54 protein-coding genes, 1 tRNA gene and 1 pseudogene (1 of these 56 running past the window's edge) are annotated in these 57,671 nt (G+C 39.0%); 28 read left to right on the top strand and 28 right to left on the bottom strand.

What is annotated here, in order from left to right:
- Both ACTJKC_RS00005 and ACTJKC_RS00010 read left to right on the top strand, forming a co-directional pair.
- Positions 1 to 795 (top strand): gliding motility-associated C-terminal domain-containing protein (locus tag ACTJKC_RS00005; protein WP_440789188.1); only part of this gene is annotated, 795 nt, incomplete at its 5' end.
- A 59-nt stretch (positions 796 to 854) separates the two neighbouring features.
- Entirely contained in the window at positions 855 to 1,826 is a 972-nt protein-coding gene (locus tag ACTJKC_RS00010; RefSeq protein WP_440789190.1) for a PorP/SprF family type IX secretion system membrane protein, read from the top strand.
- Between the two features lie 95 nt (positions 1,827 to 1,921).
- On the opposite strand, the gene ACTJKC_RS00015 is transcribed toward ACTJKC_RS00010, so the two are convergent.
- From ACTJKC_RS00015 to ACTJKC_RS00040, 6 genes are all read right to left on the bottom strand, one after another.
- Positions 1,922 to 1,993: transfer RNA gene (locus ACTJKC_RS00015), tRNA-Arg, on the bottom strand.
- Between the two features lie 288 nt (positions 1,994 to 2,281).
- Positions 2,282 to 3,373, bottom strand: coding sequence for a sensor histidine kinase (locus tag ACTJKC_RS00020; RefSeq protein ID WP_440789192.1), 1,092 nt, complete (start codon positions 3,371 to 3,373; stop codon positions 2,282 to 2,284).
- A gap of 229 nt (positions 3,374 to 3,602) precedes the next feature.
- Positions 3,603 to 4,337 carry a LytR/AlgR family response regulator transcription factor gene (locus ACTJKC_RS00025; RefSeq protein ID WP_440789194.1) on the bottom strand — a complete coding sequence of 245 codons (735 nt, stop codon included), beginning with the start codon at positions 4,335 to 4,337 and terminating at the stop codon, positions 3,603 to 3,605.
- Between the two features lie 87 nt (positions 4,338 to 4,424).
- Positions 4,425 to 6,098 carry a MutS-related protein gene (locus ACTJKC_RS00030; protein WP_440789196.1) on the bottom strand — a complete coding sequence of 558 codons (1,674 nt, stop codon included), beginning with the start codon at positions 6,096 to 6,098 and terminating at the stop codon, positions 4,425 to 4,427.
- A gap of 76 nt (positions 6,099 to 6,174) precedes the next feature.
- A complete protein-coding gene (locus ACTJKC_RS00035) occupies positions 6,175 to 7,059 on the bottom strand; it encodes a HEAT repeat domain-containing protein (RefSeq protein ID WP_440789198.1) in 885 nt (294 codons plus the stop codon).
- A gap of 2 nt (positions 7,060 to 7,061) precedes the next feature.
- A complete protein-coding gene (locus ACTJKC_RS00040) occupies positions 7,062 to 7,934 on the bottom strand; it encodes a HEAT repeat domain-containing protein (RefSeq protein ID WP_440789200.1) in 873 nt (290 codons plus the stop codon).
- Between the two features lie 1,001 nt (positions 7,935 to 8,935).
- Here ACTJKC_RS00040 and mgtE point away from each other — a divergent pair.
- Positions 8,936 to 10,312: a magnesium transporter gene (mgtE, locus tag ACTJKC_RS00045; protein ID WP_344850588.1), complete on the top strand. Its 1,377-nt coding sequence runs from the start codon at positions 8,936 to 8,938 to the stop codon at positions 10,310 to 10,312.
- Positions 10,313 to 10,321: 9 nt separating this feature from the next.
- Positions 10,322 to 10,936: an HAD hydrolase-like protein gene (locus tag ACTJKC_RS00050; protein ID WP_440789202.1), complete on the top strand. Its 615-nt coding sequence runs from the start codon at positions 10,322 to 10,324 to the stop codon at positions 10,934 to 10,936.
- Between the two features lie 404 nt (positions 10,937 to 11,340).
- On the opposite strand, the gene ychF is transcribed toward ACTJKC_RS00050, so the two are convergent.
- Positions 11,341 to 12,441, bottom strand: a complete 1,101-nt coding sequence (gene ychF / locus ACTJKC_RS00055; protein ID WP_344850591.1) for a redox-regulated ATPase YchF — start codon at positions 12,439 to 12,441, stop codon at positions 11,341 to 11,343.
- Positions 12,442 to 12,640: 199 nt separating this feature from the next.
- Between ychF and ACTJKC_RS00060 the strand changes: the two genes are divergently transcribed.
- Complete coding sequence (locus ACTJKC_RS00060) at positions 12,641 to 13,102, top strand: hypothetical protein (protein WP_440789204.1); 462 nt, start codon at positions 12,641 to 12,643, stop codon at positions 13,100 to 13,102.
- A gap of 71 nt (positions 13,103 to 13,173) precedes the next feature.
- Here the strand turns inward: ACTJKC_RS00060 and ACTJKC_RS00065 are convergent, their stop codons facing one another.
- Together ACTJKC_RS00065 and ACTJKC_RS00070 are read right to left on the bottom strand one after the other, a co-directional pair.
- A complete protein-coding gene (locus ACTJKC_RS00065) occupies positions 13,174 to 13,497 on the bottom strand; it encodes a DUF3276 family protein (protein ID WP_316823959.1) in 324 nt (107 codons plus the stop codon).
- Positions 13,498 to 13,576: 79 nt separating this feature from the next.
- On the bottom strand, positions 13,577 to 15,367 hold the full coding sequence (locus tag ACTJKC_RS00070; protein ID WP_440789206.1) for an ABC transporter ATP-binding protein: 1,791 nt from the start codon (positions 15,365 to 15,367) through the stop codon (positions 13,577 to 13,579).
- 517 nt (positions 15,368 to 15,884) lie between these two features.
- Here ACTJKC_RS00070 and ACTJKC_RS00075 point away from each other — a divergent pair.
- From ACTJKC_RS00075 to yajC, 4 genes are all read left to right on the top strand, one after another.
- Positions 15,885 to 16,973, top strand: coding sequence for a Glu/Leu/Phe/Val family dehydrogenase (locus tag ACTJKC_RS00075; protein WP_440789208.1), 1,089 nt, complete (start codon positions 15,885 to 15,887; stop codon positions 16,971 to 16,973).
- 50 nt (positions 16,974 to 17,023) lie between these two features.
- Complete coding sequence (gene nusB, locus ACTJKC_RS00080; RefSeq protein ID WP_440789210.1) at positions 17,024 to 17,974, top strand: transcription antitermination factor NusB; 951 nt, start codon at positions 17,024 to 17,026, stop codon at positions 17,972 to 17,974.
- 1 nt (position 17,975) lies between these two features.
- A complete protein-coding gene (locus ACTJKC_RS00085) occupies positions 17,976 to 18,434 on the top strand; it encodes a DUF1573 domain-containing protein (protein WP_440789212.1) in 459 nt (152 codons plus the stop codon).
- Positions 18,435 to 18,503: 69 nt separating this feature from the next.
- Entirely contained in the window at positions 18,504 to 18,830 is a 327-nt protein-coding gene (gene yajC, locus ACTJKC_RS00090; RefSeq protein ID WP_344850603.1) for a preprotein translocase subunit YajC, read from the top strand.
- 51 nt (positions 18,831 to 18,881) lie between these two features.
- On the opposite strand, the gene ACTJKC_RS00095 is transcribed toward yajC, so the two are convergent.
- Entirely contained in the window at positions 18,882 to 19,826 is a 945-nt protein-coding gene (locus ACTJKC_RS00095; RefSeq protein WP_440789214.1) for an energy transducer TonB, read from the bottom strand.
- A 169-nt stretch (positions 19,827 to 19,995) separates the two neighbouring features.
- Here ACTJKC_RS00095 and ACTJKC_RS00100 point away from each other — a divergent pair, with 169 nt between their 5' ends.
- From ACTJKC_RS00100 to ACTJKC_RS00115, 4 genes are all read left to right on the top strand, one after another.
- A complete protein-coding gene (locus ACTJKC_RS00100; RefSeq protein WP_440789216.1) occupies positions 19,996 to 20,943 on the top strand; it encodes a CdaR family protein in 948 nt (315 codons plus the stop codon).
- Positions 20,943 to 21,560 carry a dephospho-CoA kinase gene (gene coaE / locus ACTJKC_RS00105; protein ID WP_440789218.1) on the top strand — a complete coding sequence of 206 codons (618 nt, stop codon included), beginning with the start codon at positions 20,943 to 20,945 and terminating at the stop codon, positions 21,558 to 21,560. Before ACTJKC_RS00100 ends, coaE begins: the two co-directional genes overlap by 1 nt.
- A 43-nt stretch (positions 21,561 to 21,603) precedes the next feature.
- Positions 21,604 to 22,545 carry an exonuclease gene (locus ACTJKC_RS00110; RefSeq protein ID WP_440789219.1) on the top strand — a complete coding sequence of 314 codons (942 nt, stop codon included), beginning with the start codon at positions 21,604 to 21,606 and terminating at the stop codon, positions 22,543 to 22,545.
- Positions 22,546 to 22,799: 254 nt separating this feature from the next.
- Positions 22,800 to 22,943 carry a DUF5522 domain-containing protein gene (locus ACTJKC_RS00115; RefSeq protein ID WP_162799929.1) on the top strand — a complete coding sequence of 48 codons (144 nt, stop codon included), beginning with the start codon at positions 22,800 to 22,802 and terminating at the stop codon, positions 22,941 to 22,943.
- An 80-nt stretch (positions 22,944 to 23,023) separates the two neighbouring features.
- Here the strand turns inward: ACTJKC_RS00115 and ACTJKC_RS00120 are convergent, their stop codons facing one another.
- The 6 genes from ACTJKC_RS00120 to ACTJKC_RS00145 all read right to left on the bottom strand — a co-directional run bounded on the left by ACTJKC_RS00120 (position 23,024) and on the right by ACTJKC_RS00145 (position 26,396).
- Entirely contained in the window at positions 23,024 to 23,251 is a 228-nt protein-coding gene (locus ACTJKC_RS00120; protein ID WP_440789221.1) for a hypothetical protein, read from the bottom strand.
- A complete protein-coding gene (locus ACTJKC_RS00125) occupies positions 23,229 to 23,627 on the bottom strand; it encodes a Uma2 family endonuclease (RefSeq protein WP_440789223.1) in 399 nt (132 codons plus the stop codon). Before ACTJKC_RS00125 ends, ACTJKC_RS00120 begins: the two co-directional genes overlap by 23 nt.
- Positions 23,628 to 23,632: 5 nt before the next feature.
- Entirely contained in the window at positions 23,633 to 24,268 is a 636-nt protein-coding gene (locus ACTJKC_RS00130) for a Uma2 family endonuclease (protein WP_440789224.1), read from the bottom strand.
- A gap of 116 nt (positions 24,269 to 24,384) precedes the next feature.
- Positions 24,385 to 25,101: a ZIP family metal transporter gene (locus ACTJKC_RS00135; protein WP_344850618.1), complete on the bottom strand. Its 717-nt coding sequence runs from the start codon at positions 25,099 to 25,101 to the stop codon at positions 24,385 to 24,387.
- Positions 25,102 to 25,104: 3 nt separating this feature from the next.
- The gene (locus ACTJKC_RS00140) at positions 25,105 to 25,668 is read right to left on the bottom strand and encodes a phosphatase PAP2 family protein (protein WP_440789226.1); all 564 of its coding nucleotides are present in this window, start codon (positions 25,666 to 25,668) and stop codon (positions 25,105 to 25,107) included.
- The gene (locus ACTJKC_RS00145; RefSeq protein WP_440789228.1) at positions 25,665 to 26,396 is read right to left on the bottom strand and encodes a class I SAM-dependent methyltransferase; all 732 of its coding nucleotides are present in this window, start codon (positions 26,394 to 26,396) and stop codon (positions 25,665 to 25,667) included. Before ACTJKC_RS00145 ends, ACTJKC_RS00140 begins: the two co-directional genes overlap by 4 nt.
- Positions 26,397 to 26,702: 306 nt before the next feature.
- Between ACTJKC_RS00145 and glmM the strand changes: the two genes are divergently transcribed.
- The 6 genes from glmM (at position 26,703) to ACTJKC_RS00175 (ending at position 34,200) form a co-directional block, all read left to right on the top strand.
- Entirely contained in the window at positions 26,703 to 28,088 is a 1,386-nt protein-coding gene (glmM, locus tag ACTJKC_RS00150) for a phosphoglucosamine mutase (RefSeq protein ID WP_440789229.1), read from the top strand.
- Positions 28,089 to 28,219: 131 nt separating this feature from the next.
- Positions 28,220 to 29,368: a cysteine desulfurase family protein gene (locus ACTJKC_RS00155; protein WP_440789231.1), complete on the top strand. Its 1,149-nt coding sequence runs from the start codon at positions 28,220 to 28,222 to the stop codon at positions 29,366 to 29,368.
- A 947-nt stretch (positions 29,369 to 30,315) separates the two neighbouring features.
- A complete protein-coding gene (locus tag ACTJKC_RS00160) occupies positions 30,316 to 30,519 on the top strand; it encodes a hypothetical protein (protein WP_440789233.1) in 204 nt (67 codons plus the stop codon).
- A gap of 75 nt (positions 30,520 to 30,594) precedes the next feature.
- Positions 30,595 to 31,494: an MBL fold metallo-hydrolase gene (locus ACTJKC_RS00165; RefSeq protein ID WP_440789235.1), complete on the top strand. Its 900-nt coding sequence runs from the start codon at positions 30,595 to 30,597 to the stop codon at positions 31,492 to 31,494.
- A 272-nt stretch (positions 31,495 to 31,766) separates the two neighbouring features.
- On the top strand, positions 31,767 to 33,089 hold the full coding sequence (locus ACTJKC_RS00170; protein WP_440789236.1) for a cytochrome ubiquinol oxidase subunit I: 1,323 nt from the start codon (positions 31,767 to 31,769) through the stop codon (positions 33,087 to 33,089).
- Positions 33,090 to 33,195: 106 nt separating this feature from the next.
- Positions 33,196 to 34,200 (top strand): cytochrome d ubiquinol oxidase subunit II, encoded by a 1,005-nt coding sequence (locus ACTJKC_RS00175; RefSeq protein ID WP_440789238.1) that lies wholly within the window; start codon positions 33,196 to 33,198, stop codon positions 34,198 to 34,200.
- 201 nt (positions 34,201 to 34,401) lie between these two features.
- Here the strand turns inward: ACTJKC_RS00175 and ACTJKC_RS00180 are convergent, their stop codons facing one another.
- Both ACTJKC_RS00180 and accD read right to left on the bottom strand, forming a co-directional pair.
- On the bottom strand, positions 34,402 to 35,949 hold the full coding sequence (locus ACTJKC_RS00180) for a M20/M25/M40 family metallo-hydrolase (RefSeq protein ID WP_440789240.1): 1,548 nt from the start codon (positions 35,947 to 35,949) through the stop codon (positions 34,402 to 34,404).
- Positions 35,950 to 36,386: 437 nt separating this feature from the next.
- The gene (gene accD, locus ACTJKC_RS00185; RefSeq protein WP_131532007.1) at positions 36,387 to 37,232 is read right to left on the bottom strand and encodes an acetyl-CoA carboxylase, carboxyltransferase subunit beta; all 846 of its coding nucleotides are present in this window, start codon (positions 37,230 to 37,232) and stop codon (positions 36,387 to 36,389) included.
- A gap of 311 nt (positions 37,233 to 37,543) precedes the next feature.
- Between accD and fbaA the strand changes: the two genes are divergently transcribed.
- The 3 genes from fbaA (at position 37,544) to ACTJKC_RS00200 (ending at position 39,667) form a co-directional block, all read left to right on the top strand.
- On the top strand, positions 37,544 to 38,623 hold the full coding sequence (fbaA, locus tag ACTJKC_RS00190) for a class II fructose-bisphosphate aldolase (protein ID WP_113947070.1): 1,080 nt from the start codon (positions 37,544 to 37,546) through the stop codon (positions 38,621 to 38,623).
- 140 nt (positions 38,624 to 38,763) lie between these two features.
- Complete coding sequence (locus ACTJKC_RS00195; RefSeq protein ID WP_440789242.1) at positions 38,764 to 39,270, top strand: low affinity iron permease family protein; 507 nt, start codon at positions 38,764 to 38,766, stop codon at positions 39,268 to 39,270.
- The gene (locus ACTJKC_RS00200; protein ID WP_440789244.1) at positions 39,245 to 39,667 is read left to right on the top strand and encodes a GNAT family N-acetyltransferase; all 423 of its coding nucleotides are present in this window, start codon (positions 39,245 to 39,247) and stop codon (positions 39,665 to 39,667) included. Before ACTJKC_RS00195 ends, ACTJKC_RS00200 begins: the two co-directional genes overlap by 26 nt.
- Positions 39,668 to 39,827: 160 nt before the next feature.
- On the opposite strand, the gene ACTJKC_RS00205 is transcribed toward ACTJKC_RS00200, so the two are convergent.
- The 7 genes and pseudogenes from ACTJKC_RS00205 to ACTJKC_RS00235 form a co-directional block, all read right to left on the bottom strand.
- Positions 39,828 to 40,688, bottom strand: a complete 861-nt coding sequence (locus ACTJKC_RS00205; protein WP_440789246.1) for a hydroxymethylglutaryl-CoA lyase — start codon at positions 40,686 to 40,688, stop codon at positions 39,828 to 39,830.
- 272 nt (positions 40,689 to 40,960) lie between these two features.
- Positions 40,961 to 42,280 (bottom strand): NAD(P)/FAD-dependent oxidoreductase, encoded by a 1,320-nt coding sequence (locus ACTJKC_RS00210; protein ID WP_440789247.1) that lies wholly within the window; start codon positions 42,278 to 42,280, stop codon positions 40,961 to 40,963.
- 450 nt (positions 42,281 to 42,730) lie between these two features.
- Positions 42,731 to 45,712: a protein translocase subunit SecDF gene (gene secDF / locus ACTJKC_RS00215; RefSeq protein ID WP_440789249.1), complete on the bottom strand. Its 2,982-nt coding sequence runs from the start codon at positions 45,710 to 45,712 to the stop codon at positions 42,731 to 42,733.
- A 423-nt stretch (positions 45,713 to 46,135) separates the two neighbouring features.
- Positions 46,136 to 46,627 (bottom strand): dihydrofolate reductase, encoded by a 492-nt coding sequence (locus tag ACTJKC_RS00220; RefSeq protein ID WP_440789250.1) that lies wholly within the window; start codon positions 46,625 to 46,627, stop codon positions 46,136 to 46,138.
- 26 nt (positions 46,628 to 46,653) lie between these two features.
- Positions 46,654 to 46,926: pseudogene (locus ACTJKC_RS00225) on the bottom strand (type II toxin-antitoxin system YafQ family toxin).
- A 1-nt stretch (position 46,927) separates the two neighbouring features.
- Positions 46,928 to 47,131 (bottom strand): hypothetical protein, encoded by a 204-nt coding sequence (locus tag ACTJKC_RS00230; protein ID WP_440789251.1) that lies wholly within the window; start codon positions 47,129 to 47,131, stop codon positions 46,928 to 46,930.
- A 20-nt stretch (positions 47,132 to 47,151) separates the two neighbouring features.
- Entirely contained in the window at positions 47,152 to 47,946 is a 795-nt protein-coding gene (locus ACTJKC_RS00235; RefSeq protein ID WP_440789253.1) for a thymidylate synthase, read from the bottom strand.
- 220 nt (positions 47,947 to 48,166) lie between these two features.
- Between ACTJKC_RS00235 and ispE the strand changes: the two genes are divergently transcribed.
- The 3 genes from ispE to ACTJKC_RS00250 all read left to right on the top strand — a co-directional run bounded on the left by ispE (position 48,167) and on the right by ACTJKC_RS00250 (position 50,872).
- Positions 48,167 to 48,970, top strand: coding sequence for a 4-(cytidine 5'-diphospho)-2-C-methyl-D-erythritol kinase (gene ispE / locus ACTJKC_RS00240; protein ID WP_440789255.1), 804 nt, complete (start codon positions 48,167 to 48,169; stop codon positions 48,968 to 48,970).
- 204 nt (positions 48,971 to 49,174) lie between these two features.
- Positions 49,175 to 49,594: an OsmC family protein gene (locus tag ACTJKC_RS00245; protein WP_344850662.1), complete on the top strand. Its 420-nt coding sequence runs from the start codon at positions 49,175 to 49,177 to the stop codon at positions 49,592 to 49,594.
- Between the two features lie 111 nt (positions 49,595 to 49,705).
- Complete coding sequence (locus tag ACTJKC_RS00250; protein WP_440789257.1) at positions 49,706 to 50,872, top strand: trans-sulfuration enzyme family protein; 1,167 nt, start codon at positions 49,706 to 49,708, stop codon at positions 50,870 to 50,872.
- Positions 50,873 to 51,034: 162 nt separating this feature from the next.
- Here the strand turns inward: ACTJKC_RS00250 and ACTJKC_RS00255 are convergent, their stop codons facing one another.
- Positions 51,035 to 52,288, bottom strand: a complete 1,254-nt coding sequence (locus ACTJKC_RS00255) for a hypothetical protein (protein ID WP_440789258.1) — start codon at positions 52,286 to 52,288, stop codon at positions 51,035 to 51,037.
- A 308-nt stretch (positions 52,289 to 52,596) separates the two neighbouring features.
- Here ACTJKC_RS00255 and ACTJKC_RS00260 point away from each other — a divergent pair, with 308 nt between their 5' ends.
- From ACTJKC_RS00260 to ACTJKC_RS00270, 3 genes are all read left to right on the top strand, one after another.
- A complete protein-coding gene (locus ACTJKC_RS00260; protein ID WP_440789260.1) occupies positions 52,597 to 53,277 on the top strand; it encodes a DNA alkylation repair protein in 681 nt (226 codons plus the stop codon).
- 114 nt (positions 53,278 to 53,391) lie between these two features.
- Complete coding sequence (locus ACTJKC_RS00265) at positions 53,392 to 54,114, top strand: pirin family protein (RefSeq protein WP_344850670.1); 723 nt, start codon at positions 53,392 to 53,394, stop codon at positions 54,112 to 54,114.
- A 59-nt stretch (positions 54,115 to 54,173) separates the two neighbouring features.
- Positions 54,174 to 54,470: a hypothetical protein gene (locus tag ACTJKC_RS00270; protein ID WP_344850672.1), complete on the top strand. Its 297-nt coding sequence runs from the start codon at positions 54,174 to 54,176 to the stop codon at positions 54,468 to 54,470.
- A gap of 340 nt (positions 54,471 to 54,810) precedes the next feature.
- On the opposite strand, the gene ACTJKC_RS00275 is transcribed toward ACTJKC_RS00270, so the two are convergent.
- Positions 54,811 to 55,089 carry a lipopolysaccharide assembly protein LapA domain-containing protein gene (locus ACTJKC_RS00275; protein ID WP_344850673.1) on the bottom strand — a complete coding sequence of 93 codons (279 nt, stop codon included), beginning with the start codon at positions 55,087 to 55,089 and terminating at the stop codon, positions 54,811 to 54,813.
- A 3-nt stretch (positions 55,090 to 55,092) separates the two neighbouring features.
- Positions 55,093 to 57,671: the 3' portion of a hypothetical protein gene (locus tag ACTJKC_RS00280; RefSeq protein WP_440789263.1), read on the bottom strand. It continues 226 nt past the right edge of the window; 2,579 of the gene's 2,805 nt are visible here — the last part of the coding sequence; its start codon lies beyond the right edge, outside the window; its stop codon occupies positions 55,093 to 55,095.

Consider the following 57,671-nt stretch of genomic DNA (forward strand, 5'->3'; position numbering starts at 1 on the left):
TTATCTGATGCAAAACTGGGCTTAAACAATAAGGTGGTTACCGTCGCCGGCGGACTTGCCCCGGGTGCAACCACAACCGATGTGGAGGTGTACACCTTAACCCAGGCCGATAAAGATTTGGGTACGGTAACCAATACCGCAACCGTAAATGCGAAAACCCTGGGTGGTGCAAATGTATCAGACGTTTCCGGAACAGCCGAAACGAACAATACACCAACCGTTACTACTTTCCCTAAATCGCCGGCAGCTGTTGATGATAAGGCGCAAACCGTGGCCAATGCACCGGTGGTAATCAATGTACTGGCAAATGATGATCCGGGCAACTCAACCTTCGATAAATTAACAGTCGAGATTGTAAGCCAGCCTAAACACGGTACCGTAAAAGTAAATGCCGATGGTACGTTAACTTACACCCCGGATCCGGGTTATGTGGGCGATGATGTGTTTACCTACCGCGTAAAAGATGCTTATGGCTATTACACCAACGTAGCATCCGTAACCTTAACGGCAAACTTCACCGGTATTACCATTCCAAACCTGTTTACGCCAAACGGCGATGGCATTAACGATACCTTCGAGATCATTGGCCTAAACCAGTACCAGGCCAGCGAACTGCAGATCGTAAACAGATGGGGTAATGAAGTATTCCATGCCAAAGGTTACCAGAACAACTGGACGGGCGAGGGATTAAACGAAGGTACTTATTACTACTTATTGCGTGTTAAAAAGGCAAACAGCGAGGAGTTCGAAGTGTACAAAGGTTACATCACATTAATCAGGGCGTTTAAAAAATAGGATAAGACTTAGTTCGGCCAGGTTTCTAAAACCAGGCCGAACACTAAGATGTTAAGATAATGAAGAAATTAATATGGTTAATAGCAGGTTCGTTTTTGTTGCTTTCGCGACCGGTATCTGCACAACAGGATGCCCAGTACAGTCAGTACATGTTTAACGGAATTTACATTAATCCGGCTTATGCGGGCTATAAAGAAGTACTCAATGTGCATAGCTTTTACCGTAGCCAGTGGACGGGCATTACCGGAGCACCAAGGAGCATGTCGCTTGCAGTAGATGCCATTGCCAACAGCGGTAACGTGGGGCTTGCCCTCCAGGTGGCCAGCGATAAACTGGGTGCGCAGAATAACCTGAGCATTTATGGTAACTACGCTTACCGCATCAGGATGAACGATGATGGCAGCTCGAGGTTAGCTTTAGGCCTTGGGGTAGGGATGGTGCAGCTGGGTATCGACGGCTCCATGCTCAATCCAAATAACCCGGAGCCTAACCAGCCTGTTGGCATGCAGAGTACCATTGTGCCCGATGCGAGGGCAGGGGTGTACTTCGCCAACGATAAATATTATGCCGGTTTCTCGGTTGATAACCTGATTGCCACTTACATCAATATCGACCGCTATGCCTTTATCCCACAGCCCAAACCGCATTATTATTTAACCGCAGGGGCATTGTTCCCGCTTAACGAAGATTTTCAGGTCAAACCTTCCTTCCTGTTAAAAGATGACCGTGGCGGCCCGACCAGTTTAGATGTAAATGCATTCCTTATGATTAAAGATTTTTTATGGGTTGGTGGTTCGTACCGTACAGGCGTAAAGTTGTACGATAAAAGCTATCTTCAAAAAGACCTTACCCCACGAAATTCAGCGGTAGCAGCAATCCAGGTTTTTCCTTCAGAGAAAATCAGGATCGGTTATGGATACGATTTCTCCGTTGGTCCGTTGCAGGGCTACAGCGGCGGCACTCACGAAATTTCTTTATCTTATTCATTCATCAAACCAAACATCAGGATTAAATGCCCGAGGGTGTTTTAGATCCGAGTTGGTATATCATGAGGATTGGTTATCAAACGAGTTATGTAAAACAAAAAACGAGACAAACAGCGTAAAAACTGATTTGCCTCGTAAGGTGCTCCCGACGAGATTCGAACTCATATCGATGGTACCGGAAACCATAATTCTATCCATTGAACTACGGGAGCAAGGCTGCAAATATAGGATTTGAAAACATATTTTTTTGACATTTAGATAAAAAAATACACTTATTTCCGCTTTAGTTTTATTAGGCAAAGTTTTTAATGAAACCTCAAACGGATGATCATTTCGATCTGGCCTGGGCTTATCATAATATTGGCCAAAATTATTCAATATCAACTAATTTTAGGGTTAGAATGATCTCAAGGGCTCAACCACAATTTGATACGATACTTGTTGTGCTTAGTGATCAAATGGATTTTTAATTACCAATATTTGGTGTGCGAAGGTAAATTTTACTTATCAGGTAAAATAGAAATGGGGATATTTATCGAAACCCTGTAGAAGTTACTTTCCGGCCCATGATGAAATGACACCTGATCGCCAAACGCAAATTTTAGACGTTTTATGATGTTGGTGAGTCCGTTGTTTCCATTATTTTCACCCTTATTGTACCCTATTTTGTTTAAGGTTTCTATGGTTAGGATATCATTAGTACATAAAACGGATATCCTTGCGGGGAAGTTTTCATCATAGCTATTTCCGTGCTTGAAGATATTTTCAACCATCGTAAGTAGTACCAACGGCAAAAATCTGAGTTCCATTGCATCTCTGTCAAACCGAGTTCTGATATTCAACTGCTCAGATGATCTTAACCGATAGATATGAATCAGTTTTTCAATCTGAGAAACTTCATCTCCCAATAAAATGTATTCATTACTATCGGAAGATGCAATTGCATATCGCATCATATCTGAAAGGGAAATTATTACTTCTGCGGCCACACTGCTACACTTGACAACATTATGGTACACGAAATCCAGCGTGTTGAATAGAAAATGTGGGTTGATCTGTGCTTTTAAATAGTCGTTCTGGGCAATGGAAAGAATTCTGCCCATCTGCTCTTCTTTAATAATGTTGTTAAGACGCAGTTCTTCTAACAAGGTGCTTTTTCTTTTTTCCCTTATATAGTTCATCAGGAAATAGTATGCTGTTGAAAATGCCGTGAAATATATACAGCGGTAAAGTTCTTTGAGCATGAATTTTTCGTCCAGTTCTACACTTTTAATATGGGTAATGTAGTGGAACCGGATCAGCAGGACATCAGTTAGAAAATTCAGGTATATATATGTACCTATAGCCAGGATAAAAAAAACAGGGATTTTGAGTGGTATCAACTTCTTTTCCTTAAGACACCATGGGAGTCCGACTTCTGCAATGATGTAGAAATAGCAAATTATGGTGAAATAGTGAACAGTATAGGTGAGCGGCCTGCCATATATTCCAAATACCAGCCCAACTACTACAGTTTCGTAGAAGATAAATAAGGTCCAGATTAAGATATGTATCCATTTTTTTCTGACCCAAAGTAATGCAGTCTTAATCATGCAATATTCCTTTTATATATACAATACTTGGCTTCCTGTATAACCTGTTATAATAAATTATGGATAATCGATAGTTTCATTCAAAAAAATATGAAAGCTAATTCCGTTAAACTTATCCGCCGCAGAATATTTTTCTTCAGTTCCATAAAAGGCAGTGGACATAAAAATGAAACAGAACCTACGATTGCCACGATCTCACTGACCCTTACTGGTGTCGTTTGATATACCTTTATTGATTTCTGCGTTTTGGTTTGATGAGATTCGTATTAATGAATTCATCAAAACTTTTCCGATAGTGATCCCCTATGGAGATTTTAATACCATTGACCATTTTGATCATGTTTCCATCAATATACTCGATATATTCCTGAGCTATGATGAAACTTCTCTGAAATTGTAATAGCCCCTTTCTGGGTCTTATTTTCTGAGAAAATTCTGTAAGGGACATATAGGTCATGATACTTGCAGAGGTTGTGTGCAACTGGATATAGTTCAGTTTACTCTCTACAGCAATAATTTCGCTAACATTTACCCTGATCAGCCTGTGGTCATCCTTGCTTTTTACAAAAACAAAATCTTCCTCGATCTGAAGTTCAGAGGTTCTGCTACGACTTGGGAAGAGTTTTTGAAAAGTACTTATAAACTTGCCAACAGAATATGGCTTTAATAAAAAAGCATCTGCATCAGCTTCAAAAGCATTATAGCCATATTTTGAATGGGCCGTTGTGAAAACAAGTTTTTTCGTGTTTTTTCTGATCTCTACAGCCAGTTCAAGACCTGACATTCCGGGCATATCGATATCCAGTAGTATCAGGTCTAATACCGGCATTTCACGGATTTCTAAGAGCGCTTTTGTAGGATCTGTAAAGGTCTGTATCAGATTAAGTTCAGGGATTTTATCGATATATCCGGTAAGGCCTTCAATTGAATGTAGTTCATCATCTACGATAATGCATTTATACATATAGTGTCAGTTCAGACACAAATGTAATAATCCGTTCACAAATAGCTAATTGCCGTTACGGAAAGCCTGTTTTTCTACATGGATAGGTTATTTCGGAATGTTAACAGGATTATTGTTATTAAAATCTTCAGCCAGTTGGGATGCTTCTTTAATGATTTGGTTTGGATATCCGGACATGGCCAGTATTTTAATGGCATTTCTGGTTTTCAACGGCCCTTTCTTTAGCCGATGATCAAAGTTCATCTGATCATTCAGGATTGTTTCGGTAAAATGGTATAAATCGAATTCTTCACCAAGAAGTCCGGACAGTTCTACATCATGGGTGGAAACAAATACTAGATTGCCGGAATTTTTAAGGTAAGACAAGATCGCCTTTGCGGAAGAAATTCTTTCAGAGGTATTGGTGCCTTTGAAGATTTCGTCGATCAAAAATATGTTCAGGTACCCGCTTGTTGCATTATCGATCAGTTCCTTCATTACGTTTACCTCCTGCAGGTAATAACTTTTACCCTCGAAGATGTCGTCATCGATTCTGATAGAGGAAAACAGCCTTAGGAATGGGGCGCTGTAATTTTCGGCATAACAGGTATAGATGGTCTGGGCCAGCAATGAATTGATGGCAAGCGCCCTTAAAAATGTTGTTTTTCCCGACATATTAGAGCCCGTTATCAGTATTCCCTTTTCTGATACGTCCAGGGAATTAGGTACACAACCTTGAACGAGCGGATGAACGGCATCTTTTATTGAAAATCTCTCTCCCGGTGCTACGAGAAAAGGTTTACATACCTTTTCAGCTCCAGCTCTCAGTGAGGCCACCGAAATTGCCATGTCGATCCCACCGATATATTCGAAAATGAGTGAAACCTGTTGCTGGTTTTTTTCTATTGATCTGATAAGACCGAATATGGTAAAGAGGTCGACAAGAAATATTGCTTTCAGGATTTCAAACAGATAAATGGGTATCTGGCTGATATCTGCCGCACCGGTTGGATTAGTCTGAACAAAGAGTAATCGGATCTTTCTCTGGATTTTTTTGAATACCGCTGCTCCCCTTATTGGCTTTTGGTCAAAAGGAAGGTTTTTTTTTGATAACTTCTGAGCCACCTTTATCAATATATCCAGTTGTATAAGTGATCTGGTGAAGGATAAAATATGTCGCTTGTTCCAATAGTTGAGATAGGTAACATTATAGGCAACGATAAAAATGGCAACCAGAAATGCTATGGGAAATTTAAAAGAAATAAGAATGCAGGCTACCAGTGCGAGTATATCAAGGATTATATAGCGAAACCATTTGGGTTTTTCTATCAGCTCATCTTTTAGTAAAAGCGAAACGGAATAAGCATCCCGCGATTCCAATCTGTTCAATTCAAGCTGGACTTCTTCCCTTAACGCTGGGTTTTCTGAGAAAAAAACGGCCTGTTGATCAAGTTTTTTTAATTCATCCAGGTTATCTGTCGGGTTTTGCAGCTTATTGAATAAAAACTGTTCACCAATTTTACTGGAGGTATGGTTGATGTGGACAAAAAGCTGAAAAAAATCAATGTCTGAAAGCGTTTGAGCAGTTAACTGATGGAAGTCACCTAACTTTTTTACGGGACTGTACCAGCCCAGCTGAACAATATCCACGGTGTCTTCCTTAGCTTTCCCCCAGTTTTTCTTCAGATTCGCCAGCAGTTTCACTTTGGATCTTTTTTGATTGTTGACCAGGAAAAAAAAGAGCAGCGCTAAAAAAGATACTGTAGCAAATACATAGATCATAATCGTATAATAGTCATCACAATTTACTGAACAGATCCGGAACCTCTTTAATTTTATTTAATTTTTTTTCCAAAACTCAGGCCTGGTTTAAAAACTGACGTGCATAGCCTGATACTACCCGGTCCGGGTCATTAACCAGTGAAGTCCAGATAGATTGTTTCTCATTGGTTATATGTCCCAATGTATCATAAGCCTTGATCCTGATGTGTGGATATTTATGTTTGGTTGCTATTTGTTCAACCAGGTCTATTGATCTGGAATCCCCGTATATCTTGGCAAGCTCTAAAATTAAATGCCGTCCCGATCCTGCGGCAGAAACATGTGAATCGATAATACCATTCTTCACATCAAAATAATACTGTTCCTGGTTAATCATACCCGGGTCGTTGTACATGATATTTAAAGATACGGATTGTTCCATGGGAGGGTGCTGGGCATGTATATCTTTGGAAGCGCGGTAAAGCATGGCTTTGCCCTGCTGAAGATTGGTCCGCTCAAGATATTTCAGATCCACCTTTTCCCCGATATAACCGATCACACGGTCATTATCGTATTCCCAAATGTCTGTTTCATAACCATTATTAAGGTATCCGACAGTCAGGAAAGAGAAATTGTGATCATGGGCCCTTAAGGTATGGTATATGTCTTCCTGTTTTTTTTGTCTTTGAACTTCTTCCGGTTGCCCATTCCATAGTACGCATCTGATAAGATAGAGCGGATGTTTGTGCATAATAAATATATCGCAGTTGTAGCGGTTGTCTTCCTGAAAAGTGGCAAATTCTTCCAGGCCCCGATGCAGGTATTCACTAAGAAAAGACCTGTTGTTAGATAGCATCTGCAGGGATTCCACACAGTCAATCAATGACTGGTCGTTATTTGGTTTAATGATTCCATTGATGTCATTTATAAAATCGTCGAATGAAATTGCTTTTTCGGTATTGAGGTTATATGAAAATGCCATGATTATGCTGTTAGTTGAAGTCCTATAAGTTTTTTGGTCTGTTGCGCGGCATATCTTACTTCGGGGTGTGGATCGTTCAGCATTGAGTCGAGCGCGTTACAGCCCTGATCAAAGTCAAGCTGGATAAGGCTTTTAAATGCTGCCCATCTGATGTTGTGTTTATCATGCTTGAGCATTTCCATCATCGATGTAATGGAGCTGGGATGGCCTAGATCCGCTAGCAGGTTACAAACATTCTCTAACCGGGAATCGTGAACGGATGCCACAAGCTGTTCCGGGAGACCTGTTGCTAAATTATATGTCCAGGTGAAGGTTGACGGTTGTTTAGTCATCAGGGTAAGGATAATTATCTTCTTATTTTCTTTATCCTTATTGTAGATGAAAATGTCACGGTGTTTTTTGATGATCAGGCATTCACCGAATGGAAGCTTGAGGTCATCCGAAACAAGCGCAAGTTTCTTGCTCTTGTCTATTATAGCTGGATTTTCAGTATCTTTCTGCTGGAACAGGCTATAGGAAATTCCATCCTGAGTTAAGCATAGTATCAGCACGTCCTGATCAAAACTGGAAGAGTACACGTTTACTTCAGGTATATATTGGGAATCTACTACAGTGAGCTCTAATGTGTAATTTTTTGCGTTGATCAAACTGAGCGAAGTGTATTTACCTCCCGAAGGAATATGCAGCTCATTGGTATTGATCTGGTTCAGTTCATAGTCGATCAGATCAGGAAGAAATGACCGGGTTGCAATTTTTTTAAATTCATTCACTACATATCCCTCTGTGAAATCGGATGGGGCTATAGCTGAGGCAAAATCATGGAATTCCCTAATGGCGCTGATATTATTGATTCGGTGGGTCTCTGCGTTATTCATTTTGTGCCGGTTGGTTAAGTTTAATGAAAATGCAGGAAATCAAATGTTTTCCTGCATTTTTGTTGGTTAAAGAGCTACAACGATGATTACGATCCCGTCGATAACCAAAATAGCTTCTGCTGGTGCAACAGATTCGTTCGAACTGAAAACTCTGTTTTCTAACTCAGGCATTTTAAATTTCATAATGTTTAATTTGAGAATTTCCCTACTATCAATGCAACATGCTTATGGCCTACTTTCAGGTTTTATCAGGCCAGTTTCCATTTAACGTTGTTCTACTATATCAGCAGTTGTCGTTCAACAGTCAACTGAATAAATATCGCAGAAAGAAAACCTCATTTAATACCCCTTATTTAAAAGGTTAGTTATTGTATTCGAAATAAATATTTTTGGGGAAAGAAAGTTTGGTAAGGCGCATAGTCCAAGCTATATCGTCCTATACTTAAAAAAGAAATACAGGTAATCCATCAATTTCCTTCAGGCTATGGGAATCATAGTTTTAGTCTTGTCAATTACCACTCTGCATTCCCGGTGAAGTTTTTATAATAGGTGTTTTTAGTCAATTTGATAGTCCATCGGTTTTGACCGAAAACCATATTTCAGTCTAACAAATATCACCCTCATCTAAATATCGAATTATTGCAAGTATTACTTTGATTCTACGAATTCCTGGTTGTTTACATCAAGTATAAAATCTGAATAAAATGATCGGAGAAAATTATATAGAAAAATCAAATACATTTTACCGAAATATAAGGCAAATTTTAACCAATAATCCCATCTTAAATTTGCTTCCACTCAACCTGATGTTTTTTATGTTAAAATAATATTAAATCATTTCCCTAACATTCCCTGCATGGTGGCTTTATGTACCTGTCTTTTTAAATTAGCCTGTTTAATACACGGATTTTAGGGGCTTGGGTTGGCTTTTTAGGAAATAAAAATGCACCTTTGCGAACCGTTAATAGAGGTTTAGGCATGTAATAAATTAAATTTGGTGTATGGAAGAAATAGTTGTGGAAGAAATTCAGGAACTACTTGAAAAAGAGAATGATAAAGCTTTAAAGCAATATCTCGATCAACTGAATATTTCGGATGTTGAAGAACTGATTGATGAACTTCCACAATATGCAGCTAAATTTATCGAAACCCTATCCCTCAACAGGGCTGTAAACGTATTCAGGATCCTGGATTTTCCTACCCAGGAGCGTATTATTAAAAAACTTTCGGGCAATAAGCTCAATCAGATCATCAAAGATTTGCCGCCAGACGACCGTACGGCGCTTTTTAGTGAGTTAAAAGGCGATGTCGTAAAAAAGATGATTACCCTTTTACCCCCCGAAGAACGTAAAGAATCGCTCGCACTTTTAGGTTATAAAGAAGATAGTATTGGCCGTTTAATGACGCCGGATTACATTGCTGTAAAACCCGAATGGTCTATTACCCGCGTTTTGGCACACATCAGGCGATACGGAAAAAATTCTGAAACCATCGACGTGGTTTACGTAATCGATAAAGACGGGGTATTATTAGATGATATCCGTATCCGAGAGGTTTTACTGGCCGATCCGGAAGCCATTATAGGCGAACTTACCGATAAACGTTTCATTGCACTAAAAGCTAATGATCCGCAGGAAGATGCGATCAACATCTTCAGGATGAATAACCGTGTGGCTTTACCCGTTGTGGATGAAAGTAATATCCTGTTGGGAATCGTTACCGTTGATGATATTTTGTGGATTGCGAACGAAGAATATACAGAAGATATGCACAAAATAGGGGGTACCGAAGCCCTTGATGAACCTTATCTCGATATTCCGATCTTAAAACTCGTAAAAAAACGTGCTGGCTGGCTGATTGTGCTGTTTCTTGGCGAAATGTTAACTGCAACTGCTATGCAGCATTTCGAAATCGAACTCGAAAAAGCAGTGGTTTTATCGTTGTTTATTCCATTAATCATGAGTAGCGGGGGGAATAGTGGTTCGCAGGCTTCTACCTTGATTATTCAGGCCATGGCCCTTGGCGAAGTTACCATAGCCGAATGGTGGCGCGTTATGCGCCGCGAGTTGGTATCGGGCGCTTTACTGGGCATTATTTTAGGTACAATTGGTTTTATCCGCATTATAACCTGGCAGGAATTGCATCTTTACAACTACGGTCCGCATTGGTTTTTAATTGCCACAACCATATTTTTTACTTTGGTTGGCATTGTGTTGTGGGGCAGTTTAATCGGTTCGATGATGCCTATTATTTTGAAAAAACTGAAACTTGATCCGGCCACTTCTTCAGCGCCATTTGTAGCCACCATGGTAGATGTAACCGGGATTGTAATCTACTTTAGTGTTGCAGTATTGATTTTAAAAGGCGTTTTACTTTAAACTTATATCATGCAAAAGAAAATTACCACACTTTTTACCGATATCGGCGGCGTTTTATTAACCAATGGCTGGGACAGGCAGGCAAGGGGAGAAGCAGCCGTACTTTTTAACCTCGATTCTGTTGATCTCGAAGAACGTCATCACCTTACTTTCGACACTTATGAAGTGGGTAAACTAACGCTTGATGAATATTTAGAAAGGATTGTTTTCTTCGAAGAACGTAGCTTTAGCTATGATGACTTTAAGGAATTCATGTTCAAAAAATCACTTCCTTATCCCGAAATGATCCGGTTGATCTGCGAACTTAAAAAGAAATACAATTTAAAAGTAGCCGTAATCAGCAATGAGGGCAGGGAATTGAATCAATACCGCATCAACACTTTTAAACTGAATGAATTTGTCGATTTTTTTGTGTCGTCGAGTTTTGTGCATTTCCGCAAGCCTGATGCTGATATCTTTAAAGTAGCCATCGATATTTCGCAAAGTGATGTAGAAACCAGTTTGTACATTGATGATAGAATGCTTTTTGTTCAGGTTGCCGAAGGTTTGGGTTTGAAGGGCATTCATCACAATAGCTACGAAGATACCAAAACACAATTAGCCGCGTACGGGTTGGAGGTTTAAGTTTGTAATTATTCCCGCAGATTTCACTAATTCGCGCGGAATCAATAAAAAGTACCGTCATTGCGAGGAGGAACGACGAAGCAATCTTTCCTGCTTGTGATACATTCAAGAAAGATTGCTTCGTCGGCTGAAAAAGCCTTCTCGCAATGACGAATTTGGCGGCTTATTATTGTGCTATAATTCCTCTGTAATTTATGCAATAAATTATTCCTAGAAATGACAGTAACTTTTGAAGTTGTACGCATTAACCATCTTTCATTCATATTGACTTTTACAGAATAAATTACTACCTGTAAACATAGTTCCGTGTAAATCCGTGCATCAGTGGTAAAAACCTTGGCAAAAAGCACTATAACAAAAAAAGCCACTCGCAAGAGTGGCTCTGTGTAATTTATATTTAGTTTTTAAACATTAAACCTGAAGTGCATGATGTCGCCATCCTCCACTACATAAGTTTTTCCTTCTACACCAAGCTTACCAGCATCTTTACAGGCATTTTCAGAACCCAGCGTTACAAAATCGTTATATTTAATTACCTCTGCGCGGATAAAACCCTTTTCAAAATCGGTGTGGATTACACCTGCAGCCTGTGGTGCCGTAAAACCTTTGGTAATCGTCCAGGCCCTAACTTCTTGTACACCAGCTGTGAAGTAGGTGTAAAGGTTTAATAATTTATAAGCCGCGCGGATCAGTTTATTTACACCAGATTCAGTTAAACCTAAATCGGCTAAAAATTCCTGACGCTCTTCGTAGCTTTCCAGTTCAGCAATTTCCGATTCAATTTTTGCAGAAATTACCAGAACTTCTGCATTCTCATCAGCAACATTTGCCTTTACTAAATCAACATATTTATTGCCTGTAACTACAGATGCTTCATCAACATTACAAACATACATCACCGGTTTTTGGGTAAGTAAACCTAAATCTTCAATAAAATCGAAATCTTCCTGTGCCAAAGGTGCAGTACGGACAGATTTGCCACTTTCTAAGTGTGATTTAACTACGGTTAAAATTTCGTAGGTACGTTTAGCATCCTTATCACCGCCGGTTTTAGCCATTTTCTCTACCTTTTGAATCCGTTTATCAACCGTATCCAAATCTTTAAGCTGTAACTCCGTATCAATAATTTCACGATCGCGGATCGGATCAACAGAACCATCCACGTGGATAACGTTTCCATCATCAAAGCAGCGTAAAACGTGGATAATAGCATTTGTAGCACGGATGTTCCCTAAAAACTGGTTTCCCAGGCCTTCACCTTTTGATGCACCTTTTACCAAACCGGCAATATCTACAATCTCAATGGTATTGGGTTGCACCTTGTTTGGTTTAACCAGCTCAGCAAGTTTAGTTAAACGATCATCAGGTACTGTAATTACGCCAACATTGGGCTCAATTGTACAAAAGGGAAAGTTCGCTGCCTGCGCCTTTGCATTTGATAAACAGTTAAAAAGAGTCGATTTTCCCACATTTGGTAAACCAACTATACCACATTGTAATGCCATTATTTATTAGTCTTTAAGTCTTTAGTCCACAGTCTTTAGTCGGTAATCGCTTTATCCATCACATATCCATCTTACATTTTCCGTATTACAAGTCCGCTAAAACCGCGCAAAGATAAGCTTTTAAAACCTTTATTTAAACCCTTGCTATTGTATCAAATCTATATTTTATCTATGTTTAGCCGAAAATACAGATACATAAATGGAAGATTTTGAAAAAGAAGTGCCTCAGGAAGTAAAATTAATCGTTACTGAAGAAATGCGGAGTTACTTTTACGATATGAATAAATGGGCCCGGTTTTTATCAGTTGTGGGTTTTGTTATCTCGGCATTTTTAACCTTAGGCTCGTTTGGTATAGGGGCTGCAGTTACTGCTAATCCAGGAATGCTCAATCAATTAGGTCCGTTAGCTGGCATCGGCGCTACAGGGATTACCATATTTTACCTGCTACTGGCTTTGTTCTTTTTTTACCCGAGTTTATTGCTGTTCCGTTTTTCTACAAAAGGTAAACAGGGAATTTTGTTCGGCGACCAGGAAAATTTAAACGATGCCATTGCCCATGTAAAATCGCTATTTAAATTTTGGGGAATCCTTACAATCATATTTATTGCAAGTTACTTCCTGCTGCTATTGGCGGTGCTCGCAGGCGGAGGCATAAAATAAAATATTACGCACACAAAAAAGCCTCCCTGTTTTTTAAAATCAGGAGGCTTTTTTTATTGAAATTATATTACTTAAAAAGTAAAATCGTCGTTTGATCTGGTACTATGTTCTCCATTTTCAGAGTATTCATAGCGTTTTTCAACCACATCCTGGTGGGTTTTGATATAATCAACAGTTTCGTTTAATCCTTCTGCAAATTTTTCAAAGTCTTCTTTATATAAAAAGATTTTATGTTTTACAAACACACCGTCTTCTAATCTTTTCTTGCTCTCGGTAACTGTTAAATAATAATCACCCGATCTAGTAGCCTTCACGTCGAAGAAATAAGTTCTCTTACCTGCTCTTACTTTCTTTGAAAAAACTTCTTCTCTTTCCTTGTTGTCGAATTCTCCCATGGTTGGTATTGATGTTGGTTTTTGGTTTCGGTAAATATAAAGCAAATATTTAAAGTTCAAAATACAATTTTAATACAATTTAAATAGTTCGCGTTTCCTCCTCCAAAAGCTGGTTGTTATAAAGCTCCGTATAGCTGCCGTTTTTACTAAGTAATTCATTGTGTGTGCCTTGTTCGATGATTTTTCCATTATCAAGCACTAAAATCTTATCCGCATTTTTAATGGTAGAAATCCGGTGGGCAATTAAAATACTTGTTTTTCCGGCCATAATTTTGCCCAGGTTTTGCAATATTTCCTCCTCCGTTTTGGTATCAACAGCCGAAAGACAGTCGTCAAATATCAAAATCTTTGGCGATTTAATCAGGGCACGGGCAATAGAAACCCTTTGTTTTTGTCCGCCAGAAAGCGTAATGCCACGTTCGCCAAGCATCGTTTCAAATTTTTCTTCAAAACCGATAATATTGGTATAAACCGACGCATTTTTCGCAGCTGTATGCACTTCTTCATCGGTAACCGTATCTAAACCAAAGGCGATGTTGTTCTTTATCGTATCCGAAAAGAGGAAAACTTCCTGTGGTACAAAACCAATCTGCCCACGGTAATCTTTCAAATTTAGTGCTTTAATATTTTTGCCATCAACATCAATTGCACCGTTCTCTACATCATACATTCGCATAATCAGGTTGGCCAATGTCGATTTTCCCGAACCGGTTTTTCCGATAATTGCTACAAATTCGCCACTGTTAATCTCAAAACTTACGTCTTTTAAGGCTTCAATGCCCGTATCCGGATAGGTGAAACTTACGTGATCGAACTTGATATTGCCCGATAAAGTCCTTTCCGAAGTTTCTTTTGACTGAATATCAGATGGGATATCCAGAAATTCATTAATCCTTTTTTGCGAGGCTGCAGCCCTTTGGATCAATGAGGTTACCCAGCCCAGCATCGTTACCGGAAAGGTTAACTGATTGATGTAAATGATAAATTCCGCAATATTCCCTGCCGTAATGCTGCCGTTCATCACCTGGATGCCACCTATATATATGGTTAAAATGGTACTCAAACCAATTAATAATAGCATGGTAGGATAAAACAGTGCCGATACTTTAACCAGGCTCATCGAGTCTTTTTTGTAATCATTGCTCTGGATTTCGAACATATTACGCGTATAATCTTCACGCACGTAAGATTTAATGATCCTGATGCCCGAAAAACGTTCCTGTACAAAACTCGAAAGGTCTGATAAGCGTTCCTGTATTTTTCCGCTCTTTTTAAAAATCAGGGTATTTACATAATAAATAATCACCACCAAAAAGGGAAGGGGCAATAAACAATACACAGCCAGTTTAGAATTTACGTCAAACATCGACCAGATAATGAGTACCGATAGCACAAAAGTATTAATGGTGTACATAATTGCCGGACCAACGTACATCCTCACGCGGTTAACATCCTCTGTAGCGCGGTTCATTAAATCACCCGTATTATTCCTCCGGTAAAAGCCCAGGCTAAGCTCCTGGTAATGCTGATAAATATCGTTTTTCATGTCAAATTCGATATGCCGCGACATTAAAATAATGGTTTGCCGCATAAAGAATAAGAAAAGTCCACGCAATAAATAAAGCACAATAACCAAAAGGCCGAAATATAAGAGGTTGCTGCTAAAAATATCGTAAATAATCGCCTGACGATCAAAACCGTGAAAAAGGTTGAAGATCTGGATGTTTTCCGTAATCAGATCCACGGCGTAACCAATCACCTGTGCCGGCACCACACCAAAAATATTAGAAATCACCACGAAAATACTTCCGGGGATAATCCACCATTTGTATTTGAGAAAGTATTTGTTTAATCGGCTCAGATGTTTCATGTTGTACAAACTTAGATAATTTTGTTATTTCATGCGGCATATTTATACATTCAGACTTAAGCTTTAAAAAATAATGACAGTTTGGGATGTAAAAGGGAAGATGTGAAATGGGGGATGTAGGATAACTTGGCTGTGCTCAGGTGGTCTATTGTTATTTAGAAAAGCAAGGTTCGGTGCTTTTTGGGGTACTTCAGTCCTGCTATCGCTTCAAGTCCTCTCCCGATGCTAATTTAGTGCCGATTCATCGGTAACGAATCGGGATGCGGGCTTTCCACTTTATCAGGTTTATTTAACAAAAGCCTGTAGGTTTTGTCATCCTGAGGCACGAAGGATCTTCTTGTTCCAAGCCCAGGTTCGTGTCTCTACAAACAAACGTAATTTACCCAAATAATACTTTTTTGAACAAATAACTTTGTTTATTTAATCCCGTTCGAATTAATTTTGTTATAGTTTCGTTAAATACGTGTAATAATGGTTTTTTATTTTAATTTTGCAGCAGGTTAGCCGAACGTTTAATATGCCAGCAAATTCTCCGTCAGATTCATCAATTTTAGATCAATTAAGTGCTTATGGGCATAAAAAATTGGTTTTCTGTAATGATCCCGATACAGGTTTAAAAGCAATTATTGCTATACACGATACCACTTTAGGTCCTGCTTTAGGCGGAACACGGATGTGGAGTTATTCTACCGAAAGCGAAGCCCTGGAAGATGCCCTTCGTTTATCACGCGGAATGACCTATAAAGCCGCCATTACAGGTTTAAATCTTGGTGGTGGAAAAGGCGTTATCATCGGCGATTCGAGAAAAGATAAAACAGAAACATTAATGCGCAGCTACGGCAGGTTTATTAAAAACCTGAACGGCGAATTTATTACAGCTGAAGAAATGGGTACTAACACGCGCGATATGGAATATATCCGTATGGAAACCACCCATGTTACCGGTGTTCCCGAATCAATCGGTGGTGCAGGTAATCCTGCACCTTTTACAGCACAAGGTGTTTATTTAGGTATTAAAGCCAGCGTTAAGGAGGTTTTTGGTACCGATATGCTGGCCGGCCGAACCATTGTAGTACAAGGAATTGGTAACGTTGGCGAACATTTGGTTGCTTTGTTAAGAAAAGAAAATGCCGAAGTACTCATCAGTGATATTAACCAGGAGCAGTTAACCTATGTTGCAAGGAAATATAAAGCTAAACCAATAGAGGCTGATAAAATTTTCACTACCGATGCCGATGTTTATGCCCCATGTGCCATGGGTGCTACGGTAAACAACAAAACCATCGAAAAAATGAAATTTGCAATCATTGCAGGTTCGGCAAATAATCAGTTAAAAGATGAGCTTTTAGATAGCCAATTGCTTTTGAAAAAAGGAATTTTATTCGCACCGGATTATTTAATTAATGCGGGTGGGTTAATTGCATGCTATTCTGAACTAACTGGTTTTGGTAAAAAACGTACCGTACAGCTTACCGAAAATATTTATGATGCTACCCGTAGCGTAATAAAATTAAGCAAAGCAGAAAATATTTCAACAAATATTGCCGCAAACCAGATTGCGGAAAAACGGATTGCAGATGTTAAAAAAATTAAATCGTCATATTAAATCATAATTATTAAAACAGGTTTTAAAAAACCACACTCGTTCTTACATTCATGTTAAACAGAAGGCACTTAAGAATCAAAGCTTTGCAAAACATTTTTGCATGGCACATGGCAGACAAAAAAGACATTAAAGGTGATTTAAAAACCTTAATGCAAAGTATCGATAGCGTGTACGAAATGTACATCTGGATGCTCTCTTTAATGGTAGAAGTTACCGAATTTACTGCTAACGACGCGGCCGAACGCGCAAACAAATTCATTAAAACAGCAGAGGATATCAATCCGAACATGAAATTGCTACACAATAAGTTTAGCATTTTACTGCAGCAGAATCCAGAATATGTATCTGCAATTAAAAAGTACAAGGTAGATTGGGGTTTCGATCCGGAAATCCGTAAAACGGTGTACAATTCTTTAAAAGCATCGAAAGAATATGCCGATTATCTTGCTGATCCAAATGAAAGTTTAGAATCGTCAAAAGATATAATCAAATACATTTTCAGGAAAATCATCTTAAAAAATCAGGCAATTTTGCAGGTTTTTGAAGAGAAGTTTATCAACTGGCAGGTAGATCATGAAGTAATGAAAGGTATGGTGGCCAAAACCCTGAAAAACTTTACTTTCGACGATCCATTTAAAAACAAACTGACCGAAATTAGTGCTGATTGGCTGGAAGACAGTAAATTTGTACAGGATCTTTTCGTACATACCTTACAAAACGACGCCAAATATCAGGAAATGATTGCCGACAGAACTAAAAACTGGGAATCAGAACGTATTGCACTTATGGATACCATTTTGATGAAAATGGCCATTTGTGAGCTGTTAAATTTCCCGTCTATTCCGGTTAAAGTTACCATCAACGAATATTTAGAGTTATCAAAAGATTACAGTACACCGAAGAGTAATTCATTTATAAACGGTATTTTAGACAAAATTTTAGGCGATCTTAAGAAAAATAACACCATTAAAAAGATTGGCCGCGGATTAATCGAAGAATAACATGAAAAGAACATTTATCCTGGCTATCGCTGCACTTTCATTTGCAGCATGCCGCAATGCAAATAATCAGACGTCAGAAACTAAATCGACAGTTTCTGTAGGTAACGATACCTCAAAAACGGCTAAAGTGGCCCCTGCAGATGCACCCGTTATTGTTTTTGAACGTGATATTTACGATTTCGGTAAAATAGAGCAGGGCGAAAAGGTACAGCATGATTTTAAACTTAAAAATACAGGAAAAACACCGCTTGTGGTAAGTAATGCAACAGCTACATGTGGTTGCACGGTTCCTCAGGTACCTGGCGCACCGATTTTGCCGGGTAAAACAGGTATTATCAGTGTAGTTTTTAACAGCGAAGGCAAAATGGGCATGCAGGATAAAGTGATAACCATTACTTCAAATGCAAATCCTACCGTTTCTACTGTTCATTTAGTAGGAGAGGTACTTGCCAAAAAATAATTTGGTTGATGATGAAAAGCGTTAAAGCTTTAATATCAGCTATTTAAAACACAAACAAAAAAATAAGAAATGACATCAACAGTAATTTTACAGGCAGCAGGAGGATTTGATCCAAGACAATTAATCATGTTTGGAGCAATTGCACTGGTATTCTACTTTTTTATGATCCGTCCTCAGCTTAAAAAAGCTAAAGACCATAAAAAATTAATCAGTGAATTGAAAAAAGGAGACAAAATTGTAACCACAGCAGGTATCCACGGCCGTATTGCCGATATGAACGAAACTACTTTCCTAATCGAGGTTGAAGGTGGTGTAAAAATCCGTTTTGATAAATCTGCCGTTTCTTTGGATGCTACAAAAGCAACTACAACGCCTGCAGCAGCTCCTAAAGCTTAATATTTAAAACAAAATAGTAAAAACGCCATCCTTTGTGATGGCGTTTTTTGTTTAGCGCTGTGCCAAATTAATGTTGATATTATATTTTACCCTCACCGGAATACCGTGCTGCTTTCCAGGTATCCATTTTGGACACTCATTTAAAACCCTCACTGCTTCTTCCTGAGTACCATAACCTAAGCTGTTTTTAAACTCATAATCCGTCAGGCTGCCATCTTTCTCCACTACAAAAGTGATATATAACCTGCCATTTACCCTGTTTCTGAGCGCTTCGGAAGGGTATTTATAATTCCGGCCCAAATATTTATAAAATTCGGCCATTCCTCCCTTAAATTCAGGTTGTTGCTCCATTTTATCATATTGTATCTGGTTTCCATCTGCCAATGTACTTGTTCCTGATTTAAAAACGCCATGCTCATAAACTTCTTCATAACTGGTTGTTTTGCCGGTTCCTTTCCAGGTTCCGTCTTTATAACCATTAACATAATTTCCTTCCTCCGTAAACCCTCCTTTATCCGTTTGTTTATACAGTCCGTTACCATCTTTGATAAACTGATTGCCTAAAGAATCTATTCCGGTTACCCATTTTCGCTGTTGCTTGCCAGGATTGTTACCCTGTTCATCATACAGAAAAACGTTTTCAAGTTTCCCATTGTCGTAATAATAAGAACATTCACCAACCAGCACTCCATTTTTAAAATTAACTTTTGAAGTAAGAACCCCCTGTTTATTATAACCCTGAAACAAGCCTTCATAAACAATATTTGGATCAAATTTCGAGATGCTTGCCAAAGTTTTTTCCGTATTATCCGGATAAAATTCATACAGGCGGTACAGCGATGGGGTATCCGTTTCTTCTATTACCCTTCGGTAATCATAATTGCTTTTATTTTCGGTAACCATGCCTTTTTTAAAATAAGTAACCATTGTTCTCTTTTGGGCGTAGGTAGTGAAGAATAAGGTAGTTGTAAGCAGCGTTAAAATATATTTTTTCATGATAGTATAATATCTACTACGAATATAGTTATCTAATGTTATTTCAATACAATTAGTGCATTAATTTATCAATAAATGGATTAGTTTTTGAGCGGCTGTTTAGTTTTGTTACATTTGACAATATTGCTGTAAGAAGTAATTTTTTTACATCATTTTTTTACATTGTGTTATGCCCTTCATCAGATTAACGAAGATTGAAAAAAGACGTGTTTTTAGTTTACTGGCCTGCCTGCTGCTGGCCGTAGCTGCATGGCTTTTTATGGCACTCAACAACAAGTATATTTATGTAGCTAAAACGGTTCTGGTTTTTAAAAATGAACCTACCAAAAGGGCATTTTATCCCTTACAGTCTGATACGATAGATTTACAGGTAGAGGGAACAGGTTGGCAGCTATTATTTGCCCGATTAAGAATCAGTCCGCCTTCTGTAAATGTCAATTTAAGCCAGCTTAATTCAAAAGATTTTATTGTTTTTTCCGATCAGTTGTTCAATATTAACAGGCAGCTGGAAAGTACACAAAAAGTAATTTCTGTTAAGCCCGATACGCTTTATTTCGATTTTACCAAACGCGTAGTGAAAAAAGTACCTGTAAAACTGGTCGATAAGCTGGGTTTTGCAAAACAATACGGCATTGCAAGCGAAGTGATGCTTAATCCAAAATATGTTAAAGTGGCTGGCCCGACAGAGGAGCTCGCTAAAATAACGTTTTGGCCAACCGATACATTGAAGTTGGATAAAATACAAAGCAGTATTACTACAAGGGTAGCTTTACAGCACAGTATCCATAAAAATGTGAGTATTTCTCCCTCATCCGTAGAAGTGAAATTACCCGTTGATGAATTTACAGAGAAAACCATCGAAGTTCCTTTAAAAGTAATCAATAATAAGAACTATAACAGTATAAGGCTTTACCCTAAAAAGGTAAAAGTTTCCTTTTTAGTGGCCTTAAGTAATTACGATCAGGTTGATGAAAGTTTTATTACCGCCACTATAGATGTAGATGAATGGCAAATTTTAAAACACCGGCAGTTTACCGTGAAGATCACCGAGTTTCCTGATTATTGTAAGCTGGTGAGCGTAGTTCCATCGAAAATTGATTTCATAGTAGAAAAATAATGTATAAAGTAGGCATAACAGGTGGTATAGGCAGTGGAAAAACAACGGCCTGCAAGGTTTTTGAAGTATTAGGGGTTCCTGTGTTTTATGCCGATACCGTGGCTAAAGAAATCATGACGCAGGATGCTTTGTTGATAGAAGGGGTTAAAACGGCTTTTGGTGAAGAAAGTTATTTTGAAGACGGAAAACTCAATAATAAGCACATTGCCGGCATTGTTTTTAATAACGAAAAATCGCTTGCACAATTGAATGCTTTGGTGCATCCGGCGGTTTTCAGGGCTTTTGACGCATGGGAATCCACCATTTCCTCTACAGTTCCTTACACCTTAAAAGAAGCTGCAATATTGTTCGAAAGTGGCTCGTATAAATTGTGCGATACGACGATTCTGGTTACAGCCCCTTACGAAATCAAAATAAAACGTTTAATGCAACGCGATGGTGTTACTGAAGAACAAGTGAAAGCCCGCATGGATAAACAGCTTAGCGATGAGGAAAAGTCAAGGCTGGCCGATCATTTTATCGTGAACGATGAGCAGCAATCTATCATAGAGCAGGTTTTAGCTTTACATCAACAATTTCTTAAGTTGGCTACAGCATTTAAAAGCGATAATTTTTAATCTCCTTAAATCATACCATCCTTAAATCCTATTCATCTTAATAATGATTTTAGAAGATTTTATTACCATTACCCCAACGGGTTTATATTGTATTTACGGCGATTTTTACCTCGATCCGCAACAGCCAGTTAAAGAAGCAGTTGTATCACACGCACATGGAGATCATGCCATTGGAGGAAGCCAGAATGTATATTGCACAGCGGCAACGGCAAGCTTCATGAAGCATCGTTACCGCAAATTTGCTGCTGTCGATTTTTTTACCAAAAGCTATCACCAAACCTTTAAAATAAAAGATGTTTCCATTACTTTCTATGCAGCCGGACATATTTTAGGTTCTGCGCAGGTTTTAATGGAATACAAGGGCGTTAAATATCTATACACCGGCGATTATAAAATAGAACCCGACACAAGTTGTGAGCCTTTTGAATTTATTGAGGCTGATGTGTTAATTACCGAAAGTACCTTTGCCGATCCCGAAACAAAGCACCCCTCACCAGTTGATGAAATTAAAAAACTGAATGAGACCAATGCGAATATCATGCTTGGTGCTTATGCCTTGGGTAAAAGTCAGCGGATTATTCAACTGCTGAACAAATATTGCCCAACCAGGAATATTATGGTTCATTTTAGCATTATGCCTTTCAATAAGATATACGAAGATTATGGCATAAATTTGGGCAATTATAAAATGTACGATAGGAAAATGATGAAAAACCACCACGAACAACAGGTATATATAGTTCCGCCTATGGTTTTTCATAGCTATCACAAGGCAATTAATGTAGTACGGGCCTTTGCGTCTGGCTGGAAAAACCTGCAGCAAAAAAATGGAATTTCGCTGTATATTTCCGATCATGCCGATTGGAGTGCTATTTTAGAAACCATCGAAAAAGTAAAACCCAAACAGGTATGGACTTTGCACGGTGATGGTAAGCAACTTAAAGACTATTTTAAAGATAAACTGGAAGTTAAAATACTTAATTAGGAAATGATTAATGAATGACTGAAGGATGGAATAACCGAATGAATGATTTAATGAATGAGAGAATGACTGAAGGATGGAATACCGAATAAATGATTTAAGGAATGATTGAGTGGTTAAAGGTAAAATATTCTATCATTCAAAATTCAATCAATCAAAATTCACCAATTCACTCATTCAAAACTTTGGGCATAAACATTCTATCATTCAAAATTCAGCCATGCTACATTCTCTAATTCAATCATTCAAAATTAACAATGAAAGAAGGCGAAGATTTCTATTTTAATGAAGATGGATTGATGGTTTTTACCGAAGCCTATCATCTAAAACGGGGTTATTGTTGCAAAAACAAGTGTAAACACTGCCCGTGGGGATATGGGAAGAAAAAGGAGAAGAAGTAATTCAGTTGGCAATTATTTAAATCAATTTACAGTTGTAATTGCAGTGGTATTTAACTTTGAATCCAAAATTAAGGTTTGGATTACTTTTTATCAAAGCGAACATGATTGTAAATATCATTTAAGGCTACATCAAATCCCATCGAAATTAAACTTAGGGTATCAGATATTTCCCTGTGCTCGTTAAGTTTCCAGTTATTTTCATCGTCAATATAAAAGGCCTGAACCCACACTGATTCCGATTCGATCATAATATATTCTTTTAGCGAAGGAATATCTTTATAAAGGTTAAATTTTCTTCCCCTTATCATAATTTTTGGTTGAAGGAGAAAGAATTTCAATAATTACAGTCGGTAAGATTGAAGTATCATCATCAAATTCGCTATGTATTAGACCATTACAATAAATGGATATATCAGGATAGGTGAATAACGTATTTTCCGGAATGTGCATCCGTTTATCACTTCCATAAGGCCTGCAAGGTTTGCTTTTTAGTTTATTGCCTATTTCTATAAAAACATTGCTGAAAATCTCATTATGATTATTACCAGCGCCGGACATGGCGAATATCTCACCTTGGTAATATTCATGTTTAACTGTTGCTTCTTTTTCCATTTGCAGGTATTCCTCAACAGTATAATGTCTTTTTTGATAGGCAACAGCCGGTTCATTTACAATCTCATCCATATTGCTTAAGCCTTAAAATTAACATATTTATAAATATCGCTTAGCGCTATATCAAATCCTATCGATACCAAAGTTAAGATATCAGAAAGCGCTTTATGTTGGTTAAGCATCCAGTTCTTTTCATCATTCACATAATAAGCCTCAACCGAAACAGATTCCGAATCGATCATGATATATTCCTTTAATGAAGGAATGTCTTTATACAGTTTGAATTTTTTGCCTCTGTCGTAATTTTTTGTTGAAGGCGAAAGAATTTCAATAATTACTGTTGGTTGCAGTATGGTGTCTTCATCTTCACTTAAATGTTTGATTTCGTTACAATAGACGGAAATATCGGGATAAGTAAATAAGGTGTTTTCAGGGATATTCATTCTCATATCGCTTCCGAAAGGAATGCATGTTGAACCTTTTAGTTTAGAAAAAAGAAGTCCGAAAACATTTGAAAATATAAGATTATGGTTAAAGGTCGCACCAGACATTGCAAATATCTCACCCTGAAAATATTCGTGCTTTTCTGTTGATTCCTTTTCCATCGCCAGGTATTCCTCAACGGTATAACGCCTTTTTTGACAGGCTACAAGAGGCTCATTAACAATCTCATCCATAAACGAATTTACCTGATTTAATTGTATTGTTCGCAAAGATTAGACGGTTAAACGTTTAAAAACGACTACAGAGTTAACTTTTTGAAATGATTAATCGGGTAACTGTTTAAATTGGTGAACTGAAAATTGCCGACTGTTAATTGAAAACTGAACTAATGTCCCGCAAAGAAACCAATCAGTGCCACGCCAATCCCCAATAATACAGCTATCATTTTTCGTGTGTTGATTTTATGATCGGCACTCGATTCGAATAGGATGGTAGTAGAGATATGCAGGAAAATACCGATAACAATACCCATGATTTTATTAAAGTAAGCATCTAAACCACCAATGGTACCATTGCTTAGTCCAACGCTTACATAAAAGCCAATTGGAGCCATTACGGCAAATAAAATGAGATAAAGTACGATGCTGCTCTTTTTAAAATGATTTTGCATTAATATACTGGCCAATGCAAAAGCCGCCGGGATATGGTGTAGCGCAATGCCGAAAATCAGTTCATTATGCTGTTCTTTTGCTAATGGCATCCCTTCTAAAAAGGCATGTAAACATAAGCTGATCATAATGCCGAAAGGAAAAACATGTCCGTCGTGGTGTTTATGGATGTGTCCATGTTCCACGCCTTCTGAAAACTGCTCTAAGAAAATCTGCAACAAAAAGCCGATCAGGATAAACACACCAATCTGCCATTTATCCGGTCCGCTGTAGGCATCCGGAATTAAATGTAAAACGGTAATCGCAAACAAATAAGCCCCGCTGAAAGATAAAATCAGTTTCAGTAGTTTAGATTTATCACTCTTTACCAAAAAAATAGCTGTTCCACCTAAAAAGGCACAGAAAAAGAGCACACAGAGTTTCCAGATTTCCATAGGTTAAAAATCAGGTTGTAATTTTTTAAATATTCGCGAGCAGATAAACCCGATTGTAATGCCCAGCAAAGCGCCGGTGGTTACATCAACAGGATAATGTACACCTACATAAACCTGCGCGAAACTGATAATGAACGCCCAGAATAAACCAATGGGTAAAATAGGTTTCCACCTGCTGTAAAAAATGCATATTAAAAACACGGCTATCGCAAAATGGTTGGTGGCATGTGCAGAAGGAAAACTCAATCCGCTGCCGCAGGGTACCCGGTGGATAATATCGTTAGCCAGGCTCATATCGTTACAGGGCCTCACCCTCGAAACCCATGGTTTTACTACCCTCGATGCAATTAAATCGCCCATGGCAAAGGTGAAAAGTACCATGCCAATAATGTAATAACCTTGTTTTTTGTACTGTTTAATACAAAATACAATGATAAAAAGATAAAGCGGCGACCAAAAGAAACGGTTACGCATTAAAGGCATCAGCCAATCAAAAAAGCTGTTTGAAAGTCCGCGGTGGATTTTCAGAAACAATTCTACATCAAATTGCTGGATGCTTTCTATCATGCTTTTTTACAGATTAAAATTAAGCGGTCGGAGGTAGATTGGTCAAAATCGTCTAAAGCATAACTGCCGAATGTTTTTTCGATCCGCATTCCTGCTTTGGTAAGCATGCGTTGAAAATCTTCAAAACTAAATGCCTGCACCCGTTCTTCGAAATTATATACCTTATGTTTGTCTTCAAAATTTATTTTTTTGATAATTTTTCCATCAACAACATTTTTGGTAATGTTGAAAGTGATGCCGTCGAGCGATTTAACTTCACAAGAGTTTAAATTGCGGATAATTTTTTCGGTGTTAAAATAATCCAGCACCAATATACCATTGGCTGTTAAACATTTTCTAAAGGTTTTAAGGGCATTGACGTGGTCTTTCTCGGTATCAAAATAGCCAAAACTGGTAAACAGGTTTAAAGCTACATCAAAATAATTAATGTAAAACAGCCTGCGCATATCGTGCACCAGAAAATGCAGTTTGTTGTTTTCGAACTGTTTGGCGTATTTGATGCTTTGTTCAGAAAGATCAATCCCGGTAACATCAAAGCCTTTTTTATTCAGATAAATCGAGTGCCGGCCCTTGCCACAGGCAATATCCAGCATTTTTGCATCGGTTTTTGGATGGAGGTATTCCGTAAGTTTATCAATGAAAAACTCGGCTTCAGCATCATTTCGTTGTTGATATAGAATATGATAATATGGCGAATTAAACCAATATTGAAACCACTTGCGCTGCATATAAAAGCCGTTTTTATCTTAAAAAGATGCAAATATAAGGTTTTACAACCGCTAGTAAAGTCAGAATGTGCTTTTATGCAATAAAGTTGCAAGAATATTATGATTTGATTTTTTTTACAAGTAAAAATAACCGAAAAATATTTTTGAAGTTAAAACACACGTTTGATTTTAATAACCTTGCTAATTCTATCAAATACATCGTGTACCTAGATATAAAAACAATGTAAATTTGCAGCGCAAAACGTTGCTGAATAGCGGCTATCTTGTTTTTTTTGTTATTTTTGAGCCTCAAATAAATTATACACGGTGACTTTAATAAAATCGATTTCAGGAATACGCGGAACCATAGGCGGAAGGGCTGGCGACGGCTTAACGCCATTTGATATTGTGAAATTTACAGCGGCTTTTGGTAGCTGGGTAGTACAAAAAACAGGCAATAAACGGATAGTTTTAGGTCGCGATGCCCGTATTTCGGGAGAAATGGTGAATAACCTCGTAATCGGGACTTTACAGGGCTTAGGCATTGAAGTAATCGACCTGGGTTTATCAACCACGCCAACTGTAGAAGTTGCAGTACCGGATGAAAATGCGGGGGGAGGGATTATTTTAACAGCCAGCCATAACCCGAAACAATGGAATGCTTTAAAATTATTAAACGCCAGCGGCGAATTTATCAGCGATACGGATGGTAAAGAGGTGCTGGATTTAGCAGAAAGTGCTGATTTTGATTTCGCTGATGTAGATAAATTAGGAAAAGTAATCAAAAACGATTCTTACCTTCAAAAACACATCGATAAAGTTTTAGCATTGCCTTTGGTAGATGTTGAAGCCATTAAAAAAGCCGATTTTAAAGTTGTAATCGACTGTGTAAATTCTACGGGAGGTATTTTTATCCCTGCTTTATTAAAAGCTTTAGGTGTTAGCAAAGTAGTTGAACTATATTGTACACCAGACGGACATTTCCCACATAACCCTGAACCGCTGCCAGAAAATTTAACCGAAATATCGAAAGAAGTTCAAAAACAAAATGCCGATTTAGGTATTGTGGTTGATCCGGATGTAGACCGTTTGTGTTTTGTAAATGAAGATGGAAGCATGTTTGGCGAAGAATATACTTTGGTTGCTGTTGCCGATTATGTATTAAAAAATACACCTGGAAATACGGTTTCTAACCTTTCATCAACCCGTGCATTACGCGATGTTACCGAAAGGGCAGGATCAGAATACAATGCTTCGGCAGTGGGCGAGGTGAACGTGGTAAACAAAATGAAAGCTACAAACGCGATTATTGGTGGCGAAGGAAACGGTGGTATCATTTACCCTGAATCGCATTATGGCAGAGACGCTTTGGTAGGTATTGCTTTATTTTTAACACATTTAGCTAAATTTGGTAAATCAATCTCTGTTTTAAGGGCAAGTTATCCTCAATACCACATTTCTAAAAACAAAATTACCCTTACGCCTGAAATGGATATTGATAATTTGTTGAAACAGGTAGAAGAAAAATACAAAAACCAGCCATACAGTACTATTGATGGCTTGAAAATAGAATTTGATAAAACCTGGGTACATTTACGCCGCTCGAATACCGAGCCGATCATCAGGATTTATAGTGAGGCTGAAAATGAAACCATTGCCGAAAATCTGGCAAATAAGATTATTTCAGACATTAAAGAAATATTACACCTTTAATCCTCAAAAGGATTTTAGGCTTAAGCATAACGGTCAGGACTTAATAAAACGATTAAGTCCTGATCATTTTAAACAGAGAAGTTGATTAGCAAAACTCCTCTGCAACACACTAACTTTAAATATTCGTAGAAATGAAAAGGGTCTATTTAGATAATGCGGCCACAACGCCTTTAGATGCGGCAGTAATTGCGGAAATGACAAATGTGATGGAAAACTATTTCGGTAATCCATCTGCCATTCATGCGCTTGGTCGCGAGGTGCGGACGCTCGTAGAAAAAGCCCGTAAAACCGTTTCTGGTCTGTTAAACGCATCACCTTCCGAAATATTTTTTACCTCTGGTGGTACCGAGGCCGATAATACTGCTATTCGTTGCGGTATTGCCGCATACGGTATTAAACATGCTATAACCTCTAAAATTGAGCACCACGCTGTTGAGCATACGCTAAATACGATGCTTAAAAATGGTGAGATCGATAAATTAAGTTTCGTTAACATTGATGAAAAAGGTAATGTTGATTACAATCACTTAGAAGAACTCCTTCAAAACAACGAACGCACTTTTGTTTCGTTAATGCATGCCAACAATGAGTTGGGTACCTTGACCGATATGGTTAAAGTGGGTGATATCTGCGAAAAATACAATGCCATTTACCATGCCGATACGGTGCAAACCATGGGGCATTATCCACATAATGTAAGGGAGCTCAAAGCACATTTTATTGTTTGTGCGGCACATAAACTCCACGGACCAAAAGGTGTTGGGTTTTTATACGTAAACAGTAATATCAAAATCCCACCGATGATTTACGGGGGTGCGCAGGAGCGTAACATGCGTGGCGGTACCGAAAACGTGTATGGTATTGTTGGCCTGGCCAAAGCTTTAGAAATAGCTTATGCAGAAATGGTCGAACACCAAACGCATATTCAGGGTTTAAAAGATTATTTAAAAGAACAGTTAATTGCAGAAATCCCGGGTATTGGCTTTAATGGTGAAACCGATGCCGATAAAAGTTTATATACAGTGCTCAATGTTTCTTTCCCTGAAATGGATATGGCCGATATGTTGTTGTTTAACCTGGATATCAATGGTATCTGTGCTTCGGGCGGTAGTGCCTGTTCATCCGGCTCAAATATCGGTTCGCATGTGTTAAACGGCATCAATGCCGATCCAAACCGCCCGTCGGTGCGTTTTTCGTTTAGTAAATATACCACTAAAGAAGACTTGGATTATGTAATCGAAAAAGTTAAAATGGTAGTGAAGCAGAATGCTTTAGCATAAAATATCATTAACCAAATAGGAGAGTCCCGGTGCAGATCGGGACTTTTTTTGTGGGCTAAATATTCATCAAATGATTTTTTGGAAAGCATGTTTAGCTTTCATTTTAATGTTAGCCCTGCTTTTCGCTCATACGCCTGCAGGCCTTAGGCGCCTGGCCGGTATCCGCTTTAATCAGGTTTAGGTACAGCTTTATTGCTGCTATTTGCGGTTTAATGGCATGATGCATAAAGAAGTATCCGGCACCCTGCAACCCCAAATAGGATTACCGGCCGTGCCACCTAAACCTGATCGGAACGGACACGAGTGCAACGAAGTAAAGTGCAGAGCAGGACTGCATTTACCTAAACGCATCTGCAATTGATTTCCAAAAAAAACAGACTTTTAAAATTTCAACACATAATTACCAAACGAGCTAAAAAATAACTTGCAAAACCCAATAATTAACCTTATATTTAATCAAACGTAAGGCAATCCACGCCATTTTACCTGTTGTTCCTGAACGAAACCTTATCAAACACTTCTTGGTATAAGGTTAAGCAAATTTTAAAATAGCTTTAATATTATTAAAATTGTTAACCCTGAAAGCCGGCCAGGTTTTCAATAATTTATATCATCATGGAAACGAACCACAACACTCAAAATCTGGAAAACGCTAAACTGGAAGAAAAACTGAATGAAGAAAGGAAACACATCTACAAGTTTATCTTCAATCCCTTTTCTTTTGAATCTTCGAACCATTTTAATAAAATCCACAAAAGGAGGTTTCATTCTTTTGGCTGCATCCATGAGTTAGGAAAATTGCCCGGGGCAATGTTGTAATCGGGAAAGGTAAAGTTACATTTCTTTGGTTGGAAATATTCTGCGGGTATAAATCCCATTCTCAAAACAACTATTAAAAACAATCTTATTTTTCGCTTGTTGCTATAGTACATCAATTTACAATTACTATGGAAACAAATAAAGAAAAAGGTAAAGTTGTTGAGAACGATTTACTGGATAAAACCGCAGAGGATATTAAAGAGGATAGAACACTTGATGATAACAAATCATCCAAAGTAACTACCAATCTGTTTAACAAAGATAAAGACCGCAAGAACAATAGTTTTGGTCCGGGGCACGAGCCAGGCACCACGCCGGGATCGGGAATATAAATTTTGTTAATTCACGATCAAAATCATTAAATTTAAACCACAGCATTTGCTGTGGTTTTTTTAGCTTAATCCAAAATGGAAAGAAGAAATTTTATCAAAAATTCGGCATTGGCCATGGCCCTGCTTTCAATTTATAAAACAGATGTTTTTGCACAGCAAGACTTATTCCGTGCCTATAATTTTAAACCACTTCGAAATGATGTGGGTATATTTATTGAGCAGGGTGGAACCATCGGCTGGTTAAATTCGAGCAATGGTTTTGTGGTGTTAGATGCGCAATTCCCAACTACGGCTCCGCATGTAATCGAAGAATTAAAAAAACTAGGCGAAAAACCTTTCAAATACCTGATCAATACCCATCACCACGGCGATCATACCGCCGGAAATATTTCTTTCAAAGGATTGGCAGAAAAAGTAGTTGCACATCAAAATTCGTTGGTTAACCAGAAAAAAGGTGCAGAAAAGGCAAATAATTTAGATAAACAGTTACTTCCCGATACCACTTTCGGTACAAAATGGAACGCAAAAGTAGGCAACGAAAATATCAAAGCTTATTATTATGGTTCCGGCCATACCAATGGTGATGCCGTTTATCATTTCGAACATGCCAATATTGTACATGTTGGTGATCTGGTTTTCAACCGTAAATTTCCATACATTGATAGAGAGAATGGTGCACACATTGGGAACTGGATTACTGCTTTAGATAAAATCCAGAACCAGTTTGATAACGATACGCTGTTTATATGGGGGCATAGCCTCGATCCGGAAAAAGTAACGGGAAATAAAGCAGATGTTAAAGCTTACCAAAATTATCTTCAAAGCCTGCTAACTTTTGTGGGTGGCGAAATCAAAGCAGGTAAAAGCAAAGAAGATATCCTTAAAGCAACTACTATCCCAAATGCACCCGAATGGCAGGGTGAAGGCATCCAGAGGAGCTTAACCGCTGCTTATGATGAATTGAAAGGGGTTTAATTCTCATATTCAAAAATAAAAGTCGTCATCTCGACCGGAGCATGGCGGAGTGGAGAGATCTATCTCGAGACAGATTTAGCTTCGCTGAGCCTGCGGGTTCTCGACTGCGCTTCGCTCCGCTCGAAATGACGGTAACTATTAAGGATCATTTGCCAAATCTTTTTTCAATTTATAAACGTTCTATATTTAAAATAATCCTTTCTACGTCATTGAATTACCATAGGCTTTAGTGTTTAACAACTATATTTGTTACAATTCAAAATCTACAGCCCATGGATGATTTTTTAGCAGCCCGTTCGCAAATGGCCTTATCATTAGGCTTTCACATCATTTTTTCCTGTATTGGCATGGTGATGCCTTTCTTCATGGCCGTATCGCATTATAAATGGCTTAAAACAAACGATGAGGTCTATAAAAACCTGACCAAGGCCTGGAGTAAAGGGGTAGCCATATTTTTCGCTACAGGTGCGGTATCAGGTACCATGCTGTCGTTCGAACTGGGACTGCTCTGGCCAAAATTTATGGACCATGCCGGACCGATATTCGGAATGCCTTTTTCGCTCGAAGGGACTGCCTTTTTTATCGAAGCAATAGCTCTGGGTTTTTTCCTTTACGGCTGGAATAAATTGAATAAATGGTTCCATTGGTTTACCGGTATGGTAGTAGGGGTAAGCGGACTGGCCTCGGGCATACTGGTGGTTGCCGCCAACGCCTGGATGAACAGTCCGGCGGGTTTTGATTTTGTAAACGGTAAATACCTTAACATCGATCCCATTCAGGCCATGTTCAATAAAGCATGGTTTAGTCAGGCTTTGCACATGTGTTTGGCCGCATTTACTGCTACAGGCTTTGCAGTGGCTGGCGTACATGCTTTAATGATTTTGAGAAACAGAAATGCTGCATTCCATTTAAAAGCTTTTAAAATAGCGGCTGTATTTGCCTGCATTGCTGCTTTGTTACAGCCATTAAGCGGCGATATATCTGCAAAAGACGTTGCCAAACGTCAGCCTGCAAAACTTGCGGCAATGGAAGCCTTATATCAAACCGAAAAACCTGCACCTTTATTGATTGGCGGCATTGTAAACGAGAAAGATAAAACAGTGAAAGGAGCGATCAAAATTCCGGGCGCATTAAGTTTTCTGGCACATGGCGATTTCAAGGCCGAAGTTAAGGGGTTGGATCAGATTCCTGAAAACGAACATCCTCCTGTTGCGGTAACCCATTATGCTTTTCAGATTATGGTAGGCATCGGTACTTTATTGCTTTTGGTATCGTTAACTTATTTCTTTATTCTTTTTAAAAAGAAACCCTTAACCGAAAAACGCTGGTTGTTAAAACTATTTGTTTTTGCCATTCCACTGGGTTATATCGCTTTAGAGGCCGGCTGGGTAGTTACAGAGGTTGGCAGGCAGCCATGGATTATTTATGGCATTATGCGCACCAAAGACGCAGTTACACCGATGCCTGGGATAGCTTATTCATTTTATATTTTCTCGGCTATTTATGTGTCGCTGAGCATTATCGTAACGTTTTTACTTTACCGGCAGATTAAAATGGTGCCAGTGCTTTATAATAAAACAGCAACTAATAATTAATTAACCCTAGATAAAAATGATGAACACAGATAAAAATTTAATGGCTGTGGCTAAACTATTCAAGATCTGTGTTTATCTGTGCAAATCTGTGGCAAAAATATAGACTATGGAATACGTTGTAATTACATTTTTATGCATGGCCATCCTGCTCTATTTTTTATTAGGCGGGGCCGATTTTGGCGCAGGGATTATTGAACTCTTTACTTCAACAAAAAACAGGAGTAAAACCCGGAAAACCATGTACCAGGCCATTGGTCCGGTATGGGAAGCGAACCACATGTGGTTGATCATTGCCATTGTAATCCTTTTTGTAGGTTTCCCCTTTATTTATACCACCATGTCGGTTTACCTGCATATTCCGTTGGCCATTATGCTTATCGGGATTATCGCACGCGGTACAGCTTTTGTATTCCGCCATTATGATGCAGTAAAAGATGATATGCAATGGTTGTACAACCGCATTTTCAGGTATTCAAGCTTCGTTACCGCTTTATTTCTGGGTATTATCGCCGGAAGCCTGATTTCAGGGCATATTGATACGCAGGCGACAGATTTTTATACGGCCTATATTTCTGGCTGGTTAAACTGGTTTTCAATCGCTGTAGGCTTCTTTACAGTTGCGCTTTGTGGTTTCCTTGCGGCCATTTATCTCATCGGCGAAACAAATGAATACCATGATAAACGCCGTTTTATTAAAAAGGCCGAATTTATGAATGTAGCTGCGGTAGTTTTTGGTGCCATGGTATTTATCGCTGCACAACGTGATAAAATTCCGTTGATCGATTGGGTGTTTAAAAGTACAGTTGGCTTATCCGCCATAATACTGGCCAGTTTATCCCTTATTTTATTATGGTATCTGTTGATTAAAGGTAAAACCAAGGTTTTACGCATTTTAGCAGGCTTTCAGGTAACGATGATCCTGTTGGCGATTAGTTATGCCCACTTTCCTAATTTTATCCGTTTAAAGAGTGGAGGAGCAATTTCGCTATTAGAAACTGTTGGACCAGAAAAAACCATTTATAGCTTAGGTTTAGCCCTTTTGCTGGGCAGTGTACTGATACTACCTTTTTTAGGGTACTTGTTTTATAAATTTCAGAAGAAAGAGGAATAGGTCTTTTAGCATTCTTTTGTAAGCTGTAGATGGCTCGAAATAAAAATCGTCATCTCGACTGAAGCGCAGCGGAATGGAGAGATCTACCTCGATAGATTTCTCGACTGCGTTGCACTCCGCTCGAAATGACGATACGCGAGTTATAAAAAAAGAGCACCTGTTTCCAAATGCTCTTTTTATAAAACGATTCAATATTCTTACCTATAAACCACCTTTTCTGTTCGATTTGGTTTGTACAGGCCAGGTTGCTGGTTTGCCGGTACGTTCGTTAACCGGTAAATCGGTTGCTTTTTCAGTTGAGGTTTTTTCAGGATCTTCTGATGCCATATAAACCATAATGGCAGCTAAAATTACATTACTTCTGATTTCGTCGAAAACCAGTTTATCGTAACTGTCGCGGTTGGTATGCCAGGTATAAGTGCCGTAATCCCAGCTGGTAGAGCTTAACGAATAACCCAATGCTCCGGCAGCTACAAATGAAGCAAAATCAGAACCTCCTGCTCCTGGTGTGCCAGGGAAACTGGTTTTGATCTGGTTTTTAATCGTATCAGGTACTGCTGCCAACCAACGGGTGATGTAATCCTTTGATTTTGCAAAACCCTGTCCACCGATGTTAACTACTCGCCCTGTTCCGTTATCCTGGTTAAATAAAGCCTGGAGATTGTTCACAATTTCCGGGTGATCTTCTACAAATGCCCTTGAGCCGTTCAAGCCCTGTTCTTCGCTTCCCCAATGACCAACCAAAATGGTGCGTTTTGGATTAGGATAAATTTTCTTTAAAATGCGCATGGCTTCCATCATTAATATGGTTCCCGAACCATTGTCGGTAGCGCCACTTGCACCATCCCACGAATCGAAATGCGCCGAAAGCATTACATATTCATTTGGTTTTTGCGTTCCTTTTATCTCTGCAATAGTATTAAAGGTTGGCACAGCACCTAATTTTTTCGAATCTGCCTCGATTTTAAGCTTAGGCTTATCGCCATTTAAGGCCAAACGGTAAACCAAGCCATAATCTTCAACAGATAAATCTAAAGTGGGTACTTTTGTGGTATTTGCACCAAAAATTTTATCTACACCAAAGCCCTGCGACCAGTTATTAATCACCACCGCTACCGCACCTGCATTTTCTAATGCTACAGAAAGTGTTTTGGCAGTTAAACCGGTTTTGGCCAGGCTGGCTGCCCAGGCTTTTGCAGCTTCGGCTTTTTCTTTTTTAAATTTTTCGAAAAGGTCTTTTGTGGCAAATTCTTCCCAGTTTTTTTCTGGTCGGCCAGAAAGCTGGTTCATCGAAATGAGTACGATTTTACCTTTTACATTGGGTAACCATTTCTGAAAGGAAACCGAATCGGTAATTGCCGGAAGGATAATGGCTTCTGCATTAATGGCTTTTCCATTAGTTGATGGACTCCAGGCCAGTTGCGTGCCTTCTAAAGTACGTACCCGTGGACTTACCAGATCGATATGGGTAATACCCCGTTCCCAGCCGGCCCATTCGCCCCATTTTTCGTTTTTGGCAGAGATGCCCCAGTCGCTGTATTTTTTTACGGCCCAATCGTTTGCCTGTTTCATTTGTGGCGAACCAACCAAACGCGGACCAACAACATCAAGTAATTCGTGAGCAAGTTTCTCTAATTGAGAGTTTTCGTTCACTTCTTTAACAATATTGTCGATTATTTTCCGGTCTTGCGCAAAAACACTGGCCGAAGCACACAGTAATAGTGCAGAAAATAGTAATTTTTTATTCATAATTAGTTAGGGTTGATTATTTGACGTGCTAATTTATGAAATAAGGGTAGGATTGAGGGATGTTAATGGAAATGTTGCAGTTGAGTTGTGGTATTAGCTGTTATCAGCTGACACAAGTTAAGTCTTGAAATGATTCATTAGGTTTAAAGGTGAGATGGAACATCTGACCTCGCAAATAAGCTAAGGATGATAGTGAAGGGTGGGGTGATTGTAGCACTCGCCAGGAAAACTGCCTTCCCATAGAATTGCAGGCTTGCAGAATATAAACCTGATTGCCGCGGTCCCGATGTAAAATCGGGAGAAGCAAAAAGCAGGACTGAACTAACCTAAGTTATTCAAGCCCTGCTTTTCTTATTATAGTTTAACAGTTAATTTGTCATTTGTTTATTGGTCCGTTTGCACTAATTAACCAATGCCCAATGATCTACAGAACCAATCTAATTATTCATCATCTTAATAAAAGCGCCTAATTTAGCTTTCATGGCTCTTCTATCTACAATAAAATCGAGGAAACCGTGTTCCAGAACGAATTCGGAAGTTTGGAAACCTTTCGGTAAATCTTTTTTAATGGTTTCTTTAATTACCCTCGGGCCGGCAAAACCGATCAATGCCCCTGGTTCTGCAATATTGATGTCGCCAAGCATGGCATAAGATGCCGTTACACCGCCCGTAGTCGGATCGGTTAATAAAGAAATGTAAGGTACTTTAGCCTGTCCTAATAAAGCCAGTTTGGCCGATGTTTTAGCCATCTGCATCAATGAAAATGCGGCTTCCATCATACGTGCACCACCTGATTTAGAAATCATCAGGAAAGGAACTTTATGTTTAATGCTGTAATCGATAGATCTTGCGATTTTTTCGCCTACAACTGAGCCCATAGAGCCGCCGATGAAAGCGAAATCCATACAGGCAATAACCAGATCCTGACCTTCAATTTTACCAACACCAGCACGGATAGCATCTTTTAAGCCGGTTTTAGCCTGACTTTCTTTAATCCTGTCGGTATAAGGTTTGTTATCGTTAAAATTTAAAGGGTCGCCTGATGTTAGGTTCGGGAACAGCTCTTTAAACTCGTTATTATCAAATAAAACCTCGAAATATTCTTTTGAACCTACTCTCAGGTGGTAATCGCAGTAGTGGCAAACGTATTTGTTTTCCTGAAGTTCTGCCTGATGTAGCGGTTTCTTACAATTTGGACATTTATTCCACAAACCATCCGGTGCTTCCTTTTTCTCTTCAGTTGTGGTAATGATACCTTTATTCTCTCTTTTAAACCAAGCCATATAATTTTTTAAAGAATTGGATTGCAAAGAAACGAAAAATAAAATAAACTCGAACCTTTATTAGATGTAAAAAATAGTTGATGGTTAATTGATTGATCGTTGATAACCAATAGCCGGAGTAGTTTAAAACTGGCATTTGCCTGTTGCCAGCTGTAAATTGAAAAGTGTAGTGTGTCTTTTTTACACTAAGGATAATGTGTTTTTTACACTAAATAGGCCTTATTTTGCTGTTAGGCAAATAATTCTGTTGTTACAAAAGCTTGTAATGTTAATTTTTTTTATAACTTCGGACTTAATAAAATTAACAAGAAATGAGTTTAAAAGGCTACAAAGGCGTAATTTACGGAGATGCCGTTCAAGAATTGTTTGAGCAGGCTAAAAAACATCAGTTTGCTTTACCAGCAGTAAACGTAACCGGTACCAATACGGTTAACGCGGTATTGGAAACTGCAAAGGCAGTAAATTCGCCTGTTATGATTCAGTTGTCAAACGGAGGAGCACAGTTTTATGCTGGTAAATCGTTAGATAATGAGAAATTGCAAGCATGTATTTTAGGAGCTGTATCGGCTGCTAAACATGTACATTTATTGGCAGAGCATTATGGCGTTGCCGTGGTTTTACATACCGACCACGCCGCTAAAAAATTATTGCCATGGATTGACGGACTTTTAGACCACGGTGAAAAATTCTTCGCTGAAACCGGAAAACCTTTGTTTTCATCACACATGCTTGATTTATCGGAAGAGCCGATTGAAGAAAACATGGAAATTTCTGCAAAATATTTGGAGCGCATGGCTAAAATGAACATGACAATCGAAATTGAGCTTGGCGTAACCGGTGGTGAAGAAGATGGCGTGGATAACAGCGATGTAGACAGCTCAAAATTATATACACAACCTAGTGAAGTAGCTTATGCTTACGAAGAATTAAGTAAAGTTTCTCCACGTTTTACTGTAGCTGCTGCTTTTGGTAACGTACACGGTGTTTATAAACCAGGTAACGTGAAATTGCAACCGGTAATCTTGAAAAATTCTCAGGATTTCATCAAGGAAAAATTCAATTTAACTGCAGAGAAACCGATCAATTTCGTTTTCCACGGTGGTTCTGGTTCTTCGCAGGAAGAAATCAGGGAAGCAATTTCTTATGGAGCCATTAAAATGAATATTGATACTGATATGCAATGGGCATTTTGGGAAGGTATTTTAGAATATTACAAAAAGAACGAAGCTTATCTTCAGGGCCAGATTGGTAACCCTGATGGTGATGATAAACCAAATAAAAAATACTACGATCCACGCGTATGGTTGCGTAAAGGTGAAGAAACTTTCGTGAAGCGTTTAACTACTGCTTTCGAAGATCTGAACTGTATCAACGTAAATGATAAACTATAAGTTTTGATTGGTTTGGAAGGCTGAATTTACATTCAATCATCCAAAAAATCAATCATTCAATAATTAACAAAAGCGCCATAAGGTTAAAAACTTATGGCGTTTTTGTTTGTTTTTGGTTATATTTAAGCAAACAAAATGTGATGGCAAAATCTAAAAACGATACCAAAAAAAATAATTTTTTTGAGAAATTCGCTAATGTAGCGACCAAGTTTACCGGTAGTTCTGCTGCATTTATCAGCGCAACTGCTATTGTTGTAATTTGGGCGTTGAGCGGGCCAATATTTAATTATTCTGAAACCTGGCAGCTGGTAATTAACACCGGCACCACGATTATTACCTTTTTAATGGTTTTCCTGATCCAGAAAGCACAAAACAAGGATGGTAAGGCAATTCAATTAAAATTGAATGAACTGATTGCCGCGCAGCAGGGTGCAAGTAACCGCATGGTGGATATTGAAGACCTGAGCGAGAAAGAATTGGATCAGTTACATAAATTTTACGTTACGATTGCTACGCTTGCGAAAAAAGAGGCCGATATTCATTGCTCACATTCGATCGACGTTGCGAAAGAATTAAATGAATTGAAATTAAAATCGAATAAACACTTTAAACACCACGATAATGAGTCTGCACGTCCAAAAAGTTAACCACCCTGAAGATTTAGATAAAGTATTTGCTATCCGTAAAATTGTATTTGTAGACGAACAAAATTGTCCGCCGGAACTGGAATGGGAGCATGAAGATGAATCGACACATTTTTTAGCCACCAGTAACGGACAACCTTGCGGTGCCTGCCGTTGGCGTAAAACTGATTTAGGTTATAAACTGGAACGCTTTGCTGTTTTAAAGGATTTTAGAGGACAGGGGGTTGGCAGGGCATTAATTGCCGAAGCTTTATCTGACTTACCGGAAGATGCGCATTATATTTACCTAAACTCACAATTAGATGCAATGAGTTTGTATGCCAAATTTGGTTTTGTTGCGGAAGGGGATCAGTTTGAGGAAGCTGGCATACAGCATTTTAAAATGGTAAAGAAGGTGTAGGAACTTTAACCACGTATGCATATGTTAGTTATCGTCATCTCGACCGGAACGCAGTGAAGCGGAGAGATCTATCCTTGAGATAGATTTAGCTTCGCTGAGCCTGCGGGTTCTCGGCTTCGTTTCACTCCGCTCGAAATGACGAATCTTAAGTGAAACAAACCTACCCAAATACCTTCCCCGATAAGGCCATAGCCTCATTCCATTTATCCATATTAAGATTCAACGTTTCTCCTTTTGCATTTAAAAAGCCAATAACATCTTCAGTAGCAATATTGCCCGTAAGGTCATCAGCAGCCATTGGGCAGCCCCCAAAGCCTTTTAGAGCAGAATCTATACGTTTAACCCCTGAACGGTATGCAGCTTCAATTTTTTCGAAGCGTTCGGCAGGAGTAGAGTGTAAATGGATGCCAACTTCTATATTATTAAACTTAGAAATTAATTTTGGTAATATACTTTCTATTTTTTCCGGTGTAGAAACGCCCACGGTATCGGCCAGAGATAAAATTTCGACACCTTTACTTACCAGCACATCAGCCCATTTTTCTACAATTTCGTAATTCCATTCGTCGCCATAGGGATTTCCAAAACCCATTGATAAATAAACCACGGCTTTTGTATTATTCTTATCACATAAGTTAAGCATCTCCTCAACGGTAGCTAAAGATTGTGTAATGCTCGAATTGGTATTACGCTGCTGGAAAGTCTCAGAGATTGAAAAAGGAAAACCAAGGTAATCGATCTCCTGGTGCTTTACTGCATCTTCTACACCCCTTAAATTGGCTACAATGGCCAGAAGTTTGGTAGAAGTGTTTCTTAAATCCAATTGCGCTAAAACTTCTGCTGTATCTGCCATTTGTGGAATGGCTTTAGGCGAAACAAAACTGCCAAAATCGAGCGTATCAAATCCTACCTGAAGTAAAAGATTTAAATATTCAGCTTTAAGCCCTGTAGGTACAAAATCGTGCAGCCCTTGCATGGCATCGCGCGGGCATTCTACTAATCTGAATTTATTTTGGCTCATATTGGCTAGAAAAATTTTTAGCAAAATAAGGAAAGATTTGGTAACTATGGCTCATGGTCAATGGTTTTCTGGTTTATAGTTAGATTGTTTATTGCCATAGTGCATGAATTTACTGCAAATTAATTCATTTAACCGTTACACTTTGATTCATCTAATTATCAACCATGATCAATAAGGCAATCGCATTAAGCAGCCAGGCCATGAACCAAGAAACCATTAACTATGATCTATTAAGGCGATCGCTAGGTACCAATAAACAAATGACCAATGAACTAATGAACCTCACTCGGCACTTCCTCCCTGTAATCCACACTTCTGTCTTTTGCAAAGGTTCTGATAATTAAACGTGTACCTCTATCGTAGCTGAAATAACTCCAAAGCCAGTTTACGAAAACAATAATTTTATTACGGAAGCCTACCAAGGTCATTAAGTGCACAAACATCCAGGTAAACCAGGCAAAAACGCCCTGAAAACGGATTTTACCAATATCTACTACTGCTTTGTTCCGGCCTACGGTAGCCATTGAGCCCTTATCAAAGTATTTAAATTTTTCTAGAGGTTTATTTTCTTTGATATTGAGCAGATTTTTGGCCAGATGATGTCCTTGCTGGATGGCTGCAGGCGCAACCCCCGGGTGGCCGTTGGGTGTTTCTTCGTCAATAATGGCGGCAACATCACCAATGGCATAAACATTCTGATAACCGACAATTAAATTCTGGGTATCGGTTTTTAATCTTCCTCCACGCACAACTTCGGCTTTATCTAGGCCTGCTAAAACTTCACCTTTAACACCAGCACTCCAGATTACTGTTGAACTTAAAATCGCTGGTTTATCCTGTAAAGTAAGTGTATGACCATCATAACCCAGTACGCGGGTTTCGTTCATCACCTGTACGCCCATATCGGTAAGGAAATCTTTTGCTTTTTTCTGTGCCTGTGGCGACATTACGCCCAACAGTTCAGGCGAATTTTCTACAAGATAGATATTTACCCTGCTGAGATCCATTTCAGGATAATCGTTAGGGATAACGTGTTTTTTAAGCTCGGCAATGGCTCCGGAAGTTTCAACCCCTGTTGGACCGCCGCCTACCACCACAAAGTTTAATAAGGCGCTCTTTTTATCAGCATCTTTTTCGATCAGCGATTTTTCGAAATTCTGTAAAATCAAACTTCTTAAATCCAATGCTTCGGGGATCGATTTCATTGGCATTGAGTTGGCCTCGATTTCTTTATTGCCAAAGAAATTACTGGTAGAGCCTGTGGCGATAACCAGATAATCATAATTGATCCTGCCTATATCGGTTTGCAAGCAGTTTTCTGCTGCATTTACTTCGGTAACTTTAGTTACCCGGAAAATGAGGTTTTTTTGTCCTTTAAAAATCTTGCGTAGGGGAAAAGCGATAGAATCGGCTTCTAAACCACCCGTGGCTACCTGATAAAGTAATGGTTGAAAAGTATGATAGTTATGTTTATCGAGCATAACTACCTGGAAAGGTTTGTTTTTTAAACGTTTAGCTAATTCAATCCCGCCAAATCCGCCACCAACAATCACTACTCTAGGGTATTCGCTTTTAGGAAGTTGTAAATCCATTATGTATCGGTTTATCTATAGCTAACGTAACAAAAAGGTAGCCAAAAGGTTTAAAAATTGAGGTTTTGGCAGCTATTTCGAATGAATGATCAATATATAACTTTGGTATGACGAAGGTGGGATTTTGCAGGTTTTTAGTATTGTCTTAAATGAATTAAACCTGATAGGAATGGAAATCCTTTTTAATTTGCAGCAACCCTGAACATGCTGTTATGCTGAGGCACGAAGCACCTGCAACCGATGAAACAGATGCTTCGTACCTCAGCATGACAGTGCTTAATTAAAAAGATTGAAATGTATAGCAGGACTATCGAAACCGAAGAACCACAGGATTTGCTTTTCAAAATAAATGAAAAGCTTTGTTTCTTTTGACTTTTAAACCTCGCAGGTTTGGCACAAAAAAAGCGCCCCGGTTACCCGAAGCGCTTACATATTTTAAGATTTTAGATCTTATTTTTTCTCTGCAGAGCTACCCAAATCGATTACGATAGGAGTAGAGATACATAATGATGAATAAGTACCAATGATACGGCCGATTAACAGGGCGAAGATAAATCCGCGAATGCTATCGCCACCGAAAATAAAGATTACCAATAATACGAAGAATACGGTTAATGAAGTTAAGATGGTACGGCTTAGAGTACTGTTCAATGCGAAATTGATCAGGTTGTTACGCTCTTCGCCATGTAAATCTTCTTTACCAGCTTCTTTTAGTTTCTCACGGATACGGTCGAATACAACAACGGTTTCTGTCATGGTGTAACCCATTACTGTTAAAATTGCTGCGATAAAATCCTGACCAATTTCTAATGAGAATGGCATAATACCATCTAAAATGGTGTAGAAAGATAATACCATTAAAACGTCGTGGAATAATGCAATTACCGCACCTAAACCATATTGCCATTTTTTAAATCGTACTACGATATAGATAAACATGAATAAACATGAGATCAATACGGCGTAGAAAGCACCGTTTACGATATCGCTGGCGATAATCGGCGTTACTTTTTGTGAACTCACGATTTCATATTTAGAACCTGCCAAACCTTTGTTTAAAGCGTCTTCTACAACTTTATCAGTTTTAATGTCCTGATCTTCGATGTGGAAAGTAGTGGTAATTTTAACCTGACTGTCTTCACCAGCAGTTTTAACCTCCGGAGTTTCGTTACCGAAAGCAGGGGTTAATTTAGATTTTAAATCTTCAGTGTTTACTGCTTTATCAAAATGAACTAAATAAGTTCTGCCACCTTTAAAATCAACACCAAGGTTTAAACCACCGTTTTTGAAATACATACCAATACCAGCCACAATGATGATGGTCGAGATGATGTAGTAGATTTTACGACGGCCAACAAAGTTGAATGCTAAGTTTTTAAAGGCATTACGGGTTAAGCTATTATCGAAGTTGATTTCGATTTTGCGATCTAAGAACGATTGGAAAATTACCCGTGAGATAGCTACGGCAGCAAATAACGAAGAAAGGATACCGATACACAATGTAGTGGCGAAACCCTGAACCGGACCACTACCAAAAACATAAAGGATAGCACCTAAAATGAATAAGGTAACGTTTGAGTCGATGATAGATGGCATTGCATGTTTGAAACCTTCTTTAATTGCAGCAGCAACGCTTTTGCCATGTGCAAGTTCTTCACGTACACGTTCGAAGATCAGGATGTTCGCATCCACCGATAAACCAATGGTTAACACGATACCGGCGATACCAGGTAAAGTTAACACAGCGCCTAACGATACCAAAATACCGATTACGAAGAATAAGTTGATCAACAATGCAAAGTTAGCAACCCAACCCGCACGGTGATAATACAATGCCATGAAGATTAAGATAACGATAAACGCAATTACGAAAGAGATTAAGCCATCATGGATAGCTTGTGCACCTAAAGTAGGACCAACAATGTAGCTACCGGCAATACGTGCAGGAGCAGGTAATTTACCCGCTTTTAAGATGTTTGATAAATCTTTAGTATCTGCCTGGGTAAAGTTACCGGTGATTGATGATACACCACCAGCAATTTCATTTTGTACAGTTGGCGCAGAATAAACCTGGTTGTCTAATACAATAGCGATTGATTTTTTATTATTTGGATCAGCAGCAGCTTCAGCAGTAATTTTTTTCCATTTAGCAGAACCTTCACTGGTCATGTACATGGTTACTTCTGGTTTACCTTTCTGATCAAAGTCAGCACGAGAATCGCTGATTGCCTCACCACCTAAATCTGGTTTGCCATCAGCACTTACCACTTTAATGGCATATAATTCGAAAACTTTAGAACCTTCTCTTGGTTTAACGCTCCACATAAATTTCATCGTAGATGGAATTGCAGCAGCAACCTCAGGCATTCTTAAATATGCATTAACTTTTGCAGTATCTTTTTGTAACGACATACCAACAACTGCACCTGGCATTAATTGTTGCTGTCCGTTTTGTCCCTGATAGATAGGAAGGTTAAGTACTGCATAAAGCGGGTTAGATTTTAATAGTTCAGCTCTAACCGCTGTAGAATCTTTTTTACCTAAACCGGCAAGTTTACCACCTTTAGCTGTACTGTCTTTAGCAGCGGCTTTTTCTAAACCGGCCAGTTTACCACCAGCAGCCGGAGCAGCAGTTGTATCTTTGGTTGCAGGAGCATCAGCTTTTAAGGTTGCAGCTAACGTTTTATTAATGTTTTCTAACAAAGGTGCAACTTCCTGTACCTGATATACCTGCCAGAACTGTAATTCGGCAGAACCTTGTAAAAGTTTAGCAATACGCTCTTTATCCTGCACACCTGGCATTTCGATAAGGATACGGTTACTGCCTTCTTGTTTTTGCATGTTCGGACTTACTACCCCGAAACCATCAATACGCGAACGTAATACAGTAAACGAACGATCGATAGCACTGGTTGCTTCTTTTTCTAAGAAAGATTCAACCTCGCCATTGCTTGCGTTTGGTTTTAATTGCGAAGCATTGTCCTGATTTGAAAAATAATCAGCAAGTTTTACACCCGGACTTAATTTTTCGAATTCGTTAACGAAAATTTTGATGTAGTCTTTACCGCCAGCATTCAACTGGATTTGTGCGTTTTGAACTGCTTTATTGAAGTTGGCATCAGTAGGGTTGCCCGCTAACGATTTAACCAGTTCAGCTAACGATATCTCCATCGTTACGTTCATTCCGCCTTTTAAGTCTAAACCCAGGTTGATTTCTTTGGCTTTTACTTCTTGATAAGTAAACCCAACAACCGGATAAACTTTCTCGGTACTCATCGAATCTAAGTAAGCCTTTTCTTTGGCTAAGTCACCTTTCGCATAGTTTTTTGCGTCTTTTTCTACCTTGGATGCTACCAAAGTAAAAGAAAGTGCATACGCACAAACGATAGCCAATACTATCGCTATAAACTTAATAAAACCTTTTCCTTGCATTGTTTGTTTAAAATAATTTGTCTTTCGCTGTTTTTTAACAAGTCGGCAAATCTAATTAAATTTTTAAATTATAGAACCCCTTAATTGATAAATTATTAACAATAATTTTTATCGGGTGGTAATCCTGCAGAATTCATCAGGCCGGATTTATTTCAAAGGGCTAATTTTAGGTTAAAACTGATTTGGAAAGAAATTTCAGTGGGCTTTGGGTTTGGTTCGGTCCCGCTAATGTTTCTGCCCCGATAGAAAAAATCGGGGGCATCCACGTATATCGGGTTTAGCTTGCAGGGGTAGAGGTGCTTCTTTAAGATTACGTCATTGCGAGAAGGAACGACGAAGCAATCTTAAAACGATCGCTGTTTGCTAAAGTATTAAGAATGCTTCATTTGCTGAAAAGCCTCCTCGCAATAACGACCTAACAAATTAAATCCTTTCCAAAACCTCAAAAGTATAATCGTATTTATTCTTTTCGTCGGCTTTATGGGCTTCACTGCTGATTACTTTCCATTCTTTCCTGTCAATTTCAGGGAAAAATGTATCTGCATCAAAAGTATGATGGATAGTGGTTAAATACAGTGTATCTGTTTTCGGCAAGGCCTGACGGTAAATTTCCGCTCCACCCACAATAAATACTGGTTTTTCTTCTGTTTGGGTAATTTCTAAAGCTTTTTCCAAACTATTTACTACTTCAACACCTTCAATTTTTAATTCAGTATTTCTTGTAATTACAACGTTCCTGCGGTTTGGCAATGGTTTACCCACAGAATCGAAGGTTTTGCGGCCCATTATTACCGTATGGCCAGAGGTAGTTTGCTTAAAGAATTTTAAATCGGCCGGCATGTGCCACAAAAGCTGGTTGTTTTTGCCTATTGCGTAATTTTCGCCAATGGCAACAGCTATAGATATTTTGCTCATTAATGATAAAGTAAATTGTGGGGAGATTAAAATAAATCGGAATGTGTGCCTAACCTGTCAAGGTAAATTTCTTTTTTGGTATCGTCCTGAAGCCAGGTCATTAACCAGTCTCCTTTGATGTGACACTCTCAAAAACCATTATAATCTCCACTTAAAATATGTGGTTTGTATTTTGGAGGCAGCTTCCCGTCTTCTCTCAGTATTTTGAATACTGCTTCTAAGAGAGAAATATCGTAGTTACGTTTTATGCAGCGTTTATAATCTTTTTTAAACTGATTTGAAAAAGATATATCGTACATGTTATGAATTTAGCTTTTCCATTAAATCAGAATGACTTGAGGATTTAGTCAATCCTTCACCTTTGCTGGTCTTTTTCATTGAAGCAACAGTAGTTTTATTCGGCTTTTTCTCCGTTTCAATATTAATGATAACACCTAACTCTAGTAAAAGCTGTTTAACTAAACTGCTTTTCTTTTCGGGTACGCTGATTGAAAAAGTTTCCATATACAAATATACTAATTCTGTTAAACAGCAACAACACCCTTAATATGCGGATGAGCCTCGTAATTATCTAATGTAAAATCTTCAAACTTAAAATCGAAGATGCTTTTCACATCAGGGTTGATTTTCATAGTCGGAAGCGGTTTAGGCTCGCGGCTTAATTGTAAGTTGGCCTGTTCTATGTGGTTATTGTATAAATGTGCATCGCCAAGGGTGTGGATAAAATCTCCGGCCTGTAAACCGCAAACCTGTGCCACCATCATGGTAAGTAAGGCATAAGAGGCAATATTGAAAGGAACGCCCAGGAAAATATCGGCACTTCGTTGGTATAACTGACAGCTTAATTTACCATCGGCCACATAAAACTGAAAAAAGGCGTGACAAGGAGGTAAGGCCATATTCTCGATTTCGGCAACATTCCAGGCAGAAACAATAATCCTGCGCGAATCGGGATTGTTTTTGATCGTATTGATGATGTTTGTAATCTGGTCAATATGCTGTCCGTCAGGTGTTGGCCAGCTTCTCCATTGCGAACCATAAACCGGTCCGAGGTTACCGTTTTCATCGGCCCATTCGTCCCAGATGCGTACACCATTATCTTTAAGGTATTTAATATTGGTATCACCGGTTAAAAACCAGATCAGTTCGTGTATAATCGATTTTAAATGCAGTTTCTTCGTGGTTACCATCGGAAAACCCTCCTGAAGGTTAAAACGCATCTGATAACCAAAAACGCTTATGGTTCCGGTGCCGGTACGGTCGTGCTTTTGAGCGCCATGATCAAGCACATGCTGCATTAAATCTAAATATTGTTTCATACACCCCAAACCCCTTTTGGGGCTTTTAAATTATAAATAATTAATAAAATACAAATATCTAAAATTTATCAGGTGTTGTAAATCATAACAAGGTCTATTTATTAACATTTACAGTAGTTCCGGCGTGAAGCCGGGACCTGCGGAAAATTTGTATGTTTGCAAAATGAGACGCTTGCTGGTTTCGGCACGATGTACTCAGGACTTAAGACTCAGGACTAACATGCTATCTTTCCCCAACGCAAAAATAAACCTAGGTTTAAATATCACCGAAAAACGTGCCGATGGTTACCACAACCTCGAAACTGTTTTTTATCCGGTCAATATTAAGGATGCTGTTGAGATTACGGATGCTGAAATCACTTCCTGCAAAACTCACGGTATTGATATTCCAGGAAATCCTAACGATAACCTGTGTTTTAAAGCCTATCAGTTAATCAAAAAGGATTTTGATATCCCTGCACAGCGCATCGATTTGTTAAAAAATATTCCGGTAGGCGCGGGTTTAGGTGGTGGATCTGCAGATTGTGCTTTTCTGATCAAATTATTGAATGAAAAATTCAGTTTAGGATTTTCTGTTGATAAAATGGAAGATTATGCCCGCCAGCTCGGTGCCGACTGTGCATTTTTTATCGAAAACAAACCGGTTTATGCTTTTAACAAAGGTGATAAATTTGAAAAATGCGAAGTAGATTTGTCAGCCTGGTTTAAAGTTTTGGTAAAACCACCCGTACATGTAAGCACAGCCGATGCTTACGCGCATGTAAAACCTCAAAAACCTTTGCAATCGTTAAAAGAAATCATACATTTGCATCCAACAACATGGAAATATAAGGTTATTAACGATTTCGAAATATCCGTTTTCGCAAAATATCCCCAAATTCATCAAATAAAAACCAGTTTATACGATGCAGGCGCAACATTCGCTTTAATGAGTGGTAGCGGTTCGTCGGTTTTTGCACTGTTTAGCCATCCGGTTAAATTGCCAGAACTGGAAAAAAACAACTTAGTATTTTATGGTATTTAGGCAAAGCGTATGGCGCGTGGCGTTTGAATAGCGAATAAGGTTGGAAGGTTGAAGGTTGGAAGGTTTTGGGTGCCTAATATGTCTTGTGCCTCAAATCTCACATCTGGATACAACTATAAATAAATTTAAATAGAGGTTGAAGATATAAGGTTTAAGGTGACTATAGTCCCAAATCTCATATCCAGCATCTCAATATTATATAAGATGAACATTAATCTAGTCCGCAAAAGCGGTAAATTTAATTTTGAAGCAGAGAACGAAAGCGGTTTTACTGTAGAGCTGGATGCAAAAGCTGCGATAGGTGGCGAGGGAAAAGGTTTCAGGCCAATGGAAATGTTACTTATCGGTTTAGGTGGCTGCAGTGGTATTGATATGGTAAATGTATTAACCAAGCAAAAAGAACCTCTCGATGATGTTAAAATCGCCATAAATGCTACGCGTAAAGAAGAAGAAATGCCACCGATTTTTGATGTAATCGATATCCATTTTGATCTTTTTGGCGATTTAAGTGTGCAAAAGGTAGAACGTGCTTTACAAATGACTTTCGATAAATACTGCTCGGTTTCGAATATTTTAGGCCGCTCAGCAACAATTAACTTTACTTACAAAATAAATAAGGTGTAGATGGAGGTTTAAGGTGTAGGGTTTAAGGTTGAGGGGCTAAATCTCATATCTAATGTCTAACATCTCAAATCTGATGTCTCACATCTCAATACTCATAACTTGACACTAAAAATGAAATCCGAAAATTTTGAAACCATAGCTATACGCACTCAAACCGAACGCAGCTTGCATAAAGAGCATTCATCGCCAATTTACCTGACTTCGAGTTATAAATTTGAGGATGCTGAAGAAATGCGTGCCTTATTTGCAAACGAAAAAGAAGGAAATGTTTATAGCCGTTATTCAAATCCAAATACCTCAGAGTTTATAGATAAAATGTGTCTTTTGGAGGGTGCTGAAGATGGTTTCGCAACAGCTACCGGCATGGCGGCCATTTTTACCACTTTCGGGGCGTTCTTAAAAAGCGGCGACCATCTGGTTTCTAGCCGTTCGGTTTTTGGTTCTACACATCAGTTGTTAACGAATGTTTTCTCTAACTGGGGTGTAACTTTCGATTATGCAGATTTAGACAAACCACAGGACTGGGAAGCGCTGATTAAACCCAATACCAAAATGATTTTTGTCGAAACACCATCAAACCCGGGTATCGACATTATCGATCTTGAATTTTTGGGCGATCTCGCTAAAAAACACAACTTATTATTGGTAGTTGATAACTGTTTTGCCACACCTTATCTACAACAGCCTATTAAATACGGTGCACACATTTCGATCCACTCGGCTACCAAATATATCGACGGACAAGGCCGTGTGTTGGGTGGGATTATTTTAGGTACAAAAGAGTTAATTGCAGAGGTGGTGGGGTTTGCCCGTCACAGCGGACCAGCACTTTCGCCTTTCAATGCCTGGATTTTATCTAAGAGTTTAGAAACTTTGGCCATCCGTATGGACCGCCATTGTGAAAACGCTTTAAAAGTGGCCGAATATTTGGAAAAACACCCAAAAATTAAACTGGTTAAATATCCGTTTTTGCCTTCACACCCGCAGTACGAAATTGCTAAGAAGCAAATGAAACAGGGTGGTGGTATTGTAACCATCGTGGTTGATGGCGGAATAGATGCGGCACGTAAATTTATGGACCGTTTAGAGATGTTTTCTATCTCTGCAAACCTGGCTGATACACGTTCTATCGCTACGCATCCGGCAACCAGCACGCACAGCAAACTTACCGAAGAGCAACGTAATGAAGTAGGTATTGAACAGGGTTCTATCCGTTTATCAATCGGTTTAGAGCATATTAATGATATTTTAGCAGATATTGAGCAGGCTTTAGCTTAAGGCATGATATCGTCATTTCGACCGTAGTGGAGAAAGCTTTGTACTATGATAAAAGATTTCTCTCCCGAAAGTTCGGGACTACGTTTCAGTCGAAATGACGAATTTTCTCAAGGAGATAGATTTAAAAATATGATATAGCCTCTTTTTATTTTATTAATGCTGTTATTCGTATTTCGAAAAATCTACAGCAAATATACAGCGGTTAACCTGACTGCCGTTTTTAGCACCGGCATTAGGTTCAAACTCAGTTAAGCTCCATAAATAATTGTATTGCGTTTCAAGATATAAAGATTCGGCGCCATAAGGCCATCTGTACCTTGTGGTATTGGTATCTCCATCGGTATATCTCGCTAAACGGGCAGTAGAGCCGTACGATTCACTTGGCGATCCGGTGCAGGAAAGCCAGGTTCTGTTTCCTTTTCTGAAAACGCCCTGAATGCCATGGGCATGATCCGATGTAAACAAACTGTTTTTAGGGATTACCGTTTGGATACCCGAGTTTTGAAGTTCGCCGGCAGCATTGATGGGAAACCCAAATATTTTAGGCACAATAGAAGCATCTGCGCTTCCGGCATAATATTGCCCTGTCCACAACTGATTGTTTTCGTAATTTACCTGTACGGTTGAAAAGGGCTCGGCATCATTGATTTTATAATAACCCACCTGAGGCAGGATGTAACGGTAATTAAACGCATAAAGATTGCCGCTTGCATCTTTACCACACTTATTTTCGGTGCCGGTTCCTGAAGTTACTTCAATAATCTTATCTAAATCGAATACCCTTAAACCGAGGCTTGTACTGCTCAGATAAATTTTACCGTTGAAATAAGCAATTCCACCGGCATGAACATTTAAAGGCGCATAAGCACCATATTGGGTATAATCCAAATTACCGGTAGGCAGGGTAGGTTGTACCAGTAAAATGTGCCTGTAGGTTAAATAAGTAGCCGAACTTGGACTAATGTCGATCAGCGTTATCCTCGATCCCTTGCTCTCTGCCGCATCTTTCGCGTACCAGCTTACCAATAAATAACGGACGTCATTCCTCGTGAAACCCGAAATTCCCTGCGGGCGCCAGATAGAAGTGGTCTCATCATCTTCATTCCATCTGATGCCCCTTACCCGGTTTTCTTCCGGCACATTAAAGCCATATACTTCGGTGTAGGCGCTTCCGCCAATTGCCTGACGGTTTTTATCGATCTGTGTCGGGTTTAAAAACGCAAAGCCTGTATTGATGTAGGCTGATGTATTGGTATAGGCATTTACGCTTGCTGCGGGACTTGCGGCTGCAGTTGCCATTAACGTATTTTTATTTTGAAGAGTGGTGCTCAGCTGATTTTCCGGTAAAGTGTTTTTCTTGCAGGAAAAAGCGAACAGGCATGACGCGACTAGCATCGGGATAATGGTTTTTTGCATGGTTTTTTATCAGGTTGATTGTTATGGTAAAATTGGAACAAGTTTAAAAGGTAGATATAAACTTAAACCCGCAAAGGTGTTAAGGATTGGTTATTTTTGATGCTTGCTGATCTAAGATTGTATTATCGGTTAATGTAGAAAGTGCATCTACTCCTGGGGCTGTTTGAGATACTGAATTTAAGCATCTTTTAATATGAAAAAAACTGAAATAAATTCAGGGTGAGGACTATGGATCGGACCATATTCCGAAGCTTACGTATTGAGAACCAAAACTTCGGAAGTTTCCCTCAAAAAACTAAATTCGTGTTATGAACGATATCGATTTCATCCTTTCAGAGTTGCAATCCATCAGTGAACCTGATTACCTAAAGAAAATGGCCCGCTATGGTATCGACATTTCTAAGGCTTTTGGTATCCGCGTGCCCAATATCCGCAAGCTGGGTAAGCAGATTGGTAAAAATCAGGAGTTGTCTTTATTGCTTTGGGAAACCGGATTTCATGAAGCACGTTTACTGGCCACCATCATTGGCGATGATAAACAAGTAACAGAGATGCAAATAAACGCGTGGACAAAAGATTTCAGTTCATGGGATGTATGTGATCAGGCTTGCGGAAATCTTTTCGTTAAAACGCCTTATTTTAAGTCGAAAGCTTTTGAGTTTGCTTCAGCGGAAGCAGAATTTGTAAAGCGCACCGATTTTGTGCTGATGGCTGAGGCAGCTGTTCACCTTAAAAAAGAATCCAACGATACTTTTCTTGCCTTTCTTCCTGTAATTGAAAGTGAAGCTTACGATAACCGTAATTTTGTTAAAAAAGCAATCAACTGGGCTTTGAGGCAGATTGGTAAACGAAATGCTTTCCTCCATACGCACGCCATCCAAACTGCAAATAATATCCTTGTCCAAAACAATAAAAAAGCAAACTGGGTAGCTTTAGATGCTTTAAGGGAATTGAACAGCGATATAGTACTTGCTAAAATTAAGTTTTAGCGACATCGAACGCTCAGCGCTCCCCGTTCTCCGCCCAACTCACTTCTTATCTTACATCAATGCACAGCAGGTTGTACAGTATTAACTTTGTATCATAAATAAGAAAGGAAATTTATGTCACAGTTCATTTTGCACAAAGAAAACACCCGCGGTCATGCCAATCATGGCTGGTTAAATGCACATCACTCATTCAGTTTTGCAAACTACTACAATCCAGAAAGGATGCACTTCGGGGTTTTGAGGGTTTTAAATGATGACTTGATTGATGGTGGTATGGGCTTTGGTAGCCACCCACACGATAACATGGAAATTATTACCATTCCGTTGGCCGGTGCAATTGCGCATAAAGATAGTATGGGCAATTCGGCAGTGATCAAAAGCGGAGAAATCCAGGTGATGAGCGCCGGAACAGGGGTTAGCCACAGCGAATTTAACGCAAATGCCGGTGAGCAGTTAAATTTATTGCAGATCTGGTTGTTTCCGAACAAGAAAAACGTTACACCACGTTACGATCAGCAAACTTTGGATGTTGCCGCCCGTCACAACAACTTTCAGCAGATCTTATCGCCCAATGCAGATGATGCCGGCGTTTGGATCCATCAGGATGCCTGGTTTTCGTTAGGGAATTTTGATGAAGGTTTTGAAACCGAATACAAAATCAAAAAAGCCGGTAACGGAGTTTATGCATTCGTAATCAGCGGAGAGGTAACCATTAACGGACAAGTATTAGGTAAAAGAGATGGATTAGGCGTGTGGGATACCAATAGCATCAGTTTTAAAGCTAACACTGCAGGCGCAGAAGTTTTATTGATGGATGTTCCGATGGAATTGAATTAAAATAATTTAACCAAACCCCGAAGGTTTTAGAACCTCGGGGTTTATTTATTTAAAAAAATATGCAAACTACCATACTTTATATCGGCAGGGATACTGAAATTACGGTTGTAATGAACCGCCTGTTAAATGCCAGGCCGGAGTGGAAGGGGATCTGTGTATGCACGGATGAAGAAGCCATTGAGATTTGCAAAGAACAGCACATTGATCTGGTGCTGCTCGGAAACGGTATTGATGCAACATGCGAAAAAGCATTGAGAGCAAAACTGAACGGACTTAAACCCGGATTGAAAATTATCCAGCATTATGGCGGGGGTAGTGGCTTGTTGTATGGGGAAATCATGACCGCACTGAATTAGTTAATTGAATATTTATGCGTTTTGCTATTTGAACTTAATAGCAGCAGTTGCTAATCCTACCTAAACGGGATTGCAGCGGTATCCTTTTAAAATTAGCAGTTGCTTCCGTTTTTATTGTCATGCTGAGGTACGAAGCATCTGCAACCGATGATACAGATGCTTCGTGCCTTAGCATGACAGCTGTATTTTAAAAGATTTAGCAAAAAGCCCGGCTAACCCTTAATAGCATTACGGGATTTGCTTTTCAAAATATTTTTATTGAACCTTACTAAAGTTAGCCGTAGGCAAAGGCTGTGCTTCAAAAAAAACTTGATGGTCTGTGAGACACAGACCAAGGGATCTAGCTAATGTAATCCCTGTCCTCATCGCTCAATTCTTTTTTGTTCGAAACCGGTTGGTGTTTTTCGATCTCATCATCATAACTGCTAACTGTTTTTCGCGGACGGCCTACTACGAACCCGATAATAAAACCGATGATGATGCAGATACCGATCACCAGAAGTTTAGATACCGGAACTGTGGCAACCAGGAAATCGAAATCTACAGGTTCTGTGTTTACCATTAAAAAAATGGTAAGTAATACTGTTACTATGATGATGGAAATTGTTTTTGCGCTCATGGCTTAAAAGCTATAATTAAATGAAAACTCTAATATCGGATTTTGATTGTAAATCTGGTTGACAAAAACCAATCTCGCTCCTAAATCTACAACAGGCTGATAGCGCAAAATGTTTACACTCGTATTCAATTCTACACCATAAGTTTTCGGATCGTTAAAAGTTGTGCCCTTGCCGATGTTCTCGTAATGGCAGAATAAACCCGCCCTGAAATTTCTCACGTAAGCTAATGGCCCCAGCTCCCAGTCAGGAAAGGCAAAAGGAAAACGATAATTAAAAAGTAAACTGTTTTGCAGTTTGCTTTTTGCTAAGATGTTGTTGTATCCATATACGGTTGCAATCTCTGTGGCATATTGGTTTACCCCGCTTGCTTTTTGGTAATTGAAACTTGCCAGGAAGGAATGATTTTTGGCCAGTCCAGGAAAATAAAGAAAACTTTCGAGCGCCAGAATTTCTCCACCTAAATTTTTATCGAAAGGTTGATGATCATAAGTTAGCCTGAGCACCTGTGCCCACTTTGGTGCGATATCTCTTTCGGTGGTACGCACACTGTGGTTGAAAGTAAAATTGTATTCCATCGGGAATTTAAGCTCGCGGATAAAATTGGTCGGCATGTTTTCGGACATATACCTTTGCGTAAAACTGGTTGCCGCATTTAAGGTAAAAGCATAGTTCTCATTACGGGCATTAAACGATAGCGGAAGCGAAGCATTAAGTTTGATGTAGTGCTCTCTCCAGTCACCTTGCTGTACCGCATTTTTAGCCCTGTAAAACGTTCTTTTCGGGCGGTTGCGATACAACACACTCAATACCGGATAAAGTGCTTTATAGCTAATGTCTGCAGTGTACTCAAAACGTTTTAAATCGCGGTGGTATTTTGCGCCCGAATAAAAGTCCATGGTGTTAAGCAGGTTGTTCGATTGCAGCTCCAAACCGAAAACATATTCGTTATCGATTACCGGAATAATGCTGTGGATGCTGAACAGATTTAGCGCCTGGTGGTAGCGTTTGGATTGGTACGTGCTGTCCGGAATTTTGTCGAAAACATTGCCAACGTTTTCCTGCTTTTCTGCTGCGGCCGAAAAATCGATAAAGTTATTTTCACCTGCCGGTTTTTCTGTAATGCTGGTTTCAGCAATTTCGTAGCCGTTGATTTGATAATCATTAAAAATAATTTTTCCGTCTTCGGTTTCAGTAGGATTGAAGGCGCCGTATTTTGACGCACTAAGGGCTGTGATTTTTTTCGAAGATAGATCAATTCCGTAAATATTATCAATGCCATTGAAGTGTGCATTGAAGACAACTTTATCGTTAATAAAAACCGGGCGACTGAGCTGTTGTCTGCTGTTCGAAATCAGCGCCGATTTTTGATCTCCATCCATCAGCCATAAAGTTTTTCCTTTCTCCGTTACACCGATATAAGCAATCTTATTTCCGGTTTTATCGAAAGACGGAGTTTGCAGAATTTCATTTTCCGGATTTGGATAAGTCTTTAAAATTTTTCCCGAAGCGGCATCCATCTCAACCAGATTGAAATGATTATTGAGTTCAACTTTTACGGCAATAATTTTCTTTCCATCTTCAGATAGGCTTGGAGAGAAGAGCCTGCTTTTGCTGCTTAATTTGTTGAATTTTTTAGTCTTTAAATTGTACGAACAGATTACGCTATAACTGCGTTGTTTATATCTCGGATCGTAACGGATTTCATCCCAAACCAGCAGGTTATTTTTTAAGCTAAACCAGGACTGTTCCTGGTAGCCGATTCCGAATAATTTTTGCTCCGATTTATCTTCGTTAATAATCACAAAATAACGGGCATCTGTCTTACTTTCTTTTAGTGCTAAAATCTGATTTTTATTTAACCGTACCGGCAGGAAATAATTGGTCGCTAATGCTGATTTTTTATTTAAACTTTCATAGCGTTCTGTGGTGGATTTTTCTTCCTGTTTTTTCCACGCTTCAGCCAGCTTATTTTGGGTAGCCAGAAAATACTGTCGGGTATTTTCTCCGGTGTATTTTTTCAGGCTCTTCGAAAAGGGGTAAGGCCGCACTGGTCTTTTTCTAATGTCGCCAAGCAGGCTGTCTGAAATGAACTGGCCGTATTTTTCTTTCATGTCGGCTACCATCAAATATCCGGTTTGGTAGTAGCCCGGCGTCACGTCTTTGTTCGATCCAAAATAGGCTTTGCTGTAGCTAAATTTTTTGCCTTCCAAAATCGAGGCCCGGTAAGGCATGATCCAATTCGGCTGCCGGCCCCTGCCCGAGTAGGTCAAAGCTGTTTCGTTTACCACCGCATCACCTTCGAAAAACCATGTGGGTATGCCTGCTCCAAAGTAGGCGAAGTACACCAGCTCGGGGAAGGGGTGTGCCTGTGTTCCTGTCAATTTGTCAAACTGTGCGATGTGCCTGAGCTCATGTACAGCGAGATTGTTCAGCCAATCCTGACTGTCGAAAAACTGGGGCGGGGTAGCATAGAATTCCGACTTCTTTGGCCCCAGCTGAACAAAGCCATTTGCAAACGTTCCGCGGTTCTGTAACAGGAGAGGGATTGAGGTTTTTTGTTGCCTTAAACCTAAGCCAATTC

Origin of the sequence: Pedobacter sp. 22226, from assembly GCF_052045455.1 — a bacterium.
Taxonomy (GTDB): domain Bacteria; phylum Bacteroidota; class Bacteroidia; order Sphingobacteriales; family Sphingobacteriaceae; genus Pedobacter; species Pedobacter jeongneungensis.

Excerpts from the sequence above, each read along its gene's own strand:
- ACTJKC_RS00010 (WP_440789190.1), top strand. The coding sequence starts at position 855 with ATGAAGAAATTAATATGGTTAATAGCAGGTTCGTTTTTGTTGCTTTCG.
- ACTJKC_RS00020 (WP_440789192.1), bottom strand. The coding sequence starts at position 3,373 with ATGATTAAGACTGCATTACTTTGGGTCAGAAAAAAATGGATACATATC.
- ACTJKC_RS00025 (WP_440789194.1), bottom strand. The coding sequence starts at position 4,337 with ATGTATAAATGCATTATCGTAGATGATGAACTACATTCAATTGAAGGC.
- ACTJKC_RS00030 (WP_440789196.1), bottom strand. The coding sequence starts at position 6,098 with ATGATCTATGTATTTGCTACAGTATCTTTTTTAGCGCTGCTCTTTTTT.
- ACTJKC_RS00035 (WP_440789198.1), bottom strand. The coding sequence starts at position 7,059 with ATGGCATTTTCATATAACCTCAATACCGAAAAAGCAATTTCATTCGAC.
- ACTJKC_RS00040 (WP_440789200.1), bottom strand. The coding sequence starts at position 7,934 with ATGAATAACGCAGAGACCCACCGAATCAATAATATCAGCGCCATTAGG.
- mgtE (WP_344850588.1), top strand. The coding sequence starts at position 8,936 with ATGGAAGAAATAGTTGTGGAAGAAATTCAGGAACTACTTGAAAAAGAG.
- ACTJKC_RS00050 (WP_440789202.1), top strand. The coding sequence starts at position 10,322 with ATGCAAAAGAAAATTACCACACTTTTTACCGATATCGGCGGCGTTTTA.
- ychF (WP_344850591.1), bottom strand. The coding sequence starts at position 12,441 with ATGGCATTACAATGTGGTATAGTTGGTTTACCAAATGTGGGAAAATCG.
- ACTJKC_RS00060 (WP_440789204.1), top strand. The coding sequence starts at position 12,641 with ATGGAAGATTTTGAAAAAGAAGTGCCTCAGGAAGTAAAATTAATCGTT.
- ACTJKC_RS00065 (WP_316823959.1), bottom strand. The coding sequence starts at position 13,497 with ATGGGAGAATTCGACAACAAGGAAAGAGAAGAAGTTTTTTCAAAGAAA.
- ACTJKC_RS00070 (WP_440789206.1), bottom strand. The coding sequence starts at position 15,367 with ATGAAACATCTGAGCCGATTAAACAAATACTTTCTCAAATACAAATGG.
- ACTJKC_RS00075 (WP_440789208.1), top strand. The coding sequence starts at position 15,885 with ATGCCAGCAAATTCTCCGTCAGATTCATCAATTTTAGATCAATTAAGT.
- nusB (WP_440789210.1), top strand. The coding sequence starts at position 17,024 with ATGTTAAACAGAAGGCACTTAAGAATCAAAGCTTTGCAAAACATTTTT.
- ACTJKC_RS00085 (WP_440789212.1), top strand. The coding sequence starts at position 17,976 with ATGAAAAGAACATTTATCCTGGCTATCGCTGCACTTTCATTTGCAGCA.
- yajC (WP_344850603.1), top strand. The coding sequence starts at position 18,504 with ATGACATCAACAGTAATTTTACAGGCAGCAGGAGGATTTGATCCAAGA.
- ACTJKC_RS00095 (WP_440789214.1), bottom strand. The coding sequence starts at position 19,826 with ATGAAAAAATATATTTTAACGCTGCTTACAACTACCTTATTCTTCACT.
- ACTJKC_RS00100 (WP_440789216.1), top strand. The coding sequence starts at position 19,996 with ATGCCCTTCATCAGATTAACGAAGATTGAAAAAAGACGTGTTTTTAGT.
- coaE (WP_440789218.1), top strand. The coding sequence starts at position 20,943 with ATGTATAAAGTAGGCATAACAGGTGGTATAGGCAGTGGAAAAACAACG.
- ACTJKC_RS00110 (WP_440789219.1), top strand. The coding sequence starts at position 21,604 with ATGATTTTAGAAGATTTTATTACCATTACCCCAACGGGTTTATATTGT.
- ACTJKC_RS00115 (WP_162799929.1), top strand. The coding sequence starts at position 22,800 with ATGAAAGAAGGCGAAGATTTCTATTTTAATGAAGATGGATTGATGGTT.
- ACTJKC_RS00120 (WP_440789221.1), bottom strand. The coding sequence starts at position 23,251 with ATGATAAGGGGAAGAAAATTTAACCTTTATAAAGATATTCCTTCGCTA.
- ACTJKC_RS00125 (WP_440789223.1), bottom strand. The coding sequence starts at position 23,627 with ATGGATGAGATTGTAAATGAACCGGCTGTTGCCTATCAAAAAAGACAT.
- ACTJKC_RS00135 (WP_344850618.1), bottom strand. The coding sequence starts at position 25,101 with ATGGAAATCTGGAAACTCTGTGTGCTCTTTTTCTGTGCCTTTTTAGGT.
- ACTJKC_RS00140 (WP_440789226.1), bottom strand. The coding sequence starts at position 25,668 with ATGATAGAAAGCATCCAGCAATTTGATGTAGAATTGTTTCTGAAAATC.
- ACTJKC_RS00145 (WP_440789228.1), bottom strand. The coding sequence starts at position 26,396 with ATGCAGCGCAAGTGGTTTCAATATTGGTTTAATTCGCCATATTATCAT.
- ACTJKC_RS00155 (WP_440789231.1), top strand. The coding sequence starts at position 28,220 with ATGAAAAGGGTCTATTTAGATAATGCGGCCACAACGCCTTTAGATGCG.
- ACTJKC_RS00160 (WP_440789233.1), top strand. The coding sequence starts at position 30,316 with ATGGAAACAAATAAAGAAAAAGGTAAAGTTGTTGAGAACGATTTACTG.
- ACTJKC_RS00165 (WP_440789235.1), top strand. The coding sequence starts at position 30,595 with ATGGAAAGAAGAAATTTTATCAAAAATTCGGCATTGGCCATGGCCCTG.
- ACTJKC_RS00170 (WP_440789236.1), top strand. The coding sequence starts at position 31,767 with ATGGATGATTTTTTAGCAGCCCGTTCGCAAATGGCCTTATCATTAGGC.
- ACTJKC_RS00175 (WP_440789238.1), top strand. The coding sequence starts at position 33,196 with ATGGAATACGTTGTAATTACATTTTTATGCATGGCCATCCTGCTCTAT.
- ACTJKC_RS00180 (WP_440789240.1), bottom strand. The coding sequence starts at position 35,949 with ATGAATAAAAAATTACTATTTTCTGCACTATTACTGTGTGCTTCGGCC.
- accD (WP_131532007.1), bottom strand. The coding sequence starts at position 37,232 with ATGGCTTGGTTTAAAAGAGAGAATAAAGGTATCATTACCACAACTGAA.
- fbaA (WP_113947070.1), top strand. The coding sequence starts at position 37,544 with ATGAGTTTAAAAGGCTACAAAGGCGTAATTTACGGAGATGCCGTTCAA.
- ACTJKC_RS00195 (WP_440789242.1), top strand. The coding sequence starts at position 38,764 with ATGGCAAAATCTAAAAACGATACCAAAAAAAATAATTTTTTTGAGAAA.
- ACTJKC_RS00200 (WP_440789244.1), top strand. The coding sequence starts at position 39,245 with ATGAGTCTGCACGTCCAAAAAGTTAACCACCCTGAAGATTTAGATAAA.
- ACTJKC_RS00205 (WP_440789246.1), bottom strand. The coding sequence starts at position 40,688 with ATGAGCCAAAATAAATTCAGATTAGTAGAATGCCCGCGCGATGCCATG.
- ACTJKC_RS00210 (WP_440789247.1), bottom strand. The coding sequence starts at position 42,280 with ATGGATTTACAACTTCCTAAAAGCGAATACCCTAGAGTAGTGATTGTT.
- secDF (WP_440789249.1), bottom strand. The coding sequence starts at position 45,712 with ATGCAAGGAAAAGGTTTTATTAAGTTTATAGCGATAGTATTGGCTATC.
- ACTJKC_RS00220 (WP_440789250.1), bottom strand. The coding sequence starts at position 46,627 with ATGAGCAAAATATCTATAGCTGTTGCCATTGGCGAAAATTACGCAATA.
- ACTJKC_RS00230 (WP_440789251.1), bottom strand. The coding sequence starts at position 47,131 with ATGGAAACTTTTTCAATCAGCGTACCCGAAAAGAAAAGCAGTTTAGTT.
- ACTJKC_RS00235 (WP_440789253.1), bottom strand. The coding sequence starts at position 47,946 with ATGAAACAATATTTAGATTTAATGCAGCATGTGCTTGATCATGGCGCT.
- ispE (WP_440789255.1), top strand. The coding sequence starts at position 48,167 with ATGCTATCTTTCCCCAACGCAAAAATAAACCTAGGTTTAAATATCACC.
- ACTJKC_RS00245 (WP_344850662.1), top strand. The coding sequence starts at position 49,175 with ATGAACATTAATCTAGTCCGCAAAAGCGGTAAATTTAATTTTGAAGCA.
- ACTJKC_RS00250 (WP_440789257.1), top strand. The coding sequence starts at position 49,706 with ATGAAATCCGAAAATTTTGAAACCATAGCTATACGCACTCAAACCGAA.
- ACTJKC_RS00255 (WP_440789258.1), bottom strand. The coding sequence starts at position 52,288 with ATGCAAAAAACCATTATCCCGATGCTAGTCGCGTCATGCCTGTTCGCT.
- ACTJKC_RS00260 (WP_440789260.1), top strand. The coding sequence starts at position 52,597 with ATGAACGATATCGATTTCATCCTTTCAGAGTTGCAATCCATCAGTGAA.
- ACTJKC_RS00265 (WP_344850670.1), top strand. The coding sequence starts at position 53,392 with ATGTCACAGTTCATTTTGCACAAAGAAAACACCCGCGGTCATGCCAAT.
- ACTJKC_RS00270 (WP_344850672.1), top strand. The coding sequence starts at position 54,174 with ATGCAAACTACCATACTTTATATCGGCAGGGATACTGAAATTACGGTT.
- ACTJKC_RS00275 (WP_344850673.1), bottom strand. The coding sequence starts at position 55,089 with ATGAGCGCAAAAACAATTTCCATCATCATAGTAACAGTATTACTTACC.